At 63.7% G+C, this 57,671-nt stretch carries 53 protein-coding genes and 1 pseudogene (1 of these 54 running past the window's edge); 36 read left to right on the top strand and 18 right to left on the bottom strand.

From position 1 onward, the window contains the following. On the bottom strand, positions 1–1,212 hold the 5' portion of the coding sequence (locus UP09_RS22825) for a hypothetical protein (protein ID WP_156164735.1). 75 nt of this gene lie to the left of the window's left edge; 1,212 of the gene's 1,287 nt are visible here — the first part of the coding sequence; the start codon lies at positions 1,210–1,212; its stop codon lies off the left edge, out of view. 82 nt (positions 1,213–1,294) lie between these two features. Between UP09_RS22825 and UP09_RS37735 the strand changes: the two genes are divergently transcribed. The 22 genes from UP09_RS37735 (at position 1,295) to UP09_RS22720 (ending at position 27,915) form a co-directional block, all read left to right on the top strand. Then, a complete protein-coding gene (locus UP09_RS37735; RefSeq protein WP_156164734.1) occupies positions 1,295–1,498 on the top strand; it encodes a glutathione S-transferase family protein in 204 nt (67 codons plus the stop codon). A gap of 146 nt (positions 1,499–1,644) precedes the next feature. Beyond that, positions 1,645–2,970, top strand: a complete 1,326-nt coding sequence (locus UP09_RS22820) for an MFS transporter (protein ID WP_044540540.1) — start codon at positions 1,645–1,647, stop codon at positions 2,968–2,970. A gap of 234 nt (positions 2,971–3,204) precedes the next feature. Beyond that, the gene (locus UP09_RS22815) at positions 3,205–4,311 is read left to right on the top strand and encodes an efflux RND transporter periplasmic adaptor subunit (protein WP_044540539.1); all 1,107 of its coding nucleotides are present in this window, start codon (positions 3,205–3,207) and stop codon (positions 4,309–4,311) included. Positions 4,312–4,356: 45 nt separating this feature from the next. Beyond that, positions 4,357–7,497 (top strand): efflux RND transporter permease subunit, encoded by a 3,141-nt coding sequence (locus UP09_RS22810; RefSeq protein WP_044540538.1) that lies wholly within the window; start codon positions 4,357–4,359, stop codon positions 7,495–7,497. 21 nt (positions 7,498–7,518) lie between these two features. Beyond that, the gene (locus UP09_RS22805; RefSeq protein WP_044540537.1) at positions 7,519–8,127 is read left to right on the top strand and encodes a TetR/AcrR family transcriptional regulator; all 609 of its coding nucleotides are present in this window, start codon (positions 7,519–7,521) and stop codon (positions 8,125–8,127) included. Between the two features lie 158 nt (positions 8,128–8,285). Further along, positions 8,286–8,909 carry a flavin reductase family protein gene (locus tag UP09_RS22800; RefSeq protein ID WP_044540536.1) on the top strand — a complete coding sequence of 208 codons (624 nt, stop codon included), beginning with the start codon at positions 8,286–8,288 and terminating at the stop codon, positions 8,907–8,909. 379 nt (positions 8,910–9,288) lie between these two features. Then, complete coding sequence (locus UP09_RS22795) at positions 9,289–10,515, top strand: SMP-30/gluconolactonase/LRE family protein (protein WP_044540535.1); 1,227 nt, start codon at positions 9,289–9,291, stop codon at positions 10,513–10,515. A gap of 272 nt (positions 10,516–10,787) precedes the next feature. Continuing rightward, positions 10,788–13,055, top strand: coding sequence for an acyl-CoA dehydrogenase (locus tag UP09_RS22790; protein ID WP_044540534.1), 2,268 nt, complete (start codon positions 10,788–10,790; stop codon positions 13,053–13,055). Continuing rightward, on the top strand, positions 13,055–14,338 hold the full coding sequence (locus tag UP09_RS22785) for an acetyl-CoA C-acetyltransferase (RefSeq protein WP_044540533.1): 1,284 nt from the start codon (positions 13,055–13,057) through the stop codon (positions 14,336–14,338). Before UP09_RS22790 ends, UP09_RS22785 begins: the two co-directional genes overlap by 1 nt. Before the next feature lie 2 nt (positions 14,339–14,340). After that, positions 14,341–16,437 carry a 3-hydroxyacyl-CoA dehydrogenase NAD-binding domain-containing protein gene (locus UP09_RS22780; RefSeq protein WP_044540532.1) on the top strand — a complete coding sequence of 699 codons (2,097 nt, stop codon included), beginning with the start codon at positions 14,341–14,343 and terminating at the stop codon, positions 16,435–16,437. Between the two features lie 15 nt (positions 16,438–16,452). Continuing rightward, positions 16,453–17,205 (top strand): fatty acid desaturase CarF family protein, encoded by a 753-nt coding sequence (locus UP09_RS22775; RefSeq protein ID WP_044540531.1) that lies wholly within the window; start codon positions 16,453–16,455, stop codon positions 17,203–17,205. A 58-nt stretch (positions 17,206–17,263) separates the two neighbouring features. Next, the gene (locus UP09_RS22770; RefSeq protein ID WP_044540530.1) at positions 17,264–17,695 is read left to right on the top strand and encodes an acyl-CoA thioesterase; all 432 of its coding nucleotides are present in this window, start codon (positions 17,264–17,266) and stop codon (positions 17,693–17,695) included. 255 nt (positions 17,696–17,950) lie between these two features. Further along, positions 17,951–18,145: a hypothetical protein gene (locus tag UP09_RS22765; protein WP_044540713.1), complete on the top strand. Its 195-nt coding sequence runs from the start codon at positions 17,951–17,953 to the stop codon at positions 18,143–18,145. A 182-nt stretch (positions 18,146–18,327) separates the two neighbouring features. Next, complete coding sequence (locus tag UP09_RS22760; protein WP_044540529.1) at positions 18,328–19,158, top strand: DeoR/GlpR family DNA-binding transcription regulator; 831 nt, start codon at positions 18,328–18,330, stop codon at positions 19,156–19,158. A 244-nt stretch (positions 19,159–19,402) separates the two neighbouring features. After that, positions 19,403–20,947: a glycerol-3-phosphate dehydrogenase gene (gene glpD / locus UP09_RS22755; RefSeq protein WP_044540528.1), complete on the top strand. Its 1,545-nt coding sequence runs from the start codon at positions 19,403–19,405 to the stop codon at positions 20,945–20,947. Continuing rightward, positions 20,944–22,083, top strand: a complete 1,140-nt coding sequence (locus UP09_RS22750) for an ABC transporter ATP-binding protein (protein WP_044540527.1) — start codon at positions 20,944–20,946, stop codon at positions 22,081–22,083. Before glpD ends, UP09_RS22750 begins: the two co-directional genes overlap by 4 nt. A gap of 12 nt (positions 22,084–22,095) precedes the next feature. Then, a complete protein-coding gene (locus UP09_RS22745) occupies positions 22,096–23,181 on the top strand; it encodes an ABC transporter ATP-binding protein (RefSeq protein ID WP_044540526.1) in 1,086 nt (361 codons plus the stop codon). After that, positions 23,181–24,083 (top strand): carbohydrate ABC transporter permease, encoded by a 903-nt coding sequence (locus tag UP09_RS22740; protein WP_044540525.1) that lies wholly within the window; start codon positions 23,181–23,183, stop codon positions 24,081–24,083. Before UP09_RS22745 ends, UP09_RS22740 begins: the two co-directional genes overlap by 1 nt. Beyond that, positions 24,083–24,889, top strand: a complete 807-nt coding sequence (locus tag UP09_RS22735; protein ID WP_044540524.1) for a carbohydrate ABC transporter permease — start codon at positions 24,083–24,085, stop codon at positions 24,887–24,889. The genes UP09_RS22740 and UP09_RS22735 overlap by 1 nt, the downstream gene beginning before the upstream one ends. Positions 24,890–24,899: 10 nt before the next feature. Next, positions 24,900–25,226, top strand: coding sequence for a DUF2160 domain-containing protein (locus tag UP09_RS22730; protein ID WP_044540523.1), 327 nt, complete (start codon positions 24,900–24,902; stop codon positions 25,224–25,226). Positions 25,227–25,303: 77 nt separating this feature from the next. Then, the gene (locus UP09_RS22725) at positions 25,304–27,088 is read left to right on the top strand and encodes an ABC transporter substrate-binding protein (protein WP_044540522.1); all 1,785 of its coding nucleotides are present in this window, start codon (positions 25,304–25,306) and stop codon (positions 27,086–27,088) included. Between the two features lie 116 nt (positions 27,089–27,204). Continuing rightward, positions 27,205–27,915, top strand: a complete 711-nt coding sequence (locus UP09_RS22720) for a hypothetical protein (RefSeq protein WP_044540712.1) — start codon at positions 27,205–27,207, stop codon at positions 27,913–27,915. On the opposite strand, the gene UP09_RS22715 is transcribed toward UP09_RS22720, so the two are convergent. Both UP09_RS22715 and UP09_RS22710 read right to left on the bottom strand, forming a co-directional pair. Then, positions 27,904–28,716, bottom strand: coding sequence for a tetratricopeptide repeat protein (locus UP09_RS22715; protein WP_044540521.1), 813 nt, complete (start codon positions 28,714–28,716; stop codon positions 27,904–27,906). The two genes, UP09_RS22720 and UP09_RS22715, sit on opposite strands and share 12 nt — an antisense overlap. A 71-nt stretch (positions 28,717–28,787) precedes the next feature. Continuing rightward, complete coding sequence (locus UP09_RS22710; RefSeq protein WP_044540520.1) at positions 28,788–29,957, bottom strand: FAD-dependent oxidoreductase; 1,170 nt, start codon at positions 29,955–29,957, stop codon at positions 28,788–28,790. Positions 29,958–30,019: 62 nt separating this feature from the next. Here UP09_RS22710 and UP09_RS22705 point away from each other — a divergent pair, with 62 nt between their 5' ends. The 8 genes from UP09_RS22705 to UP09_RS22670 all read left to right on the top strand — a co-directional run bounded on the left by UP09_RS22705 (position 30,020) and on the right by UP09_RS22670 (position 39,078). Continuing rightward, complete coding sequence (locus UP09_RS22705; RefSeq protein WP_044540519.1) at positions 30,020–30,502, top strand: MarR family winged helix-turn-helix transcriptional regulator; 483 nt, start codon at positions 30,020–30,022, stop codon at positions 30,500–30,502. Positions 30,503–30,690: 188 nt separating this feature from the next. Further along, positions 30,691–32,163 carry an FAD-binding oxidoreductase gene (locus UP09_RS22700; RefSeq protein WP_044540518.1) on the top strand — a complete coding sequence of 491 codons (1,473 nt, stop codon included), beginning with the start codon at positions 30,691–30,693 and terminating at the stop codon, positions 32,161–32,163. 3 nt (positions 32,164–32,166) lie between these two features. Continuing rightward, complete coding sequence (locus UP09_RS22695) at positions 32,167–33,246, top strand: ABC transporter substrate-binding protein (RefSeq protein ID WP_044540517.1); 1,080 nt, start codon at positions 32,167–32,169, stop codon at positions 33,244–33,246. Between the two features lie 14 nt (positions 33,247–33,260). Then, on the top strand, positions 33,261–34,361 hold the full coding sequence (locus UP09_RS22690) for an ABC transporter ATP-binding protein (protein ID WP_044540516.1): 1,101 nt from the start codon (positions 33,261–33,263) through the stop codon (positions 34,359–34,361). A gap of 46 nt (positions 34,362–34,407) precedes the next feature. Beyond that, positions 34,408–36,147, top strand: a complete 1,740-nt coding sequence (locus UP09_RS22685) for an ABC transporter permease subunit (protein WP_245302149.1) — start codon at positions 34,408–34,410, stop codon at positions 36,145–36,147. A gap of 32 nt (positions 36,148–36,179) precedes the next feature. After that, on the top strand, positions 36,180–37,085 hold the full coding sequence (dapA, locus tag UP09_RS22680) for a 4-hydroxy-tetrahydrodipicolinate synthase (protein ID WP_044540515.1): 906 nt from the start codon (positions 36,180–36,182) through the stop codon (positions 37,083–37,085). Between the two features lie 3 nt (positions 37,086–37,088). After that, positions 37,089–37,928 (top strand): IclR family transcriptional regulator, encoded by an 840-nt coding sequence (locus tag UP09_RS22675; RefSeq protein WP_044540514.1) that lies wholly within the window; start codon positions 37,089–37,091, stop codon positions 37,926–37,928. Between the two features lie 7 nt (positions 37,929–37,935). After that, positions 37,936–39,078, top strand: coding sequence for an alpha-hydroxy acid oxidase (locus UP09_RS22670; RefSeq protein WP_044540513.1), 1,143 nt, complete (start codon positions 37,936–37,938; stop codon positions 39,076–39,078). Between the two features lie 185 nt (positions 39,079–39,263). Here UP09_RS22670 and UP09_RS22665 read toward each other — a convergent pair whose 3' ends face one another. The 4 genes from UP09_RS22665 to UP09_RS22650 all read right to left on the bottom strand — a co-directional run bounded on the left by UP09_RS22665 (position 39,264) and on the right by UP09_RS22650 (position 43,597). After that, positions 39,264–40,367, bottom strand: coding sequence for an alkene reductase (locus tag UP09_RS22665; RefSeq protein ID WP_044540512.1), 1,104 nt, complete (start codon positions 40,365–40,367; stop codon positions 39,264–39,266). Positions 40,368–40,454: 87 nt separating this feature from the next. Further along, positions 40,455–41,315: an SDR family NAD(P)-dependent oxidoreductase gene (locus UP09_RS22660; protein ID WP_044540511.1), complete on the bottom strand. Its 861-nt coding sequence runs from the start codon at positions 41,313–41,315 to the stop codon at positions 40,455–40,457. 192 nt (positions 41,316–41,507) lie between these two features. Continuing rightward, on the bottom strand, positions 41,508–42,011 hold the full coding sequence (locus tag UP09_RS22655; RefSeq protein WP_044540510.1) for a DUF1993 domain-containing protein: 504 nt from the start codon (positions 42,009–42,011) through the stop codon (positions 41,508–41,510). Between the two features lie 245 nt (positions 42,012–42,256). After that, complete coding sequence (locus tag UP09_RS22650) at positions 42,257–43,597, bottom strand: lytic murein transglycosylase (protein ID WP_245302146.1); 1,341 nt, start codon at positions 43,595–43,597, stop codon at positions 42,257–42,259. Positions 43,598–43,780: 183 nt separating this feature from the next. Here UP09_RS22650 and UP09_RS22645 point away from each other — a divergent pair, with 183 nt between their 5' ends. Then, positions 43,781–45,448: an ATP-binding protein gene (locus UP09_RS22645; RefSeq protein ID WP_044540509.1), complete on the top strand. Its 1,668-nt coding sequence runs from the start codon at positions 43,781–43,783 to the stop codon at positions 45,446–45,448. A 243-nt stretch (positions 45,449–45,691) separates the two neighbouring features. On the opposite strand, the gene UP09_RS22640 is transcribed toward UP09_RS22645, so the two are convergent. The 4 genes from UP09_RS22640 to UP09_RS22625 all read right to left on the bottom strand — a co-directional run bounded on the left by UP09_RS22640 (position 45,692) and on the right by UP09_RS22625 (position 49,339). After that, positions 45,692–47,368: a carbamoyltransferase family protein gene (locus tag UP09_RS22640; RefSeq protein ID WP_044540508.1), complete on the bottom strand. Its 1,677-nt coding sequence runs from the start codon at positions 47,366–47,368 to the stop codon at positions 45,692–45,694. A gap of 205 nt (positions 47,369–47,573) precedes the next feature. Next, entirely contained in the window at positions 47,574–48,524 is a 951-nt protein-coding gene (locus UP09_RS22635; RefSeq protein ID WP_044540507.1) for an aldo/keto reductase, read from the bottom strand. A gap of 91 nt (positions 48,525–48,615) precedes the next feature. Beyond that, on the bottom strand, positions 48,616–48,972 hold the full coding sequence (locus UP09_RS22630) for a hypothetical protein (RefSeq protein WP_044540506.1): 357 nt from the start codon (positions 48,970–48,972) through the stop codon (positions 48,616–48,618). A 148-nt stretch (positions 48,973–49,120) separates the two neighbouring features. Beyond that, entirely contained in the window at positions 49,121–49,339 is a 219-nt protein-coding gene (locus UP09_RS22625) for a hypothetical protein (RefSeq protein ID WP_044540505.1), read from the bottom strand. Positions 49,340–49,808: 469 nt separating this feature from the next. On the opposite strand from UP09_RS22625, the gene UP09_RS22620 reads away from it, so the two are divergent. From UP09_RS22620 to UP09_RS22615, 3 genes are all read left to right on the top strand, one after another. Next, positions 49,809–51,197: a tyrosine-type recombinase/integrase gene (locus tag UP09_RS22620; protein WP_044540504.1), complete on the top strand. Its 1,389-nt coding sequence runs from the start codon at positions 49,809–49,811 to the stop codon at positions 51,195–51,197. Between the two features lie 386 nt (positions 51,198–51,583). Beyond that, positions 51,584–51,796, top strand: a complete 213-nt coding sequence (locus UP09_RS37090) for a hypothetical protein (protein WP_082070245.1) — start codon at positions 51,584–51,586, stop codon at positions 51,794–51,796. Positions 51,797–51,890: 94 nt separating this feature from the next. Next, complete coding sequence (locus UP09_RS22615) at positions 51,891–52,079, top strand: hypothetical protein (RefSeq protein WP_044540503.1); 189 nt, start codon at positions 51,891–51,893, stop codon at positions 52,077–52,079. 220 nt (positions 52,080–52,299) lie between these two features. On the opposite strand, the gene UP09_RS22610 is transcribed toward UP09_RS22615, so the two are convergent. From UP09_RS22610 to UP09_RS22580, 7 genes are all read right to left on the bottom strand, one after another. Further along, positions 52,300–52,680 (bottom strand): response regulator, encoded by a 381-nt coding sequence (locus UP09_RS22610; protein WP_044540709.1) that lies wholly within the window; start codon positions 52,678–52,680, stop codon positions 52,300–52,302. Between the two features lie 19 nt (positions 52,681–52,699). Then, positions 52,700–52,990: a hypothetical protein gene (locus tag UP09_RS22605; RefSeq protein WP_156164732.1), complete on the bottom strand. Its 291-nt coding sequence runs from the start codon at positions 52,988–52,990 to the stop codon at positions 52,700–52,702. Positions 52,991–53,179: 189 nt separating this feature from the next. Further along, positions 53,180–53,686, bottom strand: coding sequence for a hypothetical protein (locus UP09_RS22600; RefSeq protein WP_044540501.1), 507 nt, complete (start codon positions 53,684–53,686; stop codon positions 53,180–53,182). Positions 53,687–53,688: 2 nt separating this feature from the next. Then, complete coding sequence (locus UP09_RS22595) at positions 53,689–53,958, bottom strand: hypothetical protein (protein WP_044540500.1); 270 nt, start codon at positions 53,956–53,958, stop codon at positions 53,689–53,691. A gap of 19 nt (positions 53,959–53,977) precedes the next feature. After that, complete coding sequence (locus UP09_RS22590) at positions 53,978–54,280, bottom strand: hypothetical protein (RefSeq protein ID WP_044540499.1); 303 nt, start codon at positions 54,278–54,280, stop codon at positions 53,978–53,980. Positions 54,281–54,292: 12 nt separating this feature from the next. Further along, entirely contained in the window at positions 54,293–54,715 is a 423-nt protein-coding gene (locus UP09_RS22585) for a hypothetical protein (protein ID WP_044540498.1), read from the bottom strand. 32 nt (positions 54,716–54,747) lie between these two features. Continuing rightward, positions 54,748–55,089: a helix-turn-helix domain-containing protein gene (locus UP09_RS22580; protein WP_044540497.1), complete on the bottom strand. Its 342-nt coding sequence runs from the start codon at positions 55,087–55,089 to the stop codon at positions 54,748–54,750. Positions 55,090–55,306: 217 nt separating this feature from the next. On the opposite strand from UP09_RS22580, the pseudogene istA reads away from it, so the two are divergent. Then, positions 55,307–56,876: pseudogene (gene istA / locus UP09_RS22575) on the top strand (IS21 family transposase). Next, the gene (gene istB / locus UP09_RS22570; RefSeq protein ID WP_044536175.1) at positions 56,806–57,669 is read left to right on the top strand and encodes an IS21-like element helper ATPase IstB; all 864 of its coding nucleotides are present in this window, start codon (positions 56,806–56,808) and stop codon (positions 57,667–57,669) included. Before istA ends, istB begins: the two are co-directional and overlap by 71 nt. Positions 57,670–57,671: the final 2 nt, after the last annotated feature.

Genomic DNA, 57,671 nt, shown 5'->3' with positions numbered 1-57,671 from the left:
GCGGTGAGGCCGGGTAACGAAAGGGGGGCGGTCCTCCAGTTGCTTGTTGCTACTGAATTTTCCTGAAAGAAATGAAACAAACTTTGGAGCTAGCGCAAATTCTTTGCCTGAAGCCAGAACGCTTTGATACTTGATCAATTCCTCGAAGGCTCGACACTTGGATCGAAGACCTACCTTGATCCTGTGTTTTTTTAATATGCGAAGCTTCCTCCAAATTTTCAGGAGCAGTAGTATAACGGCCATAAGACCCAACAAAGAAAGGGAACCAATGGCGCCCGAGACGACGAGAAATGTTAGATAGGTTTGGTTCACTTTGAGCGTTTTAATTTTATCCGTCAGGGCATGGCCAATCTCGGTAAGTGCAGTGTTGTCGTTAAGCTGCGTCACGGTTAATCGGAAAGTCTGTTGGTCATAGGCGATCATGTTAGAAATTTCGCTGGAGCTAAGGTGTTGTTCATGTGCCGATGCAGCCGCAGCAGCCGCATTTTTGTCCTTTGGTGATGTCACGGGCAACGGCGTCACGAGCGCAGGCTTGCCAATTCTTTTCACCTGTTCGTCAGTCAACACACCCTGCTTGTCGCCCAGGTCTTTCAACTGGGCGGCTGTGCTGAACTCGTAGGCCCAATATGCACCCGCACCACCGAGCAAGCCAAGAAGGATCAGCGCGCCAAAGATTGCAAAGAGTTGAGTTCGCAGGCGGCGCGCTTGAAAATCTCCCAATTCCGAAAGACTTTCTGCGCCCTCAATGAAGGTCTGGACTCTCTCGGTCGCGTGTTCGGCGATACGCTGAAAAATAGCGAGGAGAAAATCCTTGGGATCGTATTCGGTGGGCGACGGTATCAGTAGCGTAAAAAATCCAAATGCGTTGCACTCATTCAGAACCTTTTTTGCGAGGCTGGATTTCCCGGCACCGCGTACGCCGGCGATCCCAATGACCGAAGCCGAACTGGTCTTGATCCGGTCGATGATCTCCTGCGCCTCTTTTGCGCGTTCGATGTAGGTTGAGCCGCTCGCTCGCAGGCTATAGTCAGCATGGGTCGCATTTGCACCGGTAGCATGTGTCTCACCGGTGTCCTTTCCTAAGGGGGGCGGCGATATCGATGACTCTTGCGGAAAGGTCGCTTCCGGTGGGGTTTTTATCGCCATCCAGGAAATCGCACCATGCGCCCAGCCACGCGCCTTGACTTCGGGCTGTACGTCAGATTCTAGCATAAAGAGCCTCCAGCGCTAGATACCAACCCCTAGTTTAGTACATTGTGAGCCGGGGATAAACAGGTATTGCGGACCGAAGAACGTGGGGCCAACTGAGGGCATCGTCGGTCGAGCAACGGCGTCTGACTTCTACGCCGAAGCAGATGCGCGGTTGCTCGGCGCGCCGTTCGTGGCAGGTTATGAGTTCTCGGTCGACAACATCACGGCGGTCGTCACCATCGACTTCGCCGCCAGGTCGGCCTGCCTGCCGATCGCGGACGAAACGACCACGCTGAGGCGAGAGTAGAGACGGTCGCCGTCTGCGCCAGTATGATGGCGTGACCTGCGGGCCGCGATCATCTCCGGTTTGACGCTGTGTGCTATGAGATTTTGCCATTGCTCAACGCGCTGCCAGTCAATAATCGTGGGGGCAAGCAATACGGGGGGGAAGACATGAGCCAGACCGCGACCATCGCGCCGAACAGTGCCGCGCGCAGCGAGATCGAAACATCAACCATCCGCGCGATTTCCTGGCGGCTGATCCCGTTCCTGATCCTGGCCTACTTCTTCTCCTATCTCGACCGCGTCAATCTCGGCTTCGCGGCGCTGACCATGAACGCCGAGCTGAAGTTCTCGCCGCTGGTGTTTTCCTTTGGTGCCGGCATCTTCTTCATCGGCTATTTCATCTTCGAGGTGCCAAGCAATCTGGCGCTGGAGAAGTTCGGCGCCAGCCGCTGGATCGCCCGCATCATGGTGAGCTGGGGCATCCTCTCGGCGCTGATGGCGGCGGTCTATGACGAGCGGAGCTTCTACGCGGTGCGCTTCCTGCTCGGCGTGGCGGAGGCCGGCTTCTTCCCCGGCATCATCCTCTATCTCACCTATTGGTACCCGGCCCAATATCGCGCCCGCTTCCTCGCCGCCTTCGCGCTCGCCGTTCCGGTCTCGACCGTGATCGGCGCGCCGATCTCGGGCATGCTGCTCGGGCTCGACGGCGCGATGGGGTTGAAGGGCTGGCAGTGGCTGTTCGTGATCGAGGGCGTGCCCTCGGTGCTGCTCGGCATCGTCACCTGGTTCTATCTGACCGATACGCCGGAAAAGGCGAACTGGCTCTCGGCCGAGCAGAAGGCGTGGCTGAAGTCGAAGCTCGATGCCGAGGTTGCCGCCAAGCAGGCGGTGAAGCACGTCTCGCTCGGCGAGGCGTTGACCTCGCCCAAGGTGCTCGCGCTCAGCGCGATCTATTTCGGCTTCGTCGCCGCGCTCTATGGCATGCAGTTCTGGCTGCCGCAGATCGTCAAGGCGTTCGGCCTCACCAACGTGCAGACCGGCTTCGTCACCGCGATCCCCTATCTGTTCGGCACCATCGCGATGATCCTGTGGGCGCGCCATTCGGACGCCACGCGCGAGCGCGTGCTTCACGTCGGCGGTCCGCTGCTGCTCACCGCGCTGGCGCTCGGCGTCTCCAGCTACATCAGCGATCCCATCCTGACCATGATCGTGCTGACGGTCGCTGCGATCGGCGTGTTTTGTACTTTCGCGGTGTTCTGGACGCTGCCGACCGCCTGGCTGTCCGGCACCGCGGCCGCCGGCGCGATCGCGCTGATCAATTCGATCGGCAACCTCGCCGGCTTCGGCGGGCCTTATCTGATCGGCTGGGTCAAGGAATCCACCGGCAGCACGTCCACGGGCCTGCTGGTTCTGGCGCTGCTGCCGCTCGCCGCCGGCCTGCTCGCCTGTCTCGGCGGGCATGAGACGAAGACGGAGTTCGCGGGGGCAAAGTAGCTTCTGATGGGTAGCCCGGATGCAGCGAAGCGCAATCCGGGATATTTCTCGCCGCTGAGTGTGCTGTCCCGGATTTCGCTGCGCTTCATCCGGGCTACGCCATTTCCCAAAACCCTGTTCAACGCCCCGCTAATCATGGCCAAGCTCACGAATTGGTGTTCACTGACGAATATTGACATTTATCAGTGATCAATTGATACTCTTCATCAGTCGTCAGCCGATGGAGATTGTCCGATGTTCGTCCATTCCGTTTTGTCCAGCTATTCCAGGCTCTTGACCGGAGCGTTGCTGGCATTTGCGGTGCTCGCGCTGACCGGCTGTAACGAAAAGGCGGCCGAAAAGGCCGATCCGGGACGCCCCGTGCTGGTGGCAACCGTCCATTACGAAGCCGAGACCCCTGAGCGCAGTTTTGTTGGCACGATCAAGCCCCGGATCGAAGCCGACATGGGCTTTCGGGTTGCCGGCAAGGTGGCCAAGCGGCTGGTCGAGGTCGGGCAGACAGTCGATATCGACCAGCCCTTGGCCACCCTCGACGAGATCGATCTGAGGCTGCAGGCCGAGCAGGCCGATGCCGAGTTCCGCGCCGCCACCGGCGTGCTGGCGCAGGCCGCCGCCGCCGAGCAGCGCGCCAAGGATCTGAAGGTCAAGGGCTGGACCACCGACGCGGCGCTCGATTCCGCCAAGGCCGCCGGCGACGAGGCCAGAGCCCGGCTCAACCGCGCCGAGCGCTCGGTCGAACTGACCAGGAATTCCCTGTCATACGCAACGCTGGCGGCCGACACCCGTGGTGTCGTCACAGCGACCATGATCGAGCCCGGCCAGGTGGTTGCCGCGGGCCAAGCCTCGATCCGTGTCGCCCGACTTGGCGAGAAGGAAGCGGTCGTCGCGATTCCCGAGACGCTTCTTGCTCGCGCCAAGTCGGGCGTTGCCACGGTGACGCTGTGGTCGGACGCCAAGAGGACCTATGCCGCGAAGCTGCGTGAGGTCGCACCGTCGGCCGATCCCGCAACCCGCACCTATCTGGCAAAATTCTCGCTGCCCGACGTCGGCGACGACGTCTCGCTCGGCATGACCGCGACGTTGACGCTGGCCGATGGTGCGACCGAACGGGTGGCGAAGCTGCCGCTGTCGGCGCTGTACAGCCAGGGCGGCGATCCCTCGCTCTATATCGTCGACGACAAGGGCGAGATCGCGCTGAAGCCGGTCAAGGTGAAGTCCTATGACAGCAACTGCGTCGTCATCACCAGCGGCGTCGACGACGGCGCCAAGGTGGTCGCGCTCGGCGTGCAGAAGCTCGATCCAAGCCAGAAGGTGCGGGTCGTCTCGTCACTGGCGTTCTGATCCTCGCAATCACGGCGAAAACGATTTTCCGATTTGGAGAGTGACATGAAGCGCTTCAATCTGTCGGCTTGGGCGGTCAGCCATCAGACTCTGGTGCTGTTCCTGATGGTCGTGCTCGCCGCCGCGGGCTACTTCTCCTATCAGAAGCTGGGGCGTGCCGAGGACCCGTTCTTCACCGTGAAGGTGGTGAACGTCTCGGTGATGTGGCCGGGCGCGACCTCGCAGGAAATGCAGATGCAGGTCGCCGACCCGATCGAGAAGAAGCTGCAGGAGCTGCCGTTCTTCGAGAAGGTGCAGACCTATTCCAAGCCGGGCTTCACGGCGATGCAGGTCACCTTCCGCGACTCGACCCCGCCGAAGGATGTGCCCTATCTCTTCTATCTCCTGCGCAAGAAGCTGGTCGACGTGCAGGGCGACCTGCCGGCCGGCATCCTCGGTCCCGTCGTCAACGACGAATTCTCCGACGTCGATTCGATCCTGTATATGATGACCGGCGAGGGCGCCGATTACGCCCAGCTCAAGACCGCCGCCGAAGGTTTCCGCCAGCGCATGCTGAAGGTGCCAGGGGTGACCAAGGTCGACCTCTACGGCATCCAGGACCAGCGCATCTTCGTCGAATTCTCGCATGCCAAGCTTGCCACGCTGGGCATCACGCCGCAGGCGCTGTTCGATTCGCTCGCCAAGCAGAACAACGTGACGCCGGCCGGCACCGTCGAGACCTCGTCGCAGCGCGTGCCGCTGCGCGTCACCGGCGCGCTCGATGGCGTCAAGGCGGTGGCCGAAACACCGGTCGAGAGCAACGGCCGCGTGTTCCGGCTCGGCGACATCGCCACCGTCACCCATGGCTATGTCGACCCGCCGAGCTTCGTCGTGCGCCAGGAAGGCAAACCGGCGCTCGGTATCGGCGTCGTCACCGCCAAGGGCGCCAACATCCTCGAGCTCGGCAAGGAGGTCGAGAAGGCCACCGCCGAATTCATGAAAGCGGTGCCGCAGGGCATCGACGTCAAGCAGATCGCCGACCAGCCCCAGGTGGTCGAGCATGCGGTCGGCGAGTTCATGCACTCCTTTGTCGAGGCGCTCGCAATCGTGCTGTTCGTCTCCTTTGTTGCGCTCGGCTGGCGTACCGGCATCGTGGTGGCACTGTCAGTGCCGCTGGTGCTCGGCATCGTGTTCATCGTGATGAACGCAATGTCGCTCGACCTGCATCGCATCACGCTGGGCGCCTTGATCATCGCGCTCGGCCTTCTGGTCGACGATGCCATCATCGCGGTCGAGATGATGGTGGTGAAAATGGAACAGGGCTGGGACCGCTTCCGTGCGGCGTCCTTTGCCTGGGAATCCACCGCGTTTCCGATGCTCACGGGAACGCTGGTCACAGCCGCTGGCTTCCTCCCCATCGGCTTTGCCAATTCAGCGGTCGGCGAATATGCCGGCAGCATCTTCTGGATCGTGGCGATCGCGCTGGTCGCCTCCTGGTTCGTCGCGGTGATCTTCACGCCCTATATCGGCGTCAAGCTGCTGCCCAACATCAAGGTCCATGCCAACCACGATCCGCACGCGGTCTACGAGACGCGGATGTACCGTGGCTTGCGCAGCATCGTTCAATGGTGCGTCGAGCACCGCATCAAGGTGGTGGTGGCGACCGTCGGCATCTTCGTTGCCTCGATCGTCGGGTTCGGCCATGTCCAGCAGCAGTTCTTCCCGCTGTCGGAGCGGCCCGAGCTGTTCCTGCAGCTCCGCTTGCCCGAGGGCACAGCCTTCAACGTGACTGAAAAGGCTGTCAACAAGGCCGAAGCGCTGCTCAAGGACGACCAGGATATCGCGACCTATACGTCCTATGTCGGCCAGGGCTCGCCGCGCTTCTGGCTCGGCCTCAACCCGCAACTGCCGAACGAGGCCTTTGCCGAGATCGTCATCCTCTCCAAGAACGTCGATGCGCGTGAGCGCATCAAGGCCAAGCTCGAACAGGCCGTTGCCGACGGCGCGCTCAACGAAGCGCGGGTCCGGGTCGATCGCTTCAACTTCGGGCCGCCGGTCGGCTTCCCGGTCCAGTTCCGCGTGATCGGGCCGGATGCCAACAAAGTGCGCGACATCGCCTATCAGGTGCGCGACGTGATGCGCCAGAACCCCAACGTCAAGGACGTCCAGCTCGACTGGAACGAGCAGTCGCCCTACCTGAAGCTGGTCGTCGACCAGGACCGTGCCCGCGCGCTCGGCCTCACCCCGCAGGATGTCTCGCAGGCGTTGGCGATGCTGATCTCGGGCGCGCCGGTCACCACCATCCGCGACGGCATCGAGAAGGTTGGCGTAGTTGCCCGCGCCGTGCCGTCCGAACGGCTCGATCTCGGCCGCGTCGGCGATCTTACGATCACATCGCGCAATGGCGTGGCCGTGCCGCTGCAGCAGATCGCGAAAATCGAATATGCGCATGAGGAGCCGATCCTGTGGCGGCGCAACCGCGACATGGCGATCACCGTGCGCTCCGACGTCGTCGACGGCGTGCAGGCACCCGATGTCACCACCCAGATCGCACCAAAGCTGAAGGAGATCCAGGATCATCTCGAGCCGGCCTACCGGATCGAGCCGGGCGGGGCGTTCGAGGAATCCGCCAAGGGCAACGCGTCGATCTTCGTCCTCTTCCCCGTCATGGTGATGGTGATGCTGACGCTGTTGATGATCCAGCTGCAGAGCTTCTCCCGCCTGTTGCTGGTGTTCCTGACCGCGCCGCTCGGCATCGTCGGCGCCTCGCTCGGACTGAACGTCGCCAACCAGCCGTTCGGTTTCGTGGCGCTGCTCGGCCTGATCGCGCTGGCCGGCATGATCATGCGCAACGCGGTGATCCTGGTCGATCAGATCGAGACCGATGTCTCGCACGGACTGACGCGGCGCGAGGCGATCGTGGAAGCCACTGTCCGGCGTGCCCGGCCGGTGGTGCTGACGGCGCTTGCCGCCATCCTGGCCATGATCCCGCTGTCGCGCTCGGCGTTCTGGGGGCCGATGGCGATCACCATCATGGGCGGTTTGTTTGTTGCGACTTTCCTGACCTTGCTGTATCTGCCGGGCCTTTACGCCCTCTGGTTCCGCAAGACCCTCGAGGAAAGCGGACCCAGCGAGCAAACCGATACTGCGCCGCAGCATGCAGCCGAGGGAGAGCTCGCATTTCCCCTTGCTGAGGCGGCCGAATAAATGAACATTGAGTAGACCAGCATGACAGTGATTTCGGAACACGTCGAACCTGACACCCGCGAGCGTATTGTCGTGGTGGCGGAGCGTCTGTTCCGGCAGATCGGCTACCAGAAGACCACGGTGGCCGACATCGCCAAGGAACTGCGCATGAGCCCCGCCAATGTGTACCGCTTCTTCGAATCGAAGAAGGCGATCCACGAAAGCGTGGCGCGCGGCCTGATGGGCGAGGTCGAGATCGAGGCGCAGCGTATCGCAAGGTCTGAGGGGCCGGCTGCGACGCGTTTGCGCGACATGATGACAACCATCAACCGCATGAACACGGAGCGCTATGTCGGCGACTCCAAGTTGCACGAGATGGTCGAAATCGCGATGCAGGAAGACTGGGAGGTCTGCACCGCGCATATGGAGCTGATCGCCGCGACCATCGGCCAGGTCATCGCGCAAGGCGCCGCGTCGGGCGAGTTCGAGGTCAGGGATCTGCAACTCGCCGCGATGTGCGCCTGCACCGCCATGATGCGCTTCTTCCATCCCCAGATGATCGCCCAATGCGCGACCAAGCCGGGCCCCTCGATCGACGAGATGATCGATTTCGTCATTGCCGGCCTGTCGCCGCGCGCCAAGGTGAACTGACCAAATTTGACTGACGCATTCGTCAGTTGACTCTCCCGTCATTCCGGGGCGATGCGTAGCATCGAACCCGGAATCTCGAGATTCCGGGTCTGGTCCTTCGGACCATCCCGGAATGACGCCGGTGATTGTTTGCCGCGTCCGATCAGAGAGAGCGCTCCGTGACCGCGAAAGACCTGCATTTCTACGAGCCGAAGAACGGCCACGGCCTCAAGCACGACCCGTTCAACGCCATCATCGCGCCGCGCCCGATCGGCTGGATTTCCTCGCGCGACCCCAAGGGCAACGTCAACCTCGCGCCCTACAGCTTCTTCAACGCCTTCTGCTACGTGCCGCCGATCATCGGCTTCTCCTCCACCAACTGGAAGGACAGCGTCGCCAACATCCAGGAGACCGGGGAGTTCGTCTGGAATCTGACGACGATGGACCTCGCCAAGCACATGAACGCGACCGCAGCGCACGTCGCGCGCGATGTTGACGAGTTCAAGCTGGCGGGGCTCACGCCTGAGCCGGGCAAGCTCGTCAACGTGCCGCGCGTCGCCGAAAGTCCAGTCGCCTTCGAATGCAAGGTCAGCCAGATCATCCAGCTCCAGGGCGCCGACGGCAAAAAGGCCGAGGCGTGGCTGACGCTCGGCGAGGTCGTCGCCGTCCATATCGACAAGGCCTTCATCAAGGACGGCGTCTACCAGACCGGGCTCACCCACCCGATCGTCCGCGCCGGCCGCCGCGGCGACTATTTCGAGATCAAGCCGGAAAACATGTTCGAGATGATCCGGCCGGATTAGCTCCGCTCTATCGTCCCCCTCGCCCCGACTCGGGAATTGCCATATGCGACAGCCCTACGGGCGAGGGGCGTTTGCATGATTTCGGAATAATGGAAGAATACCGTTGATTTGCCCGACGCGTCAAGTTGCCGTGTCGGCAGCCGGCTACTTTGCATGGGGTTGTTTTCGATATTTTGGCAGTGCGCCCCTGCCGCAAGCGGGGCGAGGTAAGGCGCCGTTCCGCTCACGCACCGCGTGCCTGCGGCGCGCACGCGCACTGCAGCATCGCGAACTCGTCTCCTCGCCGCCATGAAACGGTCACTCGCAACCGGGCAAAGAGCAGACTAACCTCTGGTTGCCAGGCCGGATCAACGGCCGGCCAATACAGTGGGAGGATGCGATGACACGTCACGAGCGGCGCGATCCAACGGCCGCGGTTTCACGACGAACCCTTGTCCAGGGCCTTGCGATCACGGCGGCGAGTGCAACCGGCATCGGTAGTGCGCTGGCCCAGAATGCCCCGGCCCCGGTCGGGCCGCCGACGACGATCACGAGCCCGCCGCGCGATTTCAGTCCGCGCGGCGCACCGACGACCTATTTCTGGGACCCCGACGTCATCGCGGTCGATCCGGCCTTCAACGACCTTGCGCAGCCGAACACCTCGATCACGCGCCTCTACACCGGCGTGTTATGGGCCGAAGGCCCGGCCTGGAGCTCGCAGGGCCGCTACCTCCTGTGGAGCGACATCCCGAACAACCGGCAGATGCGCTGGTCCGAGGACGACGGCCATGTCAGCGTGTTCCGCACGCCCTCAAACTACAGCAACGGTAATTCGTTCGATTTCCAGGGCCGCCAGCTGTCCTGCGAGCATCTCACCCGCCGCGTGACGCGCTACGAGAACGACGGCACCGCGACCGTGCTCGCGGATTCCTACAACGGCAAGAAGCTGAACTCGCCGAACGACATCGTCGCGCATCCCGACGGCAGCTACTGGTTCACCGATCCGCCCTATGGCAGCCAGCTCTATGAGGGCGAGCCCGACGCCGCGGGCGGTCCGGTCAATCCGGCCGGCAAGCTCAATCCCCGGATCGGCCAGCCGGCGGGCTTCACGCCGTTCAAGCGTGAATTGCCGACCAATTGCTACCGCATCGATCCGTCCGGCCGCATCGATCTCGTGGTCAGCGAGGATCAGGTGCCCGATCCGAACGGCATCTGCTTCTCGCCCGACTACAAGAAGCTCTACGTCGTCTCGACCGGCAAGGGGCCCGGCGACACCGGTCCGGGCGGCAAGGGCGACGTCTTCGTGTTCGATGTCGGCGCCGACAACAAGCCCGCCAACGGCAAGCGGTTCAGCGATTTCACGATCGACGGCGTGAAGTGCGGACCGGACGGCATCCGCTGCGACGTCAACGGCAATGTCTGGTGCTCGAGCAATGCCGGGCGCGCCGTTGGCTATAACGGCGTGACGGTGTGGTCGCCGGAGGGCAAGCTGCTTGGCCGTATCCGGCTGCCGGAGGTCTGCGGCAACATCACCTTCGGCGGCCCCAAGCGCAACCGCCTGTTCATGGCCGCAAGCCAGTCGCTCTACGCGGTCTATACCGCCACTCAGGGGGCGGGGCTGGCCTAGTTATCCGAAACATGGCGCCGGCGCGACCCGCCGGCGCCATCCCGGGCTACCTGATTGTCGCACCTCATGTTTCGGAACTGAACGCGTGGCCTGCCGTTAACAAAGCGGCGCTCTTGCCGCGTCAATTTCGCTTTATTTTGCAGGCGAAGTGTTCACCGGCGGCCGGCAACTTCCGCTAGGATCGAGCATGATCCGAAAAAGTGGAGACCGGTTTTTCGAAAAGATCATGCTCCAGACAAAAAGCCCCCGCGCCGATTCATGAGGACCCCACCATGAGCTTCCGCCGCGACACCATCACCAAGCCGTTTTTTTCCTGGGCGCGTGGCGTGCTGCCGGCAATGTCGGACACCGAGCGCGAGGCGCTGGAGGCTGGCGACGTCTGGTGGGATGCCGATCTCTTCACCGGCAATCCCGACTGGTCGAAGTTGCTGGCGTTCGCGCCGGCCAGGCTGACCGACGAGGAGCACGCCTTCCTGCACGGTCCGGTCGACGAACTCTGCGCGATGCTCGACGAATGGAAGATCAATTGGGAATGGCGCGATCTGCCGCCCGAGGTCTGGGACTTCGTCAAGCGCAACAAATTCTTCGGCATGATCATCCCGAAGGAATTCGGCGGCCTTGGCTTCTCGCCCTATGCGCATTCCGAAGTGGTGCGCAAGATCTCCTCGCGCTCGCTGACCGCCGCCGTCACCGTGATGGTGCCGAACTCGCTCGGGCCCGGCGAACTGTTGATGCGTTTCGGCACGAACGAGCAGCAGGAGAGATGGCTGCCGCGGCTGGCCGACGGCCGCGACATTCCCTGCTTCGGCCTGACCAGCCCGGAAGCCGGCTCGGACGCGGCGTCGATGATCGATACCGGCATCATCTGCAAGGGCGATTTCGAGGGCCGCGAGGTGCTCGGTTTGAAGCTCAACTGGCACAAACGTTACATCACGCTGGGCCCGGTCGCGACGCTGCTCGGTCTCGCCTTCAAGGCCTATGATCCCGATCATCTGGTCGGCCAGGAGGATGATCTCGGCATCACGGTGGCGCTGATCCCGACGCATCTGCCCGGCGTCTCGATCGGCCAGCGCCATCTGCCGGCGATGCAGGTATTCCAGAACGGCCCGAACTGGGGCCGCGATGTCTTCATTCCGCTCGACTACATCATCGGCGGCCAGGAACGAATCGGCCAGGGCTGGAAGATGCTGATGACCGCGCTCGCCGCCGGCCGCGGCATCTCGCTGCCGTCGCTGTCGGCGGCAGGCGCCGCCTATGCCGCGCGTACCTCTGGTGCCTATGCCCGCATCCGCGAGCAGTTCGGCATCTCGATCTCCAAATTCGAGGGCATCGAGGAGCCGCTCGCCCGCATTGCGGCGACAGCCTATCTGCTCGACGCCGCGCGGCGGCTGACCTGTGCCGCGCTGAACGAGGGGCGCCATCCCGCCGTGATCTCCGGCATCATGAAGCTGCACGCCACTGAGCGGATGCGGATCGCGATCGACGACGCCATGGACATTCATGGCGGCAAGGCGGTCATCGACGGGCCGCAGAACTATCTCGGCGGGCTCTACCGCTCGGTGCCGGTCGGCATCACGGTCGAGGGCGCCAATATCCTGACCCGCAATCTGATCGTGTTCGGACAGGGCGCGATCCGCGCCCATCCCTATCTGCTGCAGGAAATGAACGCGCTCGGTGAGACCGATCGCGAGAAAGGCCTGACCGACTTCGACACCGCGTTCTGGAAGCATGTCGGCCATAGCTTCGCGACCATGTTCCGCGCCTGGGGCCGGAGCTGGACTGGTGGCCTGTTCGCACCGGCGCCGGATGCCGGCGAGGCGACCGGGTTCTATCGCCAGCTCTCGCGCTATTCGTCGGCGTTTGCGCTCTGCGCCGACATGGCGCTGCTCACGCTTGGCGGCGCGCTGAAGCGCAAGGAGATGCTGTCGGCGCGCTTCGGCGACATCCTGTCCGAGCTGTATCTGCTCTCTGCCGCGCTAAAGCGTTGGCAGGACGAGGGACGGCAGAAGGACGATTTGCCTGCGCTGGAATGGTGCATGGCGAGCGGGTTCAAGACCATCGAGAACCGCTTTGCGGAGATTCTTGCCAACCTGCCGAATCGCTTTGTCGGCGTGATCCTGAAATTCCTCATTCAGCCGTTTGGCGCGCGCGTGGTTGGTCCCTCAGACCGCGTCGTGCATCAATGCGCCCAGCTCGTGCTGTCGCCGTCGGCGGCGCGTGATCGCCTGACGCCCGATCTCGCCTTTGTCGAGGACGATCGAGGTGTCGCGCGGCTGGAGAAGGCCTTCCGCCTCGTGGTGGAGGCCGAGGACGCCGCCAAGCGGCTGCACGCCGCGCGCCTGCATGACTGGCAGGACGCGGTCAAGAAGGGCGTCATCACCCAGGCCGAGGGCGAGCAGCTTGCCGCCGCCCATGAGGCCGTCGCAAAAGTCATCGAGGTCGATGATTTTGCGCCGGAGGCGCTGTCCCCGATTTACAAGAAATCCGCCGACGTGCATCAGTTCTTCCAGGAGCTTGGAGAGCAGAGGGCGGCGAGCTGATGGCGCGACCAGTCTTTATCGTCGACGGCAGCCGGACGCCGTTCCTGAAGGCGCGCTCCGGTCCCGGCCCGTTCACGCCGGTCGACCTCGCCGTGCAATGCGGCCGGCCACTGCTGGCGCGCCAGCCCTTTGCGTCCACCGCCTTCGACCAGGTGATCCTCGGCTGCGTCAACGTCATCGCCGACGAGATGAACCCGGCGCGGGTCGCCGCACTGCGGCTCGGCATGGGCGAGAAGATGGTCGCCTTCACGGTGCAGATCAATTGCGGCTCCGGCATGCAGTCGATCGACACTGGTTACCGCTACATCCGCGAGGGCGTGTCCGACCTGATCCTCGCCGGCGGTGCCGAGGCGCTGAGCCACGCGCCGCTGGTCTGGCCCAATTCCGGGGTGCGCTGGTTTGCCGGGCTCGCCGGCGCCAAGGGACTAGGCGCCAAGATCATGGCCGCGCTGAAGGTAAGGCCGAGCTATCTCAAGCCGATCATTGGGCTCGAGCGCGGGCTCACTGACCCCATTACCGAGCTCAACATGGGGCAGACCGCCGAGAAGGTCGGCCATCTCTTCGGCATCACCCGCGCGCAATCCGATGCCTATGCCGCCGAAAGCCACAAGCGGCTTGCCAACGCGCAGTCACAGGGCTTTCTCAAGGGCGAGGTCGAAACCGCCTTCGCGCGCGACGGCAAGTTCTATGACCATGACGATGGTGTCCGCCCGGACTCGACGCCGGAGACATTGGCAAAACTCAAGCCGGTGTTCGAGCGCCCCTGGGGCCAGGTCACCGCCGGCAATTCCTCGCAGATCACCGACGGCGCGTCGTGGGTAATCCTTGCCTCGGAGGCCGCGGTGGCAAAGCACGGGCTGACGCCGAAGGCGGTCATCCTCGACAGCCAATGGTCGGCGCTCGATCCCTCGATCATGGGGCTCGGCCCGGTGCTGTCGGCGAGCGCGCTGCTGAAGCGCAACGGGTTGACCTTGCAGGACGTCGAGACCTGGGAGCTGAACGAAGCCTTCGCGACGCAGGTGCTGGGTTGTCTGGCCGCCTGGAACGACGACAAATTCTGCCGCGAGATTTTGGGACTTGACGGCGCGGCCGGCGAGATTGATCACGCAAAACTCAATGTCGATGGCGGCGCGATCAGCCTCGGTCATCCCGTCGGCTGCAGCGGCAACCGCATCGTGCTGCACCTCGTCAATGCAATGAAGCGGCTCGGCACCAAACGCGGCGTCGCCACCGAATGCATCGGCGGCGGGCAGGGTGGCGCGATGTTGATTGAGACGGTGTGATCATGGATTCTGAGATCATGGACGTTCTCGCCGATCGCGTGCTCGAGCTCGGGCCGAAGCCTGCGGCCGACGGCGCCTACAAAAATTTCAAGCTGACGCGCGACGAGGACGGCATCGCGTGGCTGCTGTTCGACCGGGCCGGCGCCAGCGCCAATACCATCTCCGCCGAATTGATTGAGGAGCTCGATTCTATCGTGGCGGCGCTGGAGAGCCAGCGGCCGACCGGCCTCGTGGTGCGTTCGGCGAAAACGAGCGGCTTCATCGCCGGCGCCGACGTCAACGAATTCCGCGGCGCGACCGATCCGCGTATGGTTGAGACCGCGATCGGCCGCGCCCATGCGGTGATCGATCGGTTGGAAGCGCTGCGGGTGCCGTCGGTTGCCGTCGTCCACGGCTTCTGCCTCGGCGGCGGCCTTGAAGTGGCGCTGGCGTGCCAGATGCGGATCGCGATCGACGACGCGCGATTTGGCTTTCCCGAGGTGATGCTCGGCCTGCATCCCGGTCTCGGCGGCACCGTGCGTTTCACCGAGCTGGTCAACCCGATGCAGGCGATGACGCTGATGCTGACCGGCAAGACGATCGACGCCCGCCGCGCCAAGTCGCTCGGGCTGGTCGATGCCGTCACGCAGGAGCGCCACGTCCGCAACGCCGTCAAGGACGCAGTGTTCGGTCGCCTGAAGCGCGCCAAGCCCGGCGTCCTCAATTCGATCCTCAATCTCGCGCCTGTGCGGGGCTTCCTCGCGACGCGGATGCGCAGCGAGGCCGCCAAGGCCGCGCCGCGCGTGCATTATCCGGCGCCGTACGCGCTGATCGATCTCTGGGAGAAGCACGCCGGCAACCGCTCGGCGATGCTTAATGCCGAGAAGACGTCGTTCGCCGATCTGATGGTGACGCCGACAGCGCAGGATCTGATCCGGGTGTTCTTCCTGCGCGAGCAGATGAAGAAGCTCGCAGGCTCCGGCAACAAGATCGCGCACGTCCATGTCATCGGCGCCGGCGCGATGGGCGGCGATATCGCCGCCTGGTGCGCCAACCAGGACATGCGGGTCACGCTCGCTGACATGAAGGCCGAGCCGATTGCGGGCGCGATCAAGCGCGCGGCCGACCTGTTCAGCAAGATCATGCGCAAGCGGATCGACCAGCGCGACGCGCTCGACCGGCTGATTCCGGATATGGAGGGCGAGGGCGTCCGCAACGCCGATTTGATCATCGAGGCGGTGCCGGAAAAGCTCGCGCTGAAGCAGAAGGTCTATGCCGGCCTCGAGCCGAAGATGAAGCAAGGCGCGATCCTCGCCACCAACACCTCGAGCATCCCGCTGCAGGATCTGCGCACCACGCTGCAAAGGCCCGAGCGGCTGCTCGGCCTGCATTTCTTCAATCCGGTGTCGCGGCTGCAACTCGTCGAGGTCGTCAGCCATGAGGGCACCGATGCCGGCCTGCTCAAGGAGGCACTGGCCTTTGTCGGCGCCATCGATCGCCTGCCGCTGCCGGTGAAGAGCTCGCCCGGCTTCCTCGTCAACCGCGCGCTGACGCCCTACATGCTGGAGGCGATGGTGATGCTGGACGAGAAGATCGACCAGCGCCTGATCGACGCCGCGGCGGAGCAGTTCGGCATGCCGATGGGGCCGATCGAGCTGGCCGACCATGTCGGGCTCGACATCTGCCTCGACGTCGGCGACATGCTGCGCTCGAAGTTCGGCGATCATCTGCCGCCGACGCCGGCCTGGCTGCGTGACAAGGTCGCCAAGGGCGAACTCGGCCGCAAGACCGGCAAGGGTTTTTACACCTGGAAGGACGGCAAGGCAGAAAAAGCGCCCGGACCGGAGACTGGTCCCAGGGTGACGGACGAGATGATCGACCGCCTGGTACTGCCGATGTCGAATGTCTGCGTCGCGGCCTTGCGCGAGGGCATTGTCGACAACGCCGACGTGGTCGACGGCGCGATGATCTTCGGCACCGGCTACGCACCGTTCCGCGGCGGCCCGCTGAATTACGCGCGCACCCGCGGCGTCGACAACGTCGTCGCGACCTTGCGGGCGCTGACGGAAAAATTCGGCGGCAGGTTCACGCCCGATGCCGGCTGGGAGACTTTCAGATAACCGATAGAGCGCGCCATGCAACCGACGCCGTTCTTCAAGCAAGCGACGCCCCGCGAAATCCGGGTGATGCGGCTTTGCGTCGCTGCCAACATGCTCGTCATCGCCTGCTGCGCCGTCTATCTCGTTCGCCATTTTGTCGCCGCGGACATGGGCTGGAGGTCGCTGCTGGCGGCGCTGCTGGCCGGTTACTTCGTGGCCGACTTTTCGTCCGGCGTGGTGCATTGGGTGATCGATACCTGGCTCGACGAGCGTGCACTCGGCCGCGGCATCGCGATTACGCGCGAGCACCATACCCATCCCGAACATGTCGACGGCTATGGCTTTCTCGAATATGCCTCACTCGGCTCCGCCCCGAGCGCGCTGTTTTTCGGGCCGGTTTTTGCCGTCACCGCCTGCTTCCCGGTCTCGGCGACGACTTACGCGCTGGTGATGCTGTGGTTCGTGACCTCGCTCTGCCTGCTGTTCGGCATGACCTTCCACAATCTGGCGCACCGGCCGGCGCGTTCGGCGATCATGCGGCTGGCGCAGCGGCTGCACCTGGTCTGCCCGGTCGCGCATCATTGGGTGCATCACCACGACACGACGGTGCATTATTGCGTGGTGAACGGCTGGGCGAATTATGTCTGCGATGGGCTCGGCGTCTGGCGCGCGCTGGAGCGCCTAATCGGCATGGTCACCGGGCTGGTGCCACGGGCCGACGATCTGGAATGGCAGCGGCATTATCGCGAGACCGGCGAACTCGCCGACTCGCGGCGGCCGGCGCCGTAGCCGTTGCGCGTCGGGCCGCGTCCCGGTATCAGAGTCCGAGCCCTAGCGAGGACTTGATATGACGGACACCCATATCCACGCGCCGCCGATCTCCGGAAACGAGCCGCAGGGCGATCTCTGCATCCGCACGCTGGCGATGCCGGCCGACACCAACGCCAATGGCGATATCTTCGGCGGCTGGCTGCTCAGCCAGATGGACGTCGGCGGCGGCGTGTTCGCCTCCAAGGTGGCGAAGTCGCGGACCGTGACGGTGGCGATCGAGGCGATGAATTTCCGCAAGGCCGTCTATGTCGGCGATCTCGTTTCGGTGCACGCCAATCTGGTGCGGGTCGGCCGCACCTCGATCACGGTGCATCTCGAAGCCTGGGTGCTGCGCCGCCGCGCGGAGCAGTCGATCCTGGTGACCGACGGCAATTTCACCTACGTCTCGATCGACGATCAGGGCCAACCCCAGCAAATCCAGCGCGACGGCGTGACGATCGCGACCTAGCAACACACTCCGTGTCGTCCCTGCGAAAGCAGGGACCCATAACCACAAAAACTGATTGTTGAGGAAGCTGGAACGACGAGTCCCGTTTACAACTCGTGCTGCGGAGTATGGGTCCCTGCTTTCGCAGGGACGACGGCGGTTAAAAGCCGCGGCGTACTGGATACCCCGCATGCGCGGGGTATGACGGGCCGAAAGGCCGAGGAACAAACCGGCAGCGATGCCGTTGTCGGCCCGGAAATGAACCCGAGGCCGACAATGTCCGACTGTTACGTCATCGAAGTGAGTTCGCAGACCGCGGGTATCGTGGTGCGCGGTGCAGGCGGTTACCAGTTCTTTGCGGCATCGCACCGTTTCAACCGCCTCGAAGGCCAGATCTTCCGCACTGCCCGTGAGGCCGAACGCGCGGCGCGCCGTCTCGCCACTGGAGAAACCCTTCAGTTGGCGTCCTAGCTCTTCCCGGGTCATTCCGGGGCGATGCGCAGCATCGAACCCGGAATCTCGAGATTCCCCGATGCGCCAGCGCATCTGAGGTTCGCATCTTCGATGCGCCCCGGAATGACGAGGACCTCCCGCGTTGACCTCCGCGCCGAACGGCCGCACCATGGGCTCATCGCCGCTTCAGGGGTGCCGCCGTGGCCGGACTGTCCCATCGCCAGACTGAAATCCTCAACATCGCACGCGCGTTCGGCCGGGTCATGGTGGAGGACCTTGCCAAACGATTCGAGGTGTCGGCGCAGACCATCCGCAAGGACCTCAACGATCTCTGCGACCAGCGGGCGCTGACCCGTATCCATGGCGGCGCCATCATCGCCTCCGGCGTGGAAAACCTCGCCTACGAGGCGCGCCGCTTCGTTGCCGCCGACGAGAAGAAGGCGATCGGCGCCGCCGCGGCCGCGCGGATCCCGAACGGCTGCTCGCTGTTCATCAACATCGGCACCACGACGGAAGAAGTCGCAAGCGCGCTGACCTCGCATGAGGATTTGCTGGTTATCACCAACAACCTCAACGTCGCGATGCTGCTGTATCGTCACCCGCGCATCGAGGTGGTGGTCGCCGGCGGCACCGTGCGCCGTGCCGACGGCGCCGTGGTCGGCTCGACTGCGACGCAGCTGATCGGCCAGTTCAAGGTCGATTACGCCATCATCGGCGCATCCGCGATCGACGAGGAGGGCGCGCTGCTCGACTTCGACTATCGCGAGGTGCAGGTTGCGCAAGCCATCATCGCCAATGCGCGCAACGTGATGCTGGTGTCTGATTCAACAAAGCTCCGCCGCAGCGCGCCGGTGCGCATCGCTCATATCAGCCAGATCCAGACCTTCATCACCGATTCGCCGCTGCCCGCGGGCCTCGCCAACATTTGCCATTCGCGCGGCATCGAGGTCGTCGTGGCGATGGACAAGCCGCAAGTCGATATCGACGACAACGGCCCCGAACCGTCGCCGGTCTCACTGCGCAGCGTGTGATTTAGCTTTCTCAAAGCATTCGTCGACCTCCCGTCGGAGGTGCGAGCCTTACGGCGCACTTGCGCCGCTGGGTGAGCCTGGAAGGTGACGGATCAGGCACATTGCCCAGCCAATAACCTCTCAAATCCCAAAAGATTCCCACCGAAAGTTCCCATTTTCGATTTGCTTTCGTTTTCTGTTGTGATTTACTCACATTCGAAAGTAAAACCGCAGAAGCGAAGGCGGTTGCTGGGGGAAGCGTTCTTTGGATCGAATTTACGACCTCGCCATCATCGGAGGCGGCGTTAACGGCTGCGGCATCGCGCGCGATGCGGCGGGCCGGGGCAACACCGTTTTTCTTTGTGAAATGAATGATTTGGCCAGCGGGACGTCGTCCTGGTCGACCAAGCTCGTGCATGGCGGTTTGCGCTACCTCGAGTATTACGAATTCCGCTTGGTGCGCGAGGCGCTGATCGAGCGCGAGATCCTCTGGCAGATCGCACCCCACATCATCCGCCCCCTGCGTTTCGTCTTGCCGCACCATGCGGGCCTGCGTCCGGCCTGGCTGCTGCGGCTCGGCCTGTTCCTCTACGACCATATCGGTGGCCGCCATTTGCTGCCGGCGACGCGCTCGGTCGATCTCACGACTGACGTGGTCGGCAAGCCGCTGATCGCGGGCCGCTACACCAAGGGTTTTGAATATTCCGACTGCTTCGTCGACGACGCGCGGCTGGTTGCGCTGACGGCGCGTGATGCGGCCGATCGTGGCGCCGAGATCCGCACGCGCAGCCGCGCGGTCGAGATCCGGCAGGTCGACGGCATCTGGCACGTCGCGGTCGAGGACCGCGCAAGCGGCACGCGCGACACGATCAAGGCGCGCGCGCTGGTCAATGCCGGCGGACCCTGGGTCGAACAGGTGCTGGCGTCGGGCGCCGGCGTCAATGCGCGGGCCAAGGTGCGGCTGGTGCAGGGCTCGCACATCGTGGTCAAGAAGCTCTACGACCACGACCGCGCCTACATCTTCCAGAATGCGGACGGTCGCATCATCTTCGTCATTCCCTATCAGGATGACTTCACGCTGATCGGCACCACCGATCGGGACTATGACGGCGACCCGGCCAAGGTGAAGGCGACGGTGGAAGAAATCCAGTATCTCTGCGCCTCAGCCAGCGAATACCTCGCCAAGCCGGTCAAACCCGAGGACGTGGTCTGGAATTATTCCGGCGTGCGGCCGCTCTATGACGATGGCGCCAGCGAAGCCAAGGCTGCGACCCGCGACTACGTGTTCGAACTCGACACTCCGGGCGGTGCGCCCTTGCTTTCGATCTACGGCGGCAAGATCACGACCTACCGCCGGCTGTCCGAAGAGGCGCTGGAGCGGCTGTCGCCCTATCTTCGCAGCGCGAAAGCAAAAGAGGGCTGGACCGGCAAGTCGCCGTTGCCCGGCGGCGACATGGATGTCTCCGCGGTTGCGGCGCTGACAGCCGAACTGATCCGCAACCATCCGTTCCTCGCGCAGCCGCATGCCAACCGTCTCGCGCATGCCTACGGCACGCGCGCTGCCAAATTGCTGGGCAATGCGAAATCCGCCGATGATCTCGGCCGTTCGTTCGGCGCCACCTTGACGGAGAGTGAAGTCAGGTACCTGATGGCGAACGAATGGGCCCAGACTGCGGAGGATGTTGTCTGGCGGCGATCCAAACTTGGCCTGCGGATGTCGGCGGACGAAGTCGCCGCGCTCGACGAGTGGATGGCCGCCAATCGCGTATCCGGTGAACGTCCCCTTCGCGAAGCCGGAGGACGGACATGAGCGTCACACTGCAAAACGTCACGCGGACCGTGGATGGCATTCCGACCATCCGCGATGTTTCGCTGACGCTGGAGCGCGGCACGCTCAGCGTGCTGCTCGGGCCGACGCTGTCGGGCAAGACCTCGATCATGCGGCTGCTCGCCGGCCTCGACAAGCCGACCACGGGGCGCGTGCTGGTCGACGGCAAGGACGTTACTGGCTTCGACGTGCGCCAGCGCTCAGTCGCGATGGTCTATCAGCAGTTCATCAACTACCCCTCGCTGACGGTGTACGAGAATATCGCTTCGCCGCTGCGGGTGCAGGGCAAGCCCCGCGCGGAGATCGAGAAGCGGGTCGCGGAAGCCGCGGGCCTGCTGCGACTCGAGCCCTATCTGAAGCGCACGCCGCTACAACTCTCCGGCGGCCAGCAACAGCGCACCGCGATCGCGCGCGCGCTGGTCAAGGGCGCCGATCTCGTGCTGCTCGACGAGCCGCTCGCCAATCTCGACTACAAGCTCCGCGAGGAGCTGCGCACCGAACTGCCGCGCATCTTCGAGGCCTCGGGTGCGATCTTCGTCTATGCCACGACCGAACCATCGGAAGCGCTGCTGCTCGGCGGCAATACCGTGTGCATGTGGGAAGGCCAGACGCTGCAGATCGGTGAGACGCCGAAGGTCTATCGCCATCCCGATACGATGCGCGTTGCGCAGGTGTTTTCCGATCCGCCGCTCAACATCATCGGCATCGAGAAGAAGAACGGCGAGGTGATCTACACCGGCGGCGAAAAGGCGCCGGCGGCAGGCCTGTACGCCAATGTGCCCGACGGCACCTATCGCGTCGGCTTCCGCGCCCACCAGCTCGAGGTCGGCGACACTGCGGCCGGCCGCCACAAGTTTTCCGCCACCGTGACGGTGACCGAGATCACCGGCTCGGAAAGCTTCGTGCATGTCCATGTCCACGGCTCGGACTGGGTCTCGGTGCTGCATGGCGTGCATGAATATGAACCCGGGCAGGTGCTCAGCGTCGCGCTCGATCCCGACAACATCTTTGTGTTCGACGCGGCCGACCGCCTGGTCGCCTCGTCTGCCACAGCGTTTTCAAGCGAAGTGCTTAGCGGTTCGCGTGAAGAAAACGCGTCAACAAACAAAAGCAATTGAGGGAGATGCAAGATGGCCCGCATTGACCTCGTCGACCTCGCACATTCCTACGGCGGCAACGACGCGCCGCCGGAATCCTTCGCGCTGAAGCCGGTGACCATGACCTGGCGGCAGGGCGGCGCCTATGCGCTGCTCGGACCGTCGGGTTGCGGCAAGACCACGCTGCTCAACCTGATTTCGGGGATCGTGACGCCGTCGCGCGGAAAAATCCTGTTCGACGGCCAGGACATCACGCCGCTGTCAACGCAGAAGCGCAATATCGCGCAGGTGTTCCAGTTCCCGGTGATCTACGACACCATGACGGTGGGCGAGAACCTTGCCTTCCCGCTGAAGAACCGCGGCGTGCAAAGGGCCGAGATCGATGCGCGCGTCAAGCAGATCGCCGACCTGCTCGACCTCACGCCCTACCTCAATCGCAAGGCGACGCGGCTGACCGCGGACGCCAAGCAGAAGATATCGCTCGGCCGCGGCCTGGTGCGCTCCGACGTCGCCGCCGTGCTGTTCGACGAGCCGCTGACGGTGATCGATCCCGAGCTGAAGTGGCAATTGCGCTCCAAGCTGAAGGCGCTGCATCGCGAGCTCGACCTCACGATGATCTATGTCACCCACGACCAGACCGAGGCGTTGACCTTCGCCGACACCGTCGTCGTGATGCATGACGGCGGTGTGGTGCAGAGCGGCACGCCGGCCGAGCTGTTCGACAAGCCGGCGCACACCTTCGTCGGCTACTTCATCGGCTCGCCCGGCATGAACATCGTATCGGCGGACGTGAGCGGCCACGAGGCGCGGGTCGACGGCCATGTCATCGCCCTGCACCGCAACTATGGCGTTCTCCCGGCCGGCAAGAAGATCGAGATCGGCGTGCGGCCCGAATTCGTCGATGTCGCGGCTCCCGGCTCGGGCCTGCTGTCGGCCAAGATCGAACGGATCGACGATCTCGGCCGTATCAGGTTCGCCCGCGTCAGGGTCGGTAACGCCAAGTTCTCCGCGCGCGTTCCGTCGGGGTTCTCGATCTCCGGCGACACCGCCGGCCTGATCTTCGACTCCGCGCATATCCACGTTTATGCCGACAGCCGTTTGGTCGAGGGGGTCGCCTGATGGACAAGACCATCAACCAAAAAGCCTGGTTCCTGGTGCTGCCGGTGTTCCTGGTGGTCGCGTTCTCCGCGATCCTGCCGCTAATGACCGTCGTGAACTATTCGATGCAGGACACGTTCGGCAACAACCAGTTCTTCTGGAACGGCGTCGGCTGGTTCAAGGAGCTGCTCGACCCCTCGACCGACCTCGGCGGCCGCTTTCTGGCCTCGCTCGGCCGTAACCTGTTCTTCTCGGGGGTGATCCTCGCGATCGAGGTGCCGCTCGGCATCGTGGTCGCGCTGTCGATGCCGCGCGAGGGCTGGAGCGTCGCGGCCTGCCTCGTCATCCTCGCATTGCCGCTGTTGATTCCGTGGAACGTGGTCGGCACCATCTGGCAGATCTTCGGCCGGCCCGACATCGGCCTGCTCGGCTACGTGCTGAACAACATCGGGATCAATTACAACTACGTTTCCAATGAGATCGATGCCTGGGTCACGGTGATCGTGATGGACGTCTGGCATTGGACCAGCCTGGTCGCGCTGCTCTGCTACGCCGGCCTGAAGTCGATCCCCGACGCCTACTACCAGGCGGCGCAGATCGACGGCGCCTCGCGCTGGGCGGTGTTCCGCGCCATTCAGCTCCCGAAGATGCACCGTGTGCTCTTGATCGCCGTGCTGCTGCGCTTCATGGATAGCTTCATGATCTACACCGAACCGTTCGTCGTCACCGGCGGCGGCCCGGGCAATTCGACCACCTTCATCTCGATCGAACTCGTCAAGATCGCGCTCGGCCAGTTCGACCTCGGCAAGGCCGCGGCGCTGTCGCTGGTCTACAACCTCATCATCCTGATCGTGTGCTGGGTGTTCTACACCGTGATGACCAATGCCGGCACCGACCGCCCGGCCAAGGAAGGAGCGGCCTGATGCACTCGATTCCCGGCCGTCGCGTCATTATGGCGCTGTTCCTGATCTTCCTGCTGTTGCCGATCTACTGGCTCGTCAACATGAGCTTCAAGACCAATACCGAGATCGTCACGACGATGACGCTGTGGCCGCACGCGCCGACGCTGCAGCACTACAAGCGCATCTTCACCGACGAGAGCTGGTACTCCGGCTACATCAACTCGCTGGAATACGTCGTCCTCAACACCATCATCTCGATCGCGGTGGCGCTGCCGGCGGCCTATGCGTTCTCGCGCTACCGCTTCCTCGGCGACAAGCATTTGTTCTTCTGGCTGCTGTCGAACCGCATGGCGCCGGCGGCGGTCTATGCGCTGCCGTTCTTCAACCTCTATTCGGCGATCGGCCTGTTCGATACGCCCTGGGCCGTGGCGCTGGCGCACTGTATCTTCAACGTGCCGCTCGCGGTCTGGATCCTCGAAGGTTTCGTCTCCGGCGTGCCGCGCGAAATCGACGAGACCGCGTTCCTCGACGGCTATTCGTTCCCGCGCTTCTTCATCAAGATCCTGGTGCCGCTGATCGCAAGCGGCATCGGCGTCGCGGCGTTCTTCTGCTTCATGTTCTCCTGGGTCGAATTGCTGCTGGCGCGCACGCTGACCTCGGTCAACGCCAAGCCGATCGCCGCCGTCATGACCCGTACGGTGTCGGCGGCCGGAATGGATTGGGGGCTGTTGGCGGCTGCCGGTGTGCTCACCATCATCCCGGGCGCGCTGGTGATCTGGTTCGTCCGCAACTACATCGCGCGCGGCTTCGCGCTCGGCCGGGTCTGAGGGGGCTTTCATGGACAGCATCACATGGATGGCCTGGACGCCGCCGACCGCGATCTTCTTCGTGCTGCTGGCCTGCACGCTCGGGGTGATGACCTGGCTCGGGATCGCCTATCCCGAGGCGGAGCGCGTCGGTGTGCTGCGCATCCCGACCACGCGCGGCGATCGTTTATTTATTTCGCTGGTGCTGTCAGCCGTGATCCATCTGGCGTGGATTGGCCTGGTCGGCACCGACCCGATCGCGACGCTGCCGATCGGAGAGGGCATTGAAATTACGAGCCTGTGGCTCGCAACCGTGATTTCGCTTCTTTCGGCCGTGGTGATCTTTCGCACCGTCTGAAGAACGCGAAAAAGAGCAGATCCGGGGTCTACCCGGGCCTGGATACTTAGTTTGTCGCTGCAACCGGAGGAATCAACATGCGACACTTGAGAAGCACAAAGGATGGTCTGCTGACCATGACCAGCGCGGTGGCGCTGATCGCGGCATCGGTGGCTATCGCCGCGCCGGCCCGCGCGGACGAGGCCGCCGCCAAGAAATGGATCGACAGTGGCGAATTCCAGCCGTCGACCCTTTCGAAGGACGACCAGCTGAAGGAGCTGCAGTGGTTTATTAAGGCCGCTGCACCCTTCAAGGGCATGGAAATCAACGCCGTGTCGGAAACGCTGACCGTGCACGAATATGAATCGCGCACGCTCGCCAAGGCGTTCGAGGAGATCACCGGCATCAAGGTGAAGCACGACGTCATCCAGGAAGGCGACGTCGTCGAGAAGATCCAGACCCAGATGCAGTCGGGCAAGAACGTCTATGACGCCTGGATCAACGACTCCGACTTCATCGGCACGCACTTCCGCTACGGCCAGGCAGTCGACCTGACGGAGTGGATGAAGGGCGAAGCCAAGGATGTGACCAATCCGGGGCTCGACGTCGATGATTTCATCGGCAAGTCGTTCACGACGGCGCCGAATGGCCACCTCTACCAGCTGCCGGACCAGCAGTTCGCGAACCTCTATTGGTTCCGCTACGACTGGTTCACCAACCCGGACTACAAGGCGAAGTTCAAGGCCAAGTACGGCTACGATCTCGGCGTTCCCGTGAACTGGTCGGCCTATGAAGATATCGCCGAGTTCTTCACCAACGACGTCAAGGAGATCAACGGCGTCAAGGTCTATGGTCACATGGACTACGGCAAGAAGGATCCCTCGCTCGGCTGGCGTTTCACCGACGCCTGGCTGTCGATGGCCGGCAACGGCGACAAGGGTATCCCGAACGGCCTGCCGGTCGACGAATGGGGCATCCGCATGGAAGGCTGCCGTCCGGTCGGCTCGTCGGTCGAGCGTGGCGGCGACGCCAATGGCCCGGCGGCGGTCTACTCGATCGTCAAATATCTCGACTGGATGAAGAAGTATGCTCCGCCGCAGGCACAGGGCATGACCTTCTCCGAGTCGGGCCCGGTGCCCTCGCAGGGCAACATCGCCCAGCAGATCTTCTGGTACACCGCCTTCACCGCCGACATGGTGAAGCCCGGCCTGCCCGTGATGAACGCGGACGGTACGCCGAAGTGGCGTATGGCTCCGTCGCCGCACGGCTCGTACTGGAAGGACGGCATGAAGCTCGGCTATCAGGACGTGGGCTCGCTCACGCTGCTGAAGTCGACCCCGATCGACCGCCGCAAGGCGGCCTGGCTCTATGAGCAGTTCATCGTCTCCAAGACGGTGTCACTGAAGAAGAGCCATGTCGGTCTCACCTTCATCCGTGAATCCGACATCTGGGACAAGTCGTTCACCGAGCGTGCGCCGAAGCTCGGCGGCCTGATCGAGTTCTACCGCTCGCCCGCGCGCGTGCAGTGGACCCCGACCGGCAACAACGTGCCTGACTATCCGAAGCTCGCGCAGCTCTGGTGGCAGAACATCGGCGATGCGTCGTCCGGTGCGAAGACGCCGCAAGCTGCGATGGATGCGCTCGCCGCCGCCCAGGACTCGGTGATGGAGCGTCTCGAGAAGTCGGGCGTGCAGGGTGCCTGCGGTCCGAAGCTCAACAAGAAGGAGACCGCGGAGTACTGGTTCGCCAAGTCGGCGAAGGACGGCAACATCGCGCCGCAGCGCAAGCTTGCCAACGAGAAGCCGAAGGGTGAGACCATCGACTACGACACGCTGATCAAGTCGTGGCCGGCCTCGCCGCCGAAGCGCGCCGAAGCGAAGTAAGCTGCAACAACGAGACAAGGAGGCCGGGAGCGATCCCGGCCTTTTTGCTTTGCGGGCGGGATTGCCGTATCGACATCAAAGAATTGAAGTCGCGGGTCCCGGCCAAGGAGGTCGCCATGCGCATGATTTTCCGTTGCGATCCAAAACTTGCCGATCATCTGCCGCGGCCGTTTCCGGCGCGCAGCGCGCTGCCCGACTGGTTGCGCGCGATGCCGGCGAAGGCGCATTCCGATATCCATGGCCGCGAGATCCGCACCGTCAAGCAATGCCCGCCCTTTGTCGATGCGATGGCCTATGGCGTCATGATCCCGCTGCCCTGCGACGTCAGGGTCGAGCGCGGCGCATTCGCCTGGGACTGGGACATTCCGGTGCCTGAAACGGAGCGCCATCCGCGCGCACCGCTCAGCTTCCACCCCGTCGCGCAATTCGCCGGCGCACCGTTCGCCAACGGCCAGGCAGCGCTGAAATTCAACAGCTTCTGGACCATCGAGCTCGAGCCGGGCTGGTCGCTGTTTGCGACCCATCCGGTCAATCGCGACGATTTGCCGTTCCGCCTGATCTCGGGGCTGGTCGATGCCGATCGCTTTCACGACGGCGGCATCAATTTTCCGGCGGTCTGGACCCAGCCCGATTTCTCCGGCGTGCTGCCGAAGGGAACGCCGGTCGCGCAATGCTTCGCCGTGCCGCGCGAGGCGCCAGATCTGGTGTTCGAGCCGTTCGACGAGGCGCACAGGGAAGCTTATGCGAAGGTCGTCGGCGAGGTGCTGGCGGCGCCCAACGTCTATCGCAAGCATTTTCGCGCCAAGCGCAGACGGCTAACCAGCTAACGTTTTGCGCAGCGCTGCCTCGTCGAGCCACAGCCGGCCGTACGAGCCCGAGGTCAACGCCATCGCGATCGAGCCGAACATCTCCGGGCGCAGGTCGTAGGCGCGCGCATAGGCCTGCATCGCAGCGTCGGGATCGCCGCACTCCTGGAGCACGGTCCCGAGATTGAGCGCCGCCTCGGCGTAATCAGGATTGATGTCGAGCGCCTTGCGGTATGCGGTACCGGCCGCGGCGAAATCGCGCAGATCCTGCCTGGCAACGCCGAGATCGAACCAGACCGAGGCCGGTGCGTCACCAGCGGTGGCGCGATCGAGCAGGCGTGCGGCCTTGGCCGGGTCGCCGTCGTCCCAGGCCAAGCGGCCGAGCCGCGCCATGGCTTCCTGATGTTGCGGGATGACCTTGAGGATCGCCTCCCAGGCCGCGCGCGCCTGCGCTTTTCGGCCGGCCAGTTCGAGCGTGCGCGCTTGCTCGACGAACACCTCGCGCTGCGGCTCGAGCACGGCGGCACGGTCGAGATGCATCATCGCCGCATCGAAGTCGCTTGCGGCGCGCGCGATGCGCCCGGCCAGCAGCCGGGCGGCGACATTGTCGGGGCGTTTTGCCAGGCTCGTCTCGATATGCCCACGGGCCAGCGCGATCGCGCCCTCGGCATAGAGCACCGCGGCAAGGAAATGGCTCAGCACGGGCTCTCCAGGCCGCCGGCGCAGACCTTGTTCGCAGAGCTGCTTCGCCTCGTCGCGACGGCCGGCATTGAATGCTGCGGCCGCGCGGCGAACGATCTCCTCGGCGTTGTCCCTGCTCATCCCTGCGCGACCGTGTTCAGCCCAGATCGATAAGGTCTAGGCCATGACGCGCCGGAGTCCAAGATCAGCGTTCACCGCGCGGCGGTGTGGCCGGCCGCCGCGCGCATCTGGATAAACGCCTGGTGTTGCGCCAGCGTCAGCTCCTGGCTGACATGAGACAGCTCGGTCGCCGCGGCTTCGGCGGCCTGGCTGGCCGGCTCGGCGACACGCGCGAACATCTCGGCCTCATACGCGCGCACCGCATCGCGCCAATCAAGCGGCCCGGTGAGATGCTCTGCCAGCTCCGCTGCATCCAGCATCGCGGCGTTGACGCCTTCGCCGCCGTAAGGCGACATCAGGTGCGCCGCATCTCCGAGCAGGGTGATGCCGGCGCGGTTGGTCCAGTGATGTCCGACCGGCAGCGCATGGATCGGGCGAATGGCGAACTGATCGTTGCTGGCGCGGAACAGCTCCAGCAGGGCGTCGGCCCATTCGGCGAATTCATCCACCAGCGCGTCGCGTACCACCGCCGGCGAGGTGACGTCGAACCGGCGCTCGGCCCATTCGACCGGCACGCGGAAGATCGCATAGCCGCGCAGATGGGCGTTGCCGTTGCGCTGGACGATCAGGCTTCGGCCGCCGCCTTCGACACCCATCTTGCCGCGGCCGACGAGCCGCGACAGCACAGGGTGGCGCGTATCGACATCATCGATGCCGAACTCGATGAAGGTGAGCCCGGTATATTGCGGCTGGTAGTGCGACACGAGCGGCCGCACCCGCGACCACGCGCCGTCGGCGCCGACAACGAGATCGAACGGCCCCTGGCGCGCTTCATCGAACACGAGATCATGGAGGCCGTCGTCCCGCGGCACGACCTCGCGCAAGGCGTGGCCCCAATTGATGGTGCCGGACGGCAAGGATTGCAGCAGCAAGGCGCGCAGCGCGGTGCGATCGACCTCCGGTCGGTCGCCGGTCGTGTCGTCATCCGCAAGTAGCAATCGGCCGTCGCCGTCATAGAGCCGGCTGCCTTGATCGTCGTAACGCGCGATGCGCAGGAAGCCTTCGGTGAGGCCGGCGCGTGCCAGCGCCAATTGGCCGCTCTCGGCATGCAGATCGAGCGTCCCGCCCTGCGGCCGCTCGGTCGCGCATGTCTCTCGCTCGAACACCCTGGCGTCTATTCCGGCGGCATGCAGCAGCCGGGCGAGTGTCAGGCCGCCGGGACCGGCGCCGACGATGGCAATACGGAGTGGGCTTGAATTCATGGACATCACGCTTTCACCGGGATAAATAGGTGCCTATATATTATGGATAGGGACCTATGTAAATGGCGGATGCAACCGATTGGGACTTGTTTGATCGTCCGGCGCCGCTGGTCAACATGGCCTCGCGCAGCTTCTTGAGGCTCGGCGAACGGCGGGTGAAGCCGCTCGGTTTCAGCGTCGGGCAGTTGCCGGTGCTCTATCTGCTGCGCGACGGCAAGGCGATGTCGCAACGTGATCTGGCCCGCGCTGTCAGGGTCGAGCAGCCATCGATGGCGCAGATTCTGGCGCGGATGGAGCGCGACGGCCTGATCCGGCGCACGCCGATGCCGGGCGACGGCCGCAGCCAATTGGTGTCGCTGACCAAGGCCGCGATCGCGAAGCTGCCGGCTGCACGCAAGGCGCTGCACCGCAACCAGGACCAGGCGCTCGCGGGATTCAGCGCGGTCGAGACCGCAACGCTGCTGGATCTGCTGCGGCGATTGAATCGAAACCTGGACCGCATTGTCACGGCGGAGATGGAGAGCGACCAGGCGGTCGACGCATAAAAGCATCCGCAGCACCGGTGCGCGAAAGGGCGATCAGCCCGCGACCAGTCGCCTCACGACGACCCCCCGGCTTGACTCCACCAGACACCGAACTCATAGTTAGCATAATGCAATTGAAGTAATCGTATATCGATTACTCCGAGATAGCGCTGGTAAGGCTCTGTTGGCTTCCTTTGAGAGGCGGGTGGATGGCACTGATCGAGGCGTTCAAGCAGTTGCTGGGCGACACGGCGGTCCTGACGCAGGATGAAGATCTCGCGGGACTGATCGAAGATTGGCGCGGCCGATTCCGGGCGCCTGCGCTCTGCGCCGTGCTGCCGTCCAACCCCCAGCAAGTTGCGGCCATCGTTCGCCTTTGCATCGAACACGGCGTTCCGGTGTTGCCGCAAGGTGGCAATACCAGCCTGTGTGGTGGGGCCACGCCGTTCGACGAGGGCAAGCGGCCAGTCATCGTCGCGCTGACCCGCATGCGCCGCATCAGGTCGATCGATCCGGTCAACAATACGATGGAGGTCGATGCCGGCTGCGTGCTGGCCACGATCCATGAGGCCGCCGCGGCGACAGGCCGCCTCTATCCGGTCAGCCTCGGTGCCGAGGGCTCCTGCCAGATCGGCGGCAACATCGCCACCAACGCCGGCGGCACCGGCGTGCTGCGCTACGGCAATACGCGTGACAATGTGCTCGGCCTCGAGGTGGTGCTATCAGACGGTTCGATCTGGGACGGCCTCTATGCCCTGCGCAAGAACAATACGGGCTACGATCTCAAGCATCTTTTCATCGGCTCCGAGGGCACGCTCGGCATCGTCACCGGTGCTGTGCTGAAGCTGCATCCGTTGCCGACCGCGGAGGCGGTCGCGTGGCTCGCGGTCGACGATCCGCAACGGGCGCTCGACGTGCTCGGCCTGTTCCAGGCGTCCTGCAGTTCGCGGCTCTCGGCGTTCGAGCTGTTGAACGACAATCAGATCCGGCTGGTGCTCGAGCAAATGCCCGGGCGGCGTTGCCCCGTGGCGCGGATCGACGGCTGGCACGTTGTGGTCGAACTATCTGATACCGGAAGCACGCAAGAGATCACTGCCACGATGCAGGCGGTGCTGGAGCGCGCGCTCGAGCAAGGCTTGATCAGCGATGCCGTCGTCGCCTCGAGCGGAGCGCAACGTCAGGCGATGTGGCTGGTCCGGCACAGCGTCTCGGAAGCCAACAAGAAGGCCGGCGTCGGCCTGACCTCGGACACCGCCGTTCCCGTGTCGGCGGTACCCGCCTTCATCGCGCAGGCGACTGCTTCCGTGCGCGCGATCGTGCCTGATGTGCCCGTGGTCGTCGTTGGGCATATGGGCGACGGCAACATCCATTTCATTCCGTTCTTCAGTTTTGATGAATGGAACGCCATGCCGGATCGCGACAGCCTCGCGGACCGGGTTCGCCAGGCGATCGATGACGCCGCCGGCGCGCTGCGCGGCACCTTCAGCGCCGAGCACGGCATCGGACGTACGCTGATCGGCGAAATGTCGCGCTACAAGGCGCCGGTCGAGCTCGCTTTGATGCGGGCGGTGAAGCAGGCCTTCGATCCGCTCAGTCTGTTCAATCCCGGCCGCGTGCTGCCGCCGGCCGCTGCACCATCTGTTTCGCCGTCAGTCGCAACCACCAGACAAAGGGAGACCTGAAACGTGAGCACACCTCGGAACACCGGAATTTCTCGTCGCAGCCTGCTGCTCTCAACCGGTGCCGCCGCGTTGGCTGCGCCTGCGATCTGGTCGCCGTCGCGCGCAGCGGGAAAACGCATCGTGGTGCGTGATGACGGTGGCATCTACACCAAGGCGTACGGTGCGGCGTTCTATCGGCCGTTCACGCAGGCGACCGGCATCGAGGTCGTCGGCGTCCAGGCCGCCGCCGAGCCGATCGCGCAGATCAAGACCATGGTCGAGACCAAGAACTACACCTGGGACATGGCCAAGATCAGCTGGCCCGCGATCCTGATCCTGACAAGCGGTAATACGCCCTATCTCGAAAAGCACGGCCTGGAGTCGGAGCCGGCCATCAAGACCATCCCGCCCGAATATATGTCGCCTTACGGCGTCGGCACCAACGTCTACACGACCGTGCTGGCCTATCGCTCCGATGCGTTCAAGGGCCGCAAGGCGCCGCAATCCTGGGCCGATTTCTGGAACGTGACGGAATTTCCGGGCCGCCGCGCCGTGCGCAAGCATCCGTTCGACACCATCGAGGAAGCGTTGATGGGGGCGGGCGTGCCGACCGCGCAGGTCTACCCTTGCGACCTCGACAAGGCGTTTGCATCGCTCGACAAGATCAAGTCCGCCGCCGCGGTGTGGTGGACGACGGGCGCGCAGGTCGAACAGATGCTGACCTCAGGCGAGATCGACATGATCCCGACCTGGGTGTCGCGCGCGCAGTCCGCGCAGGCGGCGGGCGCGCCGGTCGAGATCGTCTGGAACCAGGGCGTCTGGGGCGGCGACAATTGGTCGATCCTCGCCGGCTCGCCGAATGCCGATGCGTGCCGCGAGTTCATCAAGTTCGCGTCCGATCCGAAGCGGATGGCCGCGCTGACCGAATTCTTTCCGGCGGGCCTGACGCAGCCGGAGGCATTCAACTACGTCAAGCCGGAGATCGCGAAGAACTGCCCGACCTATCCAGATAACATCAAGGTCGGCCTCAAGATCAATCCGAAGTTCTGGCTCGACAACCAGGCGGCGGTGATCGAGCGCTTCAATAGCTGGATTTTGGCCTAACCATCGGAGCAGGCATGGCCTCATCGAGCCTACGCGTCGCAAACCTCAGCAAGCGCTATGGCGACTTCGTCGCCTTGGCGCCGACCAGTCTGGACGTCGCCAAGGGTGAATTCCTCACGCTGCTCGGCCCGTCGGGATCGGGCAAGACGACGCTGCTCAGCCTGATCGCAGGGCTCGCGCATCCGGATGAGGGACGAATCCTGATCGATGATGCCGATGTGACGCATAGCCCCGCCTATGCGCGCGACATCGGCGTCGTGTTCCAGAACTATGCGCTGTTTCCCCACATGACGGTCGAGGACAACATCGCGTTTCCGCTGAAGATGCGAAAAATAGCCGACGTCGAGGCGCGCAGGCTCACGGCCGAGGCCTTGGACACCGTGCGACTGCCGCATGTCGCGAAGCGCTACCCGCGCGAACTCTCCGGCGGCCAGCAGCAACGCATCGCGCTGGCGCGCTGCATCGTCTATCGTCCCGCCATCATCCTGATGGACGAGCCGCTCGGCGCGCTCGACAAGAAGCTGCGCGACCAGATGCAGCTCGAGATCAAGCGCATCCATCGCGAGCTGCGCACCACGATCGTCTATGTCACCCACGACCAGGAGGAGGCGATGACGATGTCGGATCGCATCTGCCTGATGAATGCCGGTGCGATCGAGCAGCTCGGCACGCCCGAGGATCTCTACTTCCGCCCCAAATCGGTTTTCGTCGCGGATTTCCTCGGCGAGTCCAATCTGCTCGGTGCCACGGTGCAGGCCGTCGATGCAGACGGACTCGACATCGTCCTTGCCGACCGGGAGGCGCGGTCGCGCGCTGTCGGCAATGGCAGCGCGTTTGCCGCCGGCGAGCCGATCAAAATCATGGTGCGGCCGCAGAATCTCACGGTTGAGAGCGCCGGCTCCGGACACGGCAAGCTGACGGGACGGCTGACCGATGTGATGATCAGCGGCAGCCTGACGCGGCTTTACATCGCGCCGGAGACGGCAGGTATGGCGCCACTGGTCGCGGCCTATCCGACCCGCAGCAGTGCTGCGCCGTACGCGATCGGACAGATGCTGTCGCTCGGCTGGAATGCGGCCGATGCCGTTGCGATCCGCGACGCCAAGGGAGCTTGAGGTGAGGGCGGTGGGACGGCTGCGCACTCTGCAACAGGCTCCGGTCTTGACTCCGGTCTTGACCTGGGCCGCGATGGGCGCGCCGCTTGTGCTGCTGCTGGCGCTGTTCCTGGTCTACCCGGTCGGTCAGTTGCTGCTGCTGAGCATCCACAACGACAGCGGTTTCACGCTGGCGCAGTATCGCCAGCTGTTTGCGTCGTCGGTCTATGTCGACGTCCTGCTCATTACCCTGAAGATATCGCTGGTGACAACGTTGGTTTGCGTCGTCACAGGCTATCCGATCGCCTATTTGATCTCGCTGGTCGGCAAGGAGCGCAAGGCGACGCTGCTGTTCTGGGTGCTGCTGTCGTTCTGGACCAGCTTCCTGGTGCGGGCCTTCGCGTGGGTCGTGCTGCTGGGACGCAACGGCGTCATCAACAAGCTCTTGCTGTCGCTCGGCATCGTCTCGGCTCCGCTCGATCTGCTCTACAGTTTTGGCAGCGTCCTGGTCGGCATGGTGAATGCGCTGCTGCCGCTCGCCGTGCTCACCATGCTCTCGGTGATGGACAACATCGACCGCAATCTGCCGCGCGCCGCGGCGACGCTCGGCGCGGGTCCCGGCATGGCGTTCTGGAAGATCTATTTCCCGCTGTCGCTGCCCGGTGTCGCCGCGGCCGGCATCATGGTGTTCGTCACCGCGATCGGCTTCTTCATCGTGCCGGCGCTGCTCGGCGGCCGCCGCGAGACCATGATCACGCAACTGATTATCGATCAGGTCCAGCAGACCATGAACTGGGGTTTTGCCGGCGCGATCTCCGTGCTGCTGTTGCTCGTCGTGCTCGTCGTCTTCGTGGTCTACGACCGGCTGCTCGGCCTTTCGACCATGACCGGAGCTGCCACGGCGGCCAACGCCAGGCCATCGCGCCTGTCGGGCAGTTTTGAGAGGATCGGTGACGTCGTCCTGACGCTGCTCGGCGCGATCTCCGACCGCATCATCCGCGTGCTGCCGTCACGACGGGACCGTGGTCCCGATACGCCTGGCCTCTGGCTGCAGGGCTTCGTCTGGATCATGCTCCTCATCATCAGCGCGCCGACGTTCCTGATGATCCCGCTGTCGTTCGGCACCGGCGGCCTCAACTGGCCGCCGCAGGGATTTACGCTGCATTGGTACCAGGAGGTGTTGCAGTCGCCGGTCTGGACCCAGGCGGTGGTGCGCTCGCTGCTGGTTGGGCTCGGCACCGGCGCGCTCGCCATGCTGGTCGGGACCCCGGCCGCGTTCCTGCTGGTGCGCAGCAACATTCCGGGCAAGGCGGCCTGGCTCGCCTTCATCCTGTCGCCGATCGTGGTGCCGCGCATGATCATCGCCGTCGGCCTGTTCTACGTGTTCGCGCGCATCGGCCTGGTCGGCAGCGCCTTCGGCCTCATTCTCGGGCATACCGTCGTCGCGGTGCCCTATGTGGTGATGACCATGATGGCGGTGCTGCGCAACTACGACACCCGGCTCGACCACGCCGCGCAGAGTCTCGGTGCGCGTCCGCTGGCCACGCTTCGCTACGTGACCTTTCCGATCCTCGGTGCCGGAATGATGTCGTCGTTCCTGTTCGCGTTTGCGACCTCGTTCGACGAATTGACCATCGCGCTGTTCGCCACCGGCGGTCTGAACGCCACATTGCCCAAGCAATTTTGGGACGAGGTGACGCTTCAGGTCTCGCCTGTCATCGCCGCCGTCTCGACCTGCCTCTTCATCTTCATGGGCATCCTGATCTTCGTCGCTGAACGCCTGCGCCGCCGCGTGGCCGCCAACTAGCTATTCCGTCCTGTCAATCTGAGGTTCTGACCATGCTCAACTCCACTCGTCTTCGCGGTGTTTTCCCCGCCATTCCGACCCCGGTCGGGGCCGACGACACGATCGATGCCGGCGCGGTCTCGGCGCTGTTTGCCTGGTTGCTAAAGCAGGGGATCGACGGCGTGGTGCCGCTCGGCGGCACCGGCGAATATGGCGCGCTGTCGCGCCGCGAGCGCATCCGGATGGCGAGCCTGTCGGTTGCCGCGATGGCCGGCAAGGGTCCGGTGATCGCAGGTGTGCTGGACACCGGTTTCCATGACGCGCTCCAGGCGACCAAGGAATTCGCCGCGGAGGGCGTGGACGGCGTGCTGGTCCTCACGCCATACTACACCAACCCTACACAAGCTGGTATCCGCGACTATTTCCTGCGCTATGCGGATGCGTCTCCCGTGCCGGTGCTGATCTACGAAATTCCCTACCGCACCCGGATCGCGGTCGAGCCGAAAATCCTGCATGAGCTGTCGCGGCATCCCAACATCATCGGAATGAAGGCCTGCAATCTCGACATGTATCATTTCCTGCAGGTCGTCGCCGGCGTCGACGACAATTTCGCGGTGTTGAGCGGCGAGGACAGCCTGTTTCCGCTTCACCTCGCCGCTGGCGCCAAGGGTGGCATCATCGTAACAGCGAATTTGCTGCCGCGGGCCTGGCGACAGATCTACGAGGCCGCAACCGCCGGTCGCACCGCGGAGGCGCTCACGCTGCACCGCCGCCTGATCCCGTTCATGAACATGGCGTTCGCGGAGACCAATCCGGGGCCGATGAAGGCGGTGATGGATCTCGTCGGCGTCAACGCGCCGCGCATGCTGGCGCCGCTGGTGCAGCCGGCCGAGGCGCTGGTCGCGTCGTTGCGGGCGGAACTCCGCCGTCAACTGGCTGAAACGGAAGGTGTGGGTTAGGGGATGGCGGCAAAGGCAGGCAAGGCCGGAAAGACATCGAAGAGCGCGGGCAAGAGCGTCGAGCCGGCGCGCTCGTCGCTGTTCGTCGGCTCGACCGAGAAGGCGTTCCAGGTCCTGCATGCCTTCGACGGCCCCAGGCGGTATATGACGCTCGCAGATATCGCGCGCGCCGCCAGCCTCGATCGCAGCGCCACGCAGCGGCTGGTCTACACGCTCGAGACGCTCGGCTATCTCAGACGCATCGACGGCACGCGCAACTACGGCCTGACCTCCAAGGTGCTGCAATTCTCGCACAATTATCTCAAGGCCAACGATCTGATCGACAAGGCTTCGCCCTATCTCCTCGACATGAGCCGCAATCTCGGCGAGACCTGCAATCTGCATGAGCTCGACGGCCACGAGGTCGTGTTCGTGGCGCGCTTTCCTGGCCGGCACCTCATCCATATCGATTTCGTGATCGGAAGCCGGTTGCCGGCCTACTTCACGGCTTCCGGCATAACCATCCTGGCGGCCCTTCCGGAGGCGGAGCAACAGCACATCTTGAGGCGTACGCGGCTCGAGCCACTCACGCCGTACACGATTACTGATCCCGACAAGCTCATGGAACAGGTGCACCTCGCCGCCAAGCGCGGCTATTCGATCCAGGTCAACCAAAGCGTCATGGGTGATATTTCCGTGGCGGCGCCGATCATCGACGAGCACGGGCGGGCTATCGCCGCGGTCAACATCTCCGTGCCCACGACGCGCTGGACCAAGGAGCGGGCCGAAGCCGAGCTCGTTCAGCATGTTCACGTCGCCGCAACCTCGGTCTCGAAGTCCAAGTTCATACGCTACGTCGCCTGAAACGCCGATGCCGATGCTCCTGAATGCCGACGACTATCGCAGCCGGGCGCGCCAAATGTTGCCGCGCGGCCTGTTCGACTATATCGACCGCGGCACGGAGGACGAAACCGCGCTGAGCCGCCTGCGTGCCTCGCTCGACGGCATCACCCTGATGCCCGCGGTGCTGGCCGGCCACAGCGAGCGAGATCTCGACACGACGCTGCTTGGAGCGCGTATCGCCGCGCCACTGGCCGTGGCGCCGACGGCACTTGCCGGGCTTGTCGCTCATGACGGCGAGACGAAGCTTGCCCGAGCGGCGTCGCGTGTCGGAATCCCGGTTTGCATCTCGACGCAATCGGTCACGACCATCGAGACGATCCGGCGAGGCGCGCCCGATGCCAAGCTTTGGTTTCAGCTTTACGTCTGGCGCGACCGCGACCTCACGGCGCGGCTGCTGGAGCGCGCCCGCAACTGCGGATGCGACAACCTGCTTGTCACGGCCGATACGCCGGTCTCCCCGAACCGGGAATACAATCAGCGCAACGGCTTCGGCATTCCGTTTACGCCGAGCCTGCGCAGCGTGGCCGACGTGGCGCGGCATCCGCGCTGGCTGCTCGGTGTTCTCATGCGCTATCTCCTCAGCGAGGGCATTCCGACCTACGGCCACTATCCGGCGGAATTCCGTACGGCGATCACGCGGCCGAGCGTCGCGGAAGCCGTACGGCTGGAGCATCGGCTGAGTTGGGACGATATGCGCTGGCTGCGCGATGTCTGGCCCGGCAGGCTGACCATCAAGGGCGTACTGGCGGTGAAGGATGCCGAGACGGCGGCCGGGGTCGGAGCCGACGCGATCGTGGTCTCGGCCCACGGCGGCCGCAATCTCGACTGCTTGCCGGCGCCCGCGGATTGCATTCCGGCGATCGCCGCCGCCGTGCAAGGGCGCCTGACGGTCCTTGCCGACAGCGGCGTCAGGCGTGGAACGGATGTGCTGAAATACTGCGCGCTGGGCGCCGATGCCGTTCTTGTCGGCCGCCTGCCGCTATGGGGGCTCGCCGTCGGCGGCGAACAAGGCGCGGAAGCGGTGTTGCGCATGATCCTGCGCGAGATGGATACCGCAATGGCGTTTCTCGGCGTGGAGCGCGTCACCGAACTCAAGACGCAGCTTCGCTAGTCTAGGCGTTTTCCAGCGAAGTGGATACCGGTTCGCGGAAAGAAGGCCGGGAAACTTTCCCGGCCTTCGATTTCTGCCGTCATTGCGAGCGAAGCGAAGCAATCCATAGTGCCCCAGTGGAAGCATGGATTGCTTCGTCGCCTGCGCTCGTCGCAATGACGTCGTTGGAGAGACAGCGAGCGTCTTTACTCCGCCGCCTCGGTCGCCTTGAGCGTCGGATAATCCGTGTAGCCCTTGGCGCCGCCGCCGTAGAAGGTGTTCTTGTCCCAGTCGTTGAGCGGCGCGCCCTTCTTCAGGCGTTCGACCAGATCGGGGTTGGAGATGAACGGTTTGCCGAATGCGATCAGGTCGGCGGCATCAGATTCCAACACCTTGTTGGCCAGCGCAAAGTCGTAGCCGTTGTTGGCGATGTAGGCCTGCTTGAAGCGCTTGCGCAGGCTCGCATAGTCGAACGGCGCGATGTCGCGCGGGCCGCCGGTCGCGCCTTCGATGACGTGGATGTAGGTCAGCTTCAGTGCGTTGAGGTGATCGACGATGTAGTCGAACAGCGGCTGCGGGTTGGAGTCCGAGATATCGTTCGCCGGTGTCACCGGCGAGATGCGGATGCCGGTGCGGTCCGCGCCGGCCTCCGTGACCGCCGCCTTGGTGACCTCGAGCATCAGCTTGGCGCGGTTCTCGATTGAGCCGCCATAGGCATCAGTGCGCTTGTTGGCGCCATCCTTGGCGAACTGGTCGAGCAGATAGCCGTTGGCGCCGTGGACCTCGACGCCGTCGAAGCCGGCGGCCAGCGCATTCGCGGTGCCGCGTTTGAAGTCCTCGATGATCCCGGGGATTTCCGACAACTCCAGTTCGCGCGGCTCGGAGACATCGGCGAAGGTGCCGTTCACAAAGGTCTTGCCCTTGGCGCGGATCGCCGATGGTGCGACCGGCTTGCCGCCATTCGGCTGCAGCGCGACATGCGAGATGCGGCCGACATGCCAGAGCTGGATGAAGATGCGTCCGCCGTGCTCGTGCACGCGATCGGTGACCTTCTTCCAGCCCTCAACCTGCGCTTTTGAATAAATGCCGGGGGTGTCCTGATAGCCCTGGCCCTGGTGCGAGACCTGGCTCGCTTCGGTGATGAGAAGGCCGGCGGAAGCGCGCTGGCCATAATAGTCCGCCGCAAGCGGGCTCGGCACGAAGCTCCCGGGTTCGGCGCGGTTGCGTGTCAGCGGCGCCATCACCAGGCGGTTCGGCAGCGTGAGCTTGCCAAGCTTGAAGGGCTCGAAAAGTTTGGTCGATTGGCTCATGAGGAAATGTTCCAGGGAGTTACGGATAAGGGAGATTTGTGCATTGCGGCGGCGAGCGCAATGGCTGGGCCATTCGCGCCCTGCAGATTAGCTGCGCACGATCCCGCCCATGTGACCGGCATCGAGGAACAGGGTGTGCGCGTTGACGTAGGAGGATTCGTTCGAGATCAGGAACAGGGCGGTATAGGCGACCTCCCAGCCGGTGCCCTGGCGGCCGAAAGGCACTGTCACCGCCCGGTCCGGCCGCCTGCGGCTGGCGTCGCGGCCCATCGGGGTGTCCATGAAGCCGGGTGCGATCACATTGCAGCGAATGCCTTTTTCTTCACCGGCCCGCGCGATCGCCCGCCCCAGTGCGATCTGCGCGGCCTTGGAGGATTCATAGGCCGGGTTGCGGCCGTTGGCGCGCTGGCTCGCCATCGAGGAGATCAGGATGATCGCGCCGCCCGGCGCCATCACCTCGAGCGCCTTCTGCGCGAACAGCATGTGGCTGCGCACGTTGACGGCGTAATCCCGGTCCCAGGCTTCCGCGGTCATCCTGGGCAGCGACAGGCCGGAGGAGATCCCGACATTCAACGCGAGGCCATCGAGGCCGCCGAGCTTTTGCGCGCAGCGCTCGACCGCAGGCGCGATCGCCGCGACGTCGGAGACGTCGACCAGATCGGTGAACGCCTTGCCGCCTTCGCGGGTGATCTGCGCGACCGTGTCGTCGGCCGCCTCCTTGTTGACGTCGATACAGGCGATCGAAGCACCCTCACGCGCGAACAGCACGCTCATCGCGCGGCCGTTGCCAACAGGCGGCTCCTCGTCGACGATTGTACGCTGTCCGGCGCCGACCACGATGATGCGCCGGCCAGTGAGCCGTCCGTGGTTCGTCGCAAGCCCCAGCGCTTCCGCATGCAGCGACGCGGAGGGGTCGACGGATTTGGGTGCGTGGGTGGTGGTGGACATTGGCGTGCTCCCTGACGTCTTGTTGTTGTCAGGGAGCAGTAGCACGGCCGCGCAAGCGAGGCGAAAATCCCGCGGCGGGAATTTATGAGTTACCAATCGTCATTCCGGGGCGTCCGAAGGACGAACCCGGAATCTCGAGATTCCGGGTTCGATGCTGCGCATCGCCCCGGAATGACGCGCGCGAAGCGCGCGTCAGCTGACGCCGAGGAAATCGCGCTTGCCGATCTCGACGCCGTTGTGGCGCAGGATGCCGTGCGCGGTCACAGCGTGGAAATACAGGTTCGGGAACGAGAACGCGGAGACGAATTGCTGGCCCTTCAGCGTCATGTTGCGGCCGGCGCCGACCGGGAAGGTGACGTCCTTGGCATCGCCGCCTTCGAATTGCGCCGGCGTGAACGACTTCACATAGTCGATCGTCCTGGCCAGCCGCTGCTTCAATTCGCCGAACGTCGTCTCGGTGTCGGGCGTGGAGGGCACCTCGCTGTGCGTCAGCCGCGCGCAACCTCGTGACGCGTGATCGCAAACCAGCTGCACCTGCTTCGACAGCGGCAGCATATCCGGATAGAGCCGCGATCCCAGCAGCACCTCGGGCGCAATCTTCTTCGCCTCGCAATGCGCCTCCGCCTTGGTGAGGATGCCGGTGAGGCTGTTCAGCATTTGCAGGTAGGCGGGGACGACGGCGTCATGAAAGGACATGGGATGCTCTTTGTCTTGGGATGAAAATCCGGGTGGGCCGGAATGGCATGCTGCAAATGGGGCGGGGAGGGGGAGAATACAACTGCGGAAGGCGATAACACTTGATCAAATATTCTTCGTCCTTACTGCGCATCGCAGATGCGATCCGCGTGAGGGGGTACAGGTTTATCTACGCGCACAACTCGTGGAGAGAGCCCCTCACCCCAACCCTCTCCCCGCAAGAGCGGGGCGAGGGGGCACAAAGACTACCTTATCCCCGGCATTGCGGCTTCCGCCGGCTGGGCGCGCGGCCCGCGCATCCGCGTCAGCAATTCCGTGGTCGGCCAGGAATCCGCCGGCAGGCCGTATTTGATCTGCATCGCTTTCACCGCGCTGCGGCTGGCCTGGCCCAGCACGCCGTCGACCTTGCCGACATCATAGCCGGCGCGCACCAGCAGCGCCTGCAGCTCCTTGATCTCGTTGAACGGCAGTTGCGCGACAGGCGCGTGAGGCCGCTGCATCGGCGCTGCGCCCGCGATGCGGCTGGCGAGATAGCCCGCCGTGGTCGAATAGATCAGCGAGTTATTCCACTCGGTGTAGGCGGCGAAATTCGCATAGGCGAGGAACGCCGGGCCGGTGCGGCCCATCGGCAGCAGCAGCGAGGCCGGCATGTCGTCATTGGCGAGCGGCTTGCCGTCGGTCGCGGTGACGCCGAGTGAGGCCCACTTGCTGCGCGGCAGCTTGATGGTGAGGTCGGACTGATCCCACGGGAAATTCGCAGCCGCTGGTACGCGGACCTCCTGCAACCACGGCTCGCCGCGCCGCCACTTCAATCCGTTGGCGATGTAGTTCGCGGTCGAGCCGATCACGTCGGGCCCGCTGCGCAACAAATTGCGATGGCCGTCGCCGTCGTAATCGACAGCGTAGTTGAAGTAATGCGTCGGCAAGAATTGCGTCTGCCCGAGCTCGCCGGCCCAGGAGCCGACCATCTCTTCGGGCGTCAGATCGCCGCGCTCGATGATCTTCAGCGCCGCGATGGTCTCGCCCTGGAACATCTCCGAGCGGCGGCAATCATAGGCGAGCGACACCAGCGATTTCAGCGTGGCGAGATTGCCCATGTTGGCGCCGAAATCGCTTTCCAGTCCCCAGAACGCGGCGATCACGGCCGGCGGCACGCCATACTCTTTCTCGGCGCGCGCAAACGCTGCCGAATAGGTTTTGATGTATTGCTGGCCCTGCTGCATCCGGTAGGTCGCGGCCATGCGTCCGGCGAACTCGGTGAAGATCTGCCCGAACACGCGCTGGCCGCGGTCGCGATTGACGATGCCCTGGTCGTAGATGAGGTAGGGCGCGGCTTCGGCAAGCGTCCGCTGCGAGACGCCGGCCGCGACCGCGTTGCTCTTCAGCTCGGTGAGGAAGCGATCGAAGGCATGCCCGTTGTGGCAGGACGCGGCCCGTGGCGAGGACACGGCCGCTGGCCGCGGCTTGGCAGGCGTGGGTTTTACGGGGACCAGCAACGGCTGTTGCGCCAGAGCCACGGATGAGAGCCCCAGCGCAGCCGCCAACGCTACGATCATGATCGGGGCGCGGAGGGAAGCTGCTGGCATCGATGTCACCGTGTGCAGATCGAGGGAAAGGTCTGCCCTGCATACACCAGCCCGGCACCGGGCAACAACGGGGAGGGCCGCTTTAGACCAATTGGGCTTCGGCAGGCGGATCGGCCGCCGCTATGATCGGCAGGTGATTCGCGGGCAGGTGTGTCCGCGGATCGGTCACGCCCGGAGGGACCCATGTGGAGTTTTCTCGAGCGTCTCTTGGACTCGTCGACGTTCTCGCCTCACGGCATCTGTCTGCTGTGGGAGCCGGAGCTGATCTGGCTTCATGTCATGTCCGACGCGATCATTGCCGCTTCGTATTTCTCGATTCCGTTTGCGCTCGCAATTGTCGTCTCCAAGCGCCGCGATTTCCAGTTCGGCTGGATGGCCTGGCCGTTCGCCACCTTCATCCTCGCCTGCGGGCTCACCCATGTGTTCTCGATCTATACGCTGTGGGTGCCGATCTACGGCATCGAAGGCCTGCTCAAGGCACTGACCGCGATTGCCTCGATCATCACCGCGGCCTTGCTGTGGCCACTGATCCCGAAAGTGCTGGCGATCCCGACCGAAGCGCAATTGCGCGAGGCGCATGTTGCGCTTGCAGAGGAGGGACGGCAGCGCCAGCGCTCGGAAGTCCAGCTGCAGCGCTTCCGCGAGGCCGAGGCCAATGAGAGCAAGATCCGCCAGGCGCAGAAGATGGAGGCGGTCGGCCAGCTCACCGGCGGCATCGCGCATGACTTCAACAACATCCTGACCGTCATCACCGGCACCATCGACATCCTCGCCGATGCGGTGACGCACAACCGGCAACTCGCCGAGATCACCGGCCTGATCCGCGAAGCTGCCGAGCGCGGCGCGTCGCTGACGCGGCATCTGCTGGCATTCGCGCGCCGGCAGCCGCTGCAGCCGACCGATGTCGACGTCAACGCGCTGATCGTCGACGCCATCGAGCTGCTGCGGCCGACCATCGGCGACCATGTCGACATCGACTTCCGCCCGGCGCCCGGTCTGCCGCGCGCACTGGTCGATTCCAATCAGCTCGTCACCGCGATCATCAATTTGGCGCTGAACGCGCGCGACGCCGTGCGCAAGGGCGGCACGCTCAGGATCGAAACCTGCGCCGCCGAGCTCAAGCCCGCCGACGTGCATGGACATGACGGGCTGGTCGCGGGCGACTATGTCGCGATCACGCTGATCGACAACGGCGAGGGTATCGCGGAGGCGGATCTGGCGAAGGTGTTCGAGCCGTTCTTCACCACCAAGCAGGTCGGCAAAGGCACCGGGCTCGGGCTCAGCATGGTCTATGGCTTCGTCAAGCAGTCCAACGGCCACATCGTGCTCGACAGCGAGGTCGGCCGCGGCACCAGGGTCATGCTCTATCTGCCGCGCGCCGCCGTGACCTCGCAGGCCGGCATCGCCCAGCCGCGGCAGCCGGATTTGCGCGGCGCGCAGGAGATCGTGCTCGTCGTCGAGGACGACAGGCTGGTGCGCTCTTATGTGCTGACCCAGATCGAGAGCCTCGGCTACACGACGCTGTCAGCCAGCAACGGACCCGAGGCGCTCGCCGTGCTGGAGAGCGGTGCGCCGGTCGACCTGCTGTTCACCGACGTCATCATGCCCGGGCTGATGAACGGGCGCGACCTCGCCACCGAGGCCGAGCGGCGGCGGCCCGGCCTGCGCGTGCTCTACACCTCCGGCTACACCGAGAACGCCATCGACCATGACGGCAAGCTCGACGAGGGCATCCTGTTCCTGGCAAAGCCCTACAGCCGCGCCGAACTCGCGCGCATGCTGCGCGTCGCGCTGCGCGAGGGTGAGGCGGAGGTCGTGCGGGAGAAGGCAAGCGGCGCGGTGGGGGGATAGGCCGAATCTATCTCTCCCGTCATTGCGAGGAGCGATAGCGACGAAGCAATCCATGTCTCCACTTGTGGCGCGATGGATTGCTTCGCTTCGCTCGCAATGACGGGGATAGAGTTGACGCAGGGACCGTAGCCGGGATGAGCCAACGGGTCGCGCGAATGCGCGCCCGATGACAGGCTCCGCGATATCCGGGGTCAGTGTCCCCGCATGTCGCTAACGCTCATGCGGGCTATAAATGACAGATCGTCAATCCACGCCCGTCAGAAACACATCATCCATGAACAACGCGTCGATGCCCGACTTGCGAAACGTGACGATCGCGTCGTTCGGCGTGCAAACGATCGGTTCGCTGTCGTTGAAGGACGTATTGACGACGAGCGGTACGCCGGTTTTTGCGAAGAAGCAGGATATCAGCTGGTGAAAGCGCGGATTTGATTTGCGGCTGACGATCTGGACCCGGGCACTGCCATCGGTATGCACGACGGCAGGGATCAGATCGCGCCTGTCGGCCTTGACCGGACATGCAAACAGCATGAATTCGTGACTTGCCGTCTGCGCGCCGACATCGAACCATTCCTCGGCGTGCTCCGCCAGCACGCTCGGCGCGAACGGCCGGAAATCTTCCCGGTGCTTGACCTTTTGATTGAGGATCGCGCGCATGTCCGGCCGCCGCGGGTCGGCGAGCAGTGAACGGTTGCCCAGCGCACGCGGCCCGAACTCCATGCGGCCCTGGAACCAGGCGACGATCTTGCCGTCGGCGATCATATCGGCGGCGTCGCGCGCCGGAGATTTGCTGTGCCGCGCCTTGAAGCCGGTCGACTTGACCGCCGCCAGAATCTCGCGCCGCTTGAATGCGGGCCCCAGATACGGCGTGAAATTGCCGCGCTCGGGGGAGCGCTTCTGCTTGGCGCAATGCACGACGAAGGCGGCGCCGATCGCGGTGCCGGCGTCGTGCGGCGCTGACGGAATGAACACATTGGCGAATTCACCGGAGCGCCTGATCACATCGTTGGTCACGCAATTGAGCGCGACGCCGCCGGCAAGGCACAGATTGTCTGATGGCACCCTGTGCTTGATGCGCCGGACCACGGCCGTGATCGCGGCGTCGGTTGCCGCCTGCAATGCTGCCGCCATGTCGGCGTGCCGCGGCAGGATTTCAGCGTCCTCGTGCCGTGGCGGGCCGAAGATGGCCTCCATCCGGGCGAACCTGCCCGGCTCGACGCCGAGAAACTCGCGCGCGACCCCGTAGTTCACCCCGTCGGAGCGCATGATCGATTGAAATGGATCGCGGTAAACCTCGGGATCACCGTAAGCCGCCAGGCCCATCACCTTCGAGGCGTCGTAATGCGAGAAGCCGAGATAACCGCTGAACACCTCCCAGATGAAACCGATCGAATGCGGATATTCGAATGTCTCGACGGTCTGGATCCGCGTCCCGACCGCCTTCGCCAGCGAGGTGCCCGCCGTCTCGCCGATGCCGTCGATGGTGAGGATGGCCGCACGATCGAAGCCCGACGGGAAGTACGCGGACGCGGCGTGTGCGAGGTGGTGCTGCACGAAATGCAGTCTCTGCCCGAGCGAACGTCCAAGCAGGTCGTCGATCGCGCTGGGCACCTGACCCAGCCGCAACCGAAAGGTCTCCTCCAGCCGCGGATCCCACCACTCGGGACGATATCGCTTCCGCCGCTGCTTGGGATCGAACGAATACGCGACTTGATCGATATCGCGCGCGGTGAGGCCGGCGTGTTTCAGGCAAAAGCGGACCGCGCGTTCGGGCAGTTGATGCGGATTGTCGAATTCGGCCTGCTTGGCGCGCTTGATGCGGTTGAACCGCTCCTCCTCGACGGCCGCGACGAGCTTGCCGTCGACCAGCAGCGCGGCGGCGGACTCGTGATACACCGAATTGATTCCAAGGACGTTCACCCTGCAACCTCCCATAGGCTTGTCGTTGCAGAATGTTATCCAATGTGTCCGGACGTGTCAGGTGGTATCGCGGCGACGGCTCAGGCTACTGCTGACTTTCCGTAGCCCGAAAGGAGCCTGCGGGTCGCGCATAGTTCTCTCCACGCGTCGTCCCGGCTCCCGTGCGCAATTGCGCACTAGGCCGGGACGACGCTGAAAATCTGTCCTAGGCGCTCGCTGCGTCCAGACGTTCGACCTGACTCTTCGTAAGCTCGAGCTTGGTCGCCGCGACAAGCGTGGCAACGTGCTCGGGCTTGGTCGCACTGGCAATCGGCGCCGTGACGGACGGTTTGGCCATCAGCCAGGCGAGCGCGACCGCGGCAGGCTCAGTGCCGGTCTCGGCTGCGACCTCGTCAAGGCCGGCCAGGATGCGCATGCCGCGGGGAGTCATGTACTTTGGAATGCCGCGCGCCCCGCGCGGACTCTTGCCGAAGTCGGCCTCCGAGCGATACTTGCCGGTGAGAAATCCCGCGGCGAGGGAGAAGAACGTGATCACGCCGACATCGTTGTCCTCACAGACATTTTGCAGCGCGCCTTCGTAGCTTGCTCGCTCCATCAGGCTGTATTCGGGCTGCATGCTGTCGTAGCGCGGAAGCCCGTTCTTCGCCGAAATGTCGAGGGCGTCCTTCAACCGCTCCGCGGAAAAATTCGATGCGCCGATCGCCCTGATCTTGCCGGCCTTGATCAGCCTGTCGTAGGCCGCAAGCGTCTCTTCCTGAGGCGTCGTTTCGTCGTCCTTGTGGGACTGATACAGGTCGATGGTGTCGGTCTGCAGCCGCCGCAGCGAGTCCTCGACAGCGCGGGCGATGTAGTCCGGCTTCAGCCCGACATTGCCATTGCCCATATCCATGCCGACCTTGGTCGCGAGGATGATACGGTTGCGGTTGCCGCGCGCCTTCATCCATTTGCCGATGATCACCTCGGACTCGCCGCCGTCATGGCCCGGCACCCACCGCGAATAGACATCTGCCGTATCCAGGAACGTCAGTCCGTGGTCGAGCACGGTGTCGAGCAACCGAAACGACGACGTCTCGTCGACCGTCCAGCCGAACACATTGCAGCCGAAGCAGAAGGTGGGGACGGTGAGGCCGGAGCGACCGAGCGGGCGATGCTTCATGAGTTTCTTTCACTTGTTGTGATGGGAAGCACGGAAAGGAGAACATTGAGGCAGATCACCCTTGTTTGCAAGGCCACCGGGCCCGGGACGTTCAGGCGGTCGTCTCGTGCGTGTGCGCACGCTGCAGCTTCGGCCGCTTGTGCCGCGTCTTGATCTTGGTGACCTCGTCGAGCATCTGCTTCAGCGCAATGATGGCAGGCTCGTCATCGAGTCCGTAGCTCTTCGGCATGCGTTCGATCAGCACCAGCAGCGCGTCGCCGATCTGGCCGATCTGCTTCCCGTAGGTACCGACATCAGACAGCACGTCGGACTCCACCTCGGGCGCCGACGACTTGCCGAGCGTGATGTTGATGAGGCCGAACTGGCTTCCGATCGGGCTCATGAACGCAGTGAAGGGGCTGATGTTCTGCACAACATCGCCGGAAAGCGGCAGCTTGAAAATTGGCATGGCAATGGCTCCGTGTATGAATACAAGGAACTATCATAGCGTGTCGGGGCAGGATTGAGGCGAACCGCAGCTCAATTTCGGTCAGCGCCTGCCTTGACGAATGTCTGCCAGAGCGCCGACGAGCGAGTGGGGCGCCGCGAAAGGGCCTCTAATCGCGCGGCGCCAGCGCAAGCTCCAGCAACGCGACTCGCTGGAGGGCTGTGACCTCCCGTTCGCCGTCATTGGCAGTGCGCAGGATCGATTCCGCGATCACATTGATATGCGATGTGCTGACGGGATCGGGCAGCGTCGCAACCGACGATTCCAGCGCCCGCGTCATCAGCGCGATCACTTCGGGAGAGAATGCAGCATCGGAAAAATTCTTCATTGGTTTGGTCGCCGCGTTGTCGTGCAACTGCCCCCTGCTGCGAGCTTAACTCGGGAGGCATCGGACAGGTTCCGGCGCGAAACGTCGCAAACCTGCGCGAGCTGACGGAACCGATTGCCCGACGGGCAACTCACCAAAAACCTGTCAAGCCTCGGCGATAAAAATATTCTGATTTTCAGTATCGCAACTCAGTGATATAGATATCCCCGTCCCACCCGATTGAGGGGCGAGCGCACGTCACGAACGCGCGGTGGGATGCGGTGGCCGCTGATTGCGCAACTGACGAGAGCGCGTGAGGCGGACGGTGAAGTCGTGTGGTCTATATTTTGGTCTTCGGTGAAACACGCCGAAGCTAAGAAAACCCTTTAAAACAAGGATTTCTGCGCTAGCCTGATGCATGGCATTTCTGCGGGTTTCGCCATTTCCAGGGCCCGGCCCAAGGCCCGGTCCAAACCCTAGGACAGAAACCATGAGCGATATCACCACCGAGCCCGCCACCAAGCGCATGCGTAATGGCAGCGTGATCCTCACCGACCGGCATTGCGAGAAGCGGGTCGATAGGCGGGCCAAGGTTTACGACCGCAAATGCCCGGGCCTTTACGTCAGCGTCATCCCTTCCGGCGTGGCAACCTTCAATTTCAAGTTCACTGACCGGACGACCGGGAAGCAACGCACCAAATGGCTTGGCGTCTATTGCCCCGGCTTCACGGTCGAGAATGCCCGCACCGCCGTCTATGCCGTGAAAAACCGGATCGGCAACGGCGAGAACGTTGCCGAGACCCTTCGCCAGCACAAGGCCCAGCGGGCAAGACAGGGCAAGACCGTGGACGAGATCATCGAGGAACGAATCGAATGGATGAAGACCCCCGTTCGCAAGGCGGACGGTGAAGAGCGCCCCCGGATCGAAAGCTGGGAGAATGTCGCGCGCCATTTGCGTAACTTCCTCAGCCCCCGGCTGGGCAAGAAGCTCGCCAGCGAAGTCACCAAGCACGACATTGCAACGCTCTCGAATGACATCGTGGCGGGTAGGCACGGAGGCAAGCCATCGGTGAGCAATGCCCGCCACATGCGGCGCGCTGCCTCGGGCCTGTTCAACTGGGCGGCGGAAGCTGGCCGCGACTACGTCACCGCCAGCCCCTGCATCAATCTGCCGAAGCTCGACGAGGAGCATCCGCGCGACCGCGTCCTGACCGAGGACGAGATTAGGACGCTGTGGCACGGTCTCGACCGCGAGGATATGCCTTGGGATCGAAGGACCCGGCTGGCGATCAAGTTCGCGCTTGTCACCATGCTGCGCTCGGGCGAGATGCTTCCGATCCACCGCGATGAACTGAATGCAGAAAACGGCACGGTCGACATCCCGGCGCGGCGGGTCAAGAAACGGCGCCCGATCAACCAGCCGCTCAGCGATCTCGCGTTGGAGATCATTGCGGAGGCGATGGGCAATTACGAGTATGCCTTCACGGGCCGCTTCGGTGACGCACCGCTGGCTCGCCTAGCGATGTCGGGCGCGCTGACCGGGACTAAGGTGACGAAGAACGGCAAGCGAGTCGCACGCACGCCGGGAATCTGCGAACTGCTTGGGCTCGCGCCGTTCACGCCACACGATCTGAGGCGGACGGCGGCGACGATGTGCGGTGAACTTGGCCTATCGGAGGGTAGCATTGCGCTCTGCCTCGACCATCAGGCCAACAAGGACGAGAACGGCAAGCCACTGCCAGCGGTCACCCGCAAGGTCTACAATCGCGCCACACGCATTGTCGTCACGAAGAAACGCGAAGTGCTCGATAGGTGGGCCGTCGAGTTGCGGCGGATCGTGGGCGAGCCTACGGCAACCGAAGTGCCTCTTGCAGCCTGACAGTCATCACCTACCATCGTGAAAGAGTGCGGCTTCGCCAACCTTGGCCCCGGACGATCGGCCGATCCGGGAAACCAGCCCCGTTTGGCCGGCCGAAATGCCCCCCTCGAACCCTGCCGCGTTCCCGAATTGATCCAAGGTCACTATACGTTCCTATAGGTCGGGTGGGTGCTGTCCGTATTTGACCCCCGGTGTCCTAATTCGATTTTGAAAGTGTCCTAAATTACTTAGGCGGCGTTCTCAGTACGAATACTGAGGCTTCGTTCCCTATACGCACTGCGTAGCCTCTTATGTAGGCATTAGTTGCGCAGGGCTGGGAACCTTACGCTCACCTGACAATTAGAGTCCCCGTTCCGGGCACGGAACCACAGCAAAGGGGAAGAACGATGCAACGACGGCTCCGGGTGAAGCATATTCAAACGCTCGAAGAACGACTAATTGAGGAAGCCAAAGAGCTGCGCGAACGCGCGAAGCAACTTCCACCATGTATCGAACGAGAAGAGTTGTTGCGCAGGGCACGGCGCAACGACGCCGCAGCACACATGTCCGAATGGCTAATGTCGCCCCGGATGGTCAATTTTGAACAGAACAGTGAATAAGCCCGCGTTCTCGGTAGGACTAATGGCCCGGGCAATGTTCTGCACCCTTCGCTCCTGAGGGGCCTATAGTCCCCCGTAGAGGGACAAAACAAAAATGAAGGACATACAGGCTTACTTGGAGAAGCTCCGCTGCGACGCTTCGGAGTGCGCCGTTATCCGTGACCTGGCTACCGATGCTTCAAAACGAGAGCTATTTTCACGATTGGCAGAGCATTTGAGTTTGCTGGTATCGATGGTCGAGCGCGAGATCGCCGTGCGCCAGCCGCCAGCCAGCATTTCCTAGCCAGAGGCCGCCAACTGAGGCGGCCTCTTTCATTTCGAGTACGGCAACGGCGGAAGCGGCGGCGATCCGCCAGCTCGGCCTTTTGCTCATCGCGCGCGGATCAGCGCCGCCGGTCAGTCGACGTGCGGCGGATCGAGAGGGCTGGCGGTTGGTGACCGGGGAAAATGGACGCGCCAGGGGTGGCGGGGCACTTCTGAGCACCCAACCGATTGTTGGCGCCTCACGCCGCAGCGGTCAGTTCGCGAAGCGCCGCGACGATTTGATCCGCGCGGTAGGGCTTTGACAGAAAGCGACTTCCCTCCGGCAAGTCGTCGGTCCCTACGTTTACGAAGCCGGAGGTCGCGACGATCTTGATCGGCGGCCATCGACCCCTAACAAATCTGGCGAGCTTCACGCCATCCATTGAGCCGGGCATTTGGATATCGGTAAAGACGACGTGAATGTCCGGGCGCGCTTCGAGAACCGCGATCGCTTCGTCGGCGTTGTGAGCTTCGACAATGTCGAAGCCAGAGTTACCGATCATCTCCGCCGCGTCCGTTCGCAGCAGAAATTCATCTTCGACGATAAGAACAACGGGCCGCTTGGTTGCTGAGGTCACCATGACAAACTCCGTGCGAACGCTATCCAAGTGCAGCGGACGGGATTCGTTCCGGGGGAAAAGGAATGCTGCAAACCGGACGCGTGCCCTTAGCAACGTCCATGGTCCAACCCGCATATCGCGGGGGGTCGCCGCGCATCAAATCGCGAATCATTGCCTTGCCGAAGGCGCGCGCTGCATTGTCGTTGGTCAGCGCCATGCGTCCGCCGAACTCGTAGTCGCTGCCATCGGCGTTGTGAATCGAAAAGCAATAAATGGGCATGGGGCTCACCATAGCCGTGTGGCTCATATCCGGCTGGTCAATATTGACCACTAATCCCGTCTTACTTGACCGAGTCGTCGTTTCAAGACACCCCCTGCGACGGATCGACCGGGCAACGTCTCAGTGACCGGGCGAAATTAGCCGCCGATAGGGCCGCGCTGCCGGTGATCGGCCGTCGTGTCACTCAGGCGACGGCCTGACCGGCGCGAGCAGGAGACACCCCGCGCCGGAAACGTTTCATCAGCCCGCGCCGGGGCTGTAGATCAACGGATGCGGGGCCGAATGTCGTTCCAGCTTGACCGGGACCATGGGTCGACACGTTTTCGTCCGGAGCACGTCCCGCCATGCCGGAGTCGCCACGGCCCCACCGGACCACGCCAGTCCGGCGAGCACGTCATGCGGCCAGCGATCCGGTGGCGCCTGCCAGCGGATATCGCCAGCGGCCAGAACCGCACACATGAGGGGTGCCAGCGAGACCGAGGCCGCCGTGTTGCCGCGCTCGGCGTGCCAGCTTTCGGCCCTAGCGTACCAATCACCAAGACGACCCTGGAAATCATCGACGCGCCGCAGCGTCGAGACGAACTGGAACGCCATGGCGAACTGCTGGAGATATTCCCGCGCGTCGCCATCGGCCAGCGGCTTCGCATCGGGGAACAACTGGTTGCGCGAGATCACGAGCAGCGCAGCGAGATCGTCCGGGCCGGGCATCTGGATCGGAAAAATGTTCTTCGGGTGGTAAATCTGCATGGTCAGGCTCCTTCCGCTCGCCGCCGCTTGCCGGCGTCGATGATCGCCTGCGCGGCATCGCCCATCTGCGGCGCCGTCGGGCCGCCGGCATCGCGGGTCCTCGCGGCCTTGACGATCCTGCGCGCCGTTCCTGCCGGGTCGCTGGCGGCGGTCTCGTATTCGGCAGCGTCGACGCCAAGCCCGGCGCCGCGCGTGATGACGGTCGGCGCGTCTCGCGTCAACGCGGCCACTTCCTGCGGCGTCAACGACGCCAATCTCTTAAAATTCTGCATCACCCTTTTCCTTTCATCGTCACGCGCGCGGTTCGAGCGCGGCGCCGATCGATATCCTGTAGCTCGTCCCTGCGACACTGACGGCATAGAGCGCATCGGACTGGCTGATCGCTTCGCCCGTCAGTGTCACCACGGCGCCAGGCGCGACCGATTGGCCGTCCAACGGATCGGCCGGCGCGGCGCCGTAGCGGATCGTCATTCCGTTGGCGCCGACGTTGCTGATCGTGAGTTGCGAGACCGGCGCGCTCGGCGCCGGGCAGATCACGGCGCCAACTCCAGCGGCGAGAACGCCGTTCGTGTTCGAGAAAGTTGAGGTCAACATTTGCTTTGCTCCTTAGGTCTCCTCGCCGCGCCGCCGCCGACCAGCGGCAATGATTTGTTCGGCGGTCTGCAACTTCACGACGTTGTCCGCCGCGCTCGGAATCGAGTGCGTTTTGTCGAGCGCCTTGAACGCCGCCGGCCATCCCATCATCGCCTTTTCGAGCCCGGTCGGCTGGTAGCTGCGATCCCAGCGGATGCGGCAGTCGGTGATGACCGCTTTCATCATTTCCCTCATTTCAATGCGCGACTCGGCGTTGTGCCGATCGTATGCCGCCGACAATTCGGCGACCAACCGCGCAGCCGTCACGAACGCAGGCGCCGACTTCGCTATGCCAGCCCGTGCGCGGGCGCGATCGACGGCGGCCTGCGCATCGACGGCAGCAGCGACGGCGTTATCGAGGGCGACTTCAAGGGCATCGAGGGCGTGGTTTGCCATGGTGCTGACGTAGCGGCGCGAGCGGAGCGCGGCTAGGGCGAGATTTCGCGCTTGTGCGGCATCGGCTTGGACACATCGATGAACCAGCGCCCGCCGACTTTTTGCGCGACGATCCGTTTCTGCGCGATCAGTTCCCGAACCTGCGTTTCGCTATAGCCTGTCGCAAAAGCAATTTGCTGGATCGATCGCCAAACCGTCGTCGCGTCGATCGTCGGCCTCGCCGGGTCAAGCCCAGCCGCCTGCCGCAGTTCGGCATTCGACTCCGCAAGCTCGCTGATGATCGCCCCCTGCAAGCGGACGATACCGGCAAGCTCATCGATCCGCTGCGCCGTGTCGTCGGGCGACGGCCGAGCCGGGTATTTGTTGGCGAGCACGCTTATTTGTCGGCCTCTCGCAATAACCAAACGGCGATTCCGATTCTGCAAATATCCTCAACGAGCACGCTCGCGCGGACCCCCGGACCATGGCAACCCCGGATGTCATTCGGCCTGCAATATTGACCCCCTAAGCCGGGGGATCGGCGTCCAAAATTGACCCCCTACAGGTTGGTCTGTTGCGCTGCCTGCTTTGTAATGAAGCAGGTGGTCGGGGATGCTGGTCGTGGAGACAATTGCCCGGATACGGCGCGAACACTTCATCAAGGGCAAGACGATCAAGGAGATCGCCCGGGACCTGAAGGTGTCGCGGAACACGGTCCGGAAGGTGCTGAGGTCGGGAGAGACCTCATTCGAGTACGAGCGTGTTGTCCAACCGCGGCCGAAGCTGGGACGATGGGCAGCGGAGCTCGACGGATTGCTTGCGGGGAACGCAGCTAAGGCTGCTCGCGAACAGTTGACGTTGATCCGGATCTTCGAAGAGCTGCGCGGGCGCGGCTATGATGGCGGTTACGATACCGTTCGGCGTTACGCCAGGCGGTGGAGCCAAGAGCGTGGGCAATCGACGGCTGCAGCCTATGTCCCGCTGAGCTTTGCGCCTGGGGAAGCCTATCAGTTCGACTGGAGCCACGAGGTCGTCCTGCTCAATGGCGTAACGGTGATCGTGAAGGCCGCCCATGTCCGGCTCTGTCACAGCCGGATGCTGTTTGTGCGGTGCTATCCGCGCGAGACACAGGAGATGGTGTTCGACGCCCACGACCGGGCATTTGCTCTGTTCAAGGGCACCTGCGGACGCGGCATCTACGACAACATGAAGACGGCGGTGGAGACCATCTTCGTCGGCAAAGGGCGTCTCTACAATCGCCGCTTCATGCAGATGTGCAGCCACTACCTGGTCGATCCGGTTGCCTGCACGCCAGCGTCGGGCTGGGAGAAGGGTCAGGTCGAGAACCAGGTCGGACTTGTCCGGGAGCGCTTCTTCACGCCACGGCTGCGGTTCAAAACCCTCAACGAGTTGAACGCGTGGCTGTTGGACAAGTGCATCGCCTACGCCAAAGCGCACCGGCATCCGGAACTGATCGAACAGACGGTCTGGGAGGTGTTCGAAGCTGAGCGACCGAAGCTCGTTCCCTATGCCGGCCGGTTCGACGGATTCCACGCGGTGCCGGCGTCGGTCTCGAAGACCTGTCTGGTGCGTTTCGACAACAACAAATACTCGGTCACGGCCAGCGCTGTCGGGCGGCCTGTCGAGGTTCACGCCTACGCCGACCGCATTGTGATCCGCCAGGACGGGCGCATCGTTGCCGAGCATGCTCGCTCGTTCGGCCGCGGCGATACCGTCTACGATCCCTGGCATTACGTGCCGGTGCTGGCTCGCAAACCCGGTGCCTTGCGCAACGGCGCTCCCTTCAAGGACTGGGTACTGCCGGCCGCGATCGAACGTGTACGGCGCAAGCTCGCCAGCGCCGACGATGGCAATCGGCAGATGGTCGACATCCTCAACGCAGTTCTGACCGACGGCTTGCCGGCCGTCGAAGCCGCCTGCGCCGAGGCGATCACTCACGGCGTTCATTCCGCCGATGTCGTGCTCAACATCCTGGCCCGCCAGCGTGATCCTGCGCCACCGGCCAACATCCTCACCCCGGCTGCGCTGACATTGCGCCATGCCCCGATCGCCGACTGTGCCCGTTACGACAACCTCAGGAGAACCATCTGATGGAACGTACTCAACTGTTCGACCTCATGAGCGAGCTCAAGCTCTACGGCATGAAGGCCGCCTTCGATGAGATCATGGCGACCGCTGTCAAACGCCAGCACGAACCTCAACGCATTGTCGGCGACCTGCTCAACGCCGAGATCAACGAGAAGCAGGCGCGCTCGATCAAGTACCAGCTCACCATCGCCAAACTGCCGCTGGCCAAGGACCTTGAGGACTTCCAGTTCGAGGGCACTCCTATCAACCAGACGCTGGTCAATGATCTCGCCGGCGGCGGCTTCATCGCCCAGCAACGTAACGCCGTCCTGGTCGGCGGTACCGGCACCGGCAAAACACATATGGCCATCGCCATCGCCAGAAGCTGCATCCGATCTGGTGCCCGCGGCCGCTTCTACAACGTAGTCGACCTCGTCAATCGCCTGGAGATCGAGACCCGCAATGGACGGCAGGGTCGCATCGCCGAGCATCTGACCCGGATGGACTTCATTGTCCTCGACGAACTCGGCTACCTTCCGTTTGCTCAATCCGGCGGCCAGCTACTGTTCCATCTCGTCAGCCGGCTCTACGAGCGCACGTCGATCGTCGTCACCACCAACCTATCCTTCGGGGAATGGCCCAGCGTATTTGGCGACGCAAAGATGACCACCGCGCTGCTCGATCGTCTGACTCACCATTGCGATATCGTCGAGACCGGCAACGACAGTTGGCGCTTCAAGAGCCGCGACGACGATCACGCAACCCGCGCTCGCACCGTCTCCGCAACCCCGACCAGCTCCGACGGCGCGAGCGCTACCGCCAAAACCCGTCGCCCAAAGGGGTCAAAATTGGACGCCGATGCGGGGTCAAATTTGAACGCCGATTGACA

Source organism: Bradyrhizobium sp. LTSP885 (genome assembly GCF_000938305.1).
Taxonomy (GTDB): Bacteria; Pseudomonadota; Alphaproteobacteria; order Rhizobiales; family Xanthobacteraceae; genus Bradyrhizobium.
This window is presented reverse-complemented; position numbering and strand designations above follow the sequence as displayed.

Bases quoted from the DNA above. Each gene is read 5' to 3' on its own strand.
- UP09_RS22820 (WP_044540540.1), top strand. From the start codon at position 1,645: ATGAGCCAGACCGCGACCATCGCGCCGAACAGTGCCGCGCGCAGCGAG.
- UP09_RS22815 (WP_044540539.1), top strand. From the start codon at position 3,205: ATGTTCGTCCATTCCGTTTTGTCCAGCTATTCCAGGCTCTTGACCGGA.
- UP09_RS22810 (WP_044540538.1), top strand. From the start codon at position 4,357: ATGAAGCGCTTCAATCTGTCGGCTTGGGCGGTCAGCCATCAGACTCTG.
- UP09_RS22805 (WP_044540537.1), top strand. From the start codon at position 7,519: ATGACAGTGATTTCGGAACACGTCGAACCTGACACCCGCGAGCGTATT.
- UP09_RS22795 (WP_044540535.1), top strand. From the start codon at position 9,289: ATGACACGTCACGAGCGGCGCGATCCAACGGCCGCGGTTTCACGACGA.
- UP09_RS22790 (WP_044540534.1), top strand. From the start codon at position 10,788: ATGAGCTTCCGCCGCGACACCATCACCAAGCCGTTTTTTTCCTGGGCG.
- UP09_RS22785 (WP_044540533.1), top strand. From the start codon at position 13,055: ATGGCGCGACCAGTCTTTATCGTCGACGGCAGCCGGACGCCGTTCCTG.
- UP09_RS22780 (WP_044540532.1), top strand. From the start codon at position 14,341: ATGGATTCTGAGATCATGGACGTTCTCGCCGATCGCGTGCTCGAGCTC.
- UP09_RS22775 (WP_044540531.1), top strand. From the start codon at position 16,453: ATGCAACCGACGCCGTTCTTCAAGCAAGCGACGCCCCGCGAAATCCGG.
- UP09_RS22770 (WP_044540530.1), top strand. From the start codon at position 17,264: ATGACGGACACCCATATCCACGCGCCGCCGATCTCCGGAAACGAGCCG.
- UP09_RS22765 (WP_044540713.1), top strand. From the start codon at position 17,951: ATGTCCGACTGTTACGTCATCGAAGTGAGTTCGCAGACCGCGGGTATC.
- UP09_RS22750 (WP_044540527.1), top strand. From the start codon at position 20,944: ATGAGCGTCACACTGCAAAACGTCACGCGGACCGTGGATGGCATTCCG.
- UP09_RS22745 (WP_044540526.1), top strand. From the start codon at position 22,096: ATGGCCCGCATTGACCTCGTCGACCTCGCACATTCCTACGGCGGCAAC.
- UP09_RS22740 (WP_044540525.1), top strand. From the start codon at position 23,181: ATGGACAAGACCATCAACCAAAAAGCCTGGTTCCTGGTGCTGCCGGTG.
- UP09_RS22735 (WP_044540524.1), top strand. From the start codon at position 24,083: ATGCACTCGATTCCCGGCCGTCGCGTCATTATGGCGCTGTTCCTGATC.
- UP09_RS22730 (WP_044540523.1), top strand. From the start codon at position 24,900: ATGGACAGCATCACATGGATGGCCTGGACGCCGCCGACCGCGATCTTC.
- UP09_RS22725 (WP_044540522.1), top strand. From the start codon at position 25,304: ATGCGACACTTGAGAAGCACAAAGGATGGTCTGCTGACCATGACCAGC.
- UP09_RS22720 (WP_044540712.1), top strand. From the start codon at position 27,205: ATGCGCATGATTTTCCGTTGCGATCCAAAACTTGCCGATCATCTGCCG.
- UP09_RS22715 (WP_044540521.1), bottom strand. From the start codon at position 28,716: ATGAGCAGGGACAACGCCGAGGAGATCGTTCGCCGCGCGGCCGCAGCA.
- UP09_RS22710 (WP_044540520.1), bottom strand. From the start codon at position 29,957: ATGAATTCAAGCCCACTCCGTATTGCCATCGTCGGCGCCGGTCCCGGC.
- UP09_RS22705 (WP_044540519.1), top strand. From the start codon at position 30,020: ATGGCGGATGCAACCGATTGGGACTTGTTTGATCGTCCGGCGCCGCTG.
- UP09_RS22700 (WP_044540518.1), top strand. From the start codon at position 30,691: ATGGCACTGATCGAGGCGTTCAAGCAGTTGCTGGGCGACACGGCGGTC.
- UP09_RS22690 (WP_044540516.1), top strand. From the start codon at position 33,261: ATGGCCTCATCGAGCCTACGCGTCGCAAACCTCAGCAAGCGCTATGGC.
- dapA (WP_044540515.1), top strand. From the start codon at position 36,180: ATGCTCAACTCCACTCGTCTTCGCGGTGTTTTCCCCGCCATTCCGACC.
- UP09_RS22675 (WP_044540514.1), top strand. From the start codon at position 37,089: ATGGCGGCAAAGGCAGGCAAGGCCGGAAAGACATCGAAGAGCGCGGGC.
- UP09_RS22670 (WP_044540513.1), top strand. From the start codon at position 37,936: ATGCCGATGCTCCTGAATGCCGACGACTATCGCAGCCGGGCGCGCCAA.
- UP09_RS22665 (WP_044540512.1), bottom strand. From the start codon at position 40,367: ATGAGCCAATCGACCAAACTTTTCGAGCCCTTCAAGCTTGGCAAGCTC.
- UP09_RS22660 (WP_044540511.1), bottom strand. From the start codon at position 41,315: ATGTCCACCACCACCCACGCACCCAAATCCGTCGACCCCTCCGCGTCG.
- UP09_RS22655 (WP_044540510.1), bottom strand. From the start codon at position 42,011: ATGTCCTTTCATGACGCCGTCGTCCCCGCCTACCTGCAAATGCTGAAC.
- UP09_RS22650 (WP_245302146.1), bottom strand. From the start codon at position 43,597: ATGCCAGCAGCTTCCCTCCGCGCCCCGATCATGATCGTAGCGTTGGCG.
- UP09_RS22645 (WP_044540509.1), top strand. From the start codon at position 43,781: ATGTGGAGTTTTCTCGAGCGTCTCTTGGACTCGTCGACGTTCTCGCCT.
- UP09_RS22635 (WP_044540507.1), bottom strand. From the start codon at position 48,524: ATGAAGCATCGCCCGCTCGGTCGCTCCGGCCTCACCGTCCCCACCTTC.
- UP09_RS22630 (WP_044540506.1), bottom strand. From the start codon at position 48,972: ATGCCAATTTTCAAGCTGCCGCTTTCCGGCGATGTTGTGCAGAACATC.
- UP09_RS22625 (WP_044540505.1), bottom strand. From the start codon at position 49,339: ATGAAGAATTTTTCCGATGCTGCATTCTCTCCCGAAGTGATCGCGCTG.
- UP09_RS22620 (WP_044540504.1), top strand. From the start codon at position 49,809: ATGAGCGATATCACCACCGAGCCCGCCACCAAGCGCATGCGTAATGGC.
- UP09_RS37090 (WP_082070245.1), top strand. From the start codon at position 51,584: ATGCAACGACGGCTCCGGGTGAAGCATATTCAAACGCTCGAAGAACGA.
- UP09_RS22615 (WP_044540503.1), top strand. From the start codon at position 51,891: ATGAAGGACATACAGGCTTACTTGGAGAAGCTCCGCTGCGACGCTTCG.
- UP09_RS22610 (WP_044540709.1), bottom strand. From the start codon at position 52,680: ATGGTGACCTCAGCAACCAAGCGGCCCGTTGTTCTTATCGTCGAAGAT.
- UP09_RS22600 (WP_044540501.1), bottom strand. From the start codon at position 53,686: ATGCAGATTTACCACCCGAAGAACATTTTTCCGATCCAGATGCCCGGC.
- UP09_RS22595 (WP_044540500.1), bottom strand. From the start codon at position 53,958: ATGCAGAATTTTAAGAGATTGGCGTCGTTGACGCCGCAGGAAGTGGCC.
- UP09_RS22590 (WP_044540499.1), bottom strand. From the start codon at position 54,280: ATGTTGACCTCAACTTTCTCGAACACGAACGGCGTTCTCGCCGCTGGA.
- UP09_RS22585 (WP_044540498.1), bottom strand. From the start codon at position 54,715: ATGGCAAACCACGCCCTCGATGCCCTTGAAGTCGCCCTCGATAACGCC.
- istB (WP_044536175.1), top strand. From the start codon at position 56,806: ATGGAACGTACTCAACTGTTCGACCTCATGAGCGAGCTCAAGCTCTAC.